Here is a 44,716-nt window from a genome sequence, read left to right on the forward strand (position 1 = left end):
GCGGCACAGACACCAACACTGAAAACTGAACCACCGCGATCGCGAGCAGGCTCGCTCCCACAGGGTCTGCGCAAGGCCTGGAAGATCGCAATCAGGGGATCAACATCTGCATCTGCCCCGGCACCACGATCTTAATCACCCCGGCCCAGGTGCACATCAGGGTGCTGTTGGCGTCGATGGCCGGCATGTTGCCCAACAGCAGCGTCGGCGGGCCGCCCGGGATCCACGGGGTGGCGGTGGCGGGAATGCAGGGCATGGGGGTGAGCACGCCCAGGGCGGCGGCCGTGGCAGCGGCGACGGTGGGGTTGGCCAGGCTCGTGCACATGCCGAACGGGGTGACGTTCACCAGCGGAATGTGATCCATGATGTTCGCCGCCGGCATCCCGCCGGTCAGCATCCGGTTGACCGGCAAAACGTTGAGCACCGCCGGCGCGGCGCCGAAGCTGCATTGCAAGGTGGCGGTGCTGCAGACCTGCGGGCATCCCATCGCGGCTCCTCCCTGACGATCCCGAAACCTTAGCCGGTGCGCGGCGAACCTGCTCGCCCGCGTGCATCAGGCCGGCTGATTATCCTGCAACACGCTAACCTATAAGACCCTGGCGTGCTTGTGACGCCTCCCACGCGCCATTAGATTAGCCAATGATCGATGGCCTACAAAATAAGCAGAAGGGATAAGCATGGCGTTTACTGATCAGTCCACCCGCGTGCGCGACGGTGAAGAACTCGATGCCAACCTGATCGACCCGTACCTCAAGGCTCATATTCCAGGCCTCACCGGCCTGCCACGGATCAGCCAGTTTCCCGGTGGCGCGTCGAACCTGACCTACCTGCTGGAATACCCCGAGCAGGAGTTCGTCCTGCGGCGTCCGCCGTTCGGCCACAAGGCCAAGTCCGCCCACGACATGGGCCGCGAGTTCCGCATCCTCAACCAGCTGCGCGACGGTTTCCCCTACTGCCCCAAGGCCTACGTGCATTGCACCGACGAATCCGTCATGGGCGCCGAGTTCTACGTGATGGAACGGGTCAAGGGCATCATCCTGCGCTCCGACCTGCCGCCGGAACTGGGGTTCGACGCCGCCCGCACCGAAACGCTGTGCAAGAGCTTCATCGACAGGCTGGTGGAACTGCACCGGGTCGACTACACCGCCTGCGGCCTGGCGGACCTGGGCAAGCCCGAAGGCTACGTGGCCCGGCAGATCCGTGGCTGGAGCGAGCGCTACGAGAAAGCCCTGACGCCCGACGCGCCGAAGTGGGAAGCGGTCAAGGCCTGGCTCAACGACAAGATGCCCGCCGACCACCCGACATCGAGCATCGTCCACAACGACTACCGCTTCGACAACGTGATCCTCGACCCCGAGAACCCGATGCAGATCATCGGCGTGCTCGACTGGGAACTGACCACCCTCGGCGACCCATTGATGGACCTGGGCAACAGCCTGGCCTACTGGATCGAGGCCGGCGACCCGGCGCCCGTGCAACTGATGCGGCGCCAGCCCAGCCATGCGCCGGGCATGCTGACCCGCCGCGAGTTCGTCGACTACTACGCCGAGCGCGCCGGTATCCGCATCGACAACTTCGACTTCTACTACACCTACGGACTGTTCCGCCTGGCCGGCATCGTCCAGCAGATCTACTACCGCTTCTTCCATGGCCAGACCCAGGACAAACGCTTCGCGCAGTTCGTTCAGATGAACAAGCTGCTGGAGCAGATGAGCCTGCAGGTCATCGGCAAATCCACGCTCTGAGCGCACCCCTCACAAGGAAACAGCATGTCCAAGACCCAGTTGTTCGACCTCGACGGTAAAATCGCTTTCGTTTCCGGTGCCAGCCGCGGCATCGGCGAGGCCATCGCCAAGTTGCTGGCCCAGCAAGGTGCCCATGTGATCGTTTCCAGCCGCAAGCTAGACGGCTGCCAGCAAGTGGCCGACGCCATCATCGCGGCCGGCGGCAAGGCCACCGCCATCGCTTGCCACATCGGTGAAATGGAACAGATCAGCCAGGTCTTCGCCGGCATCCGCGAGCAGTTCGGGCGCCTGGACATCCTGGTCAACAACGCCGCCACCAACCCGCAGTTTTGCAATGTCCTGGACACCGACCTGGGCGCTTTCCAGAAAACCGTGGACGTGAACATCCGCGGCTACTTCTTCATGTCGGTGGAAGCCGGCAAGCTGATGCGCGAGAACGGCGGCGGCAGCATCATCAACGTGGCGTCGATCAACGGCATTTCCCCGGGGATCTTCCAGGGCATCTATTCGGTGACCAAGGCGGCGGTGATCAACATGACCAAGGTCTTCGCCAAGGAGTGTGCGCAGTTCGGCATCCGCTGCAACGCCCTGTTGCCGGGCCTGACCGACACCAAGTTCGCCTCGGCGCTGGTCAAGAACGACACGATCCTGCAGACCGCCCTGGCGCAGATCCCGCTCAAGCGCGTGGCCGATCCGAGCGAAATGGCCGGCACCGTGCTGTACCTGGCCAGTGATGCGTCGAGCTACACCACTGGCGTGGCGCTGAATGTGGATGGTGGGTTCCTGTCCTGATACGACATTTGTCCTGTGGGAGCGGGCTTGCTCGCGAATGCAGTGAATCAGTCGCAGTTGTATGAACTGATCCGGCGCATTCGCGAGCAAGCCCGCTCCCACAGGGGATTTCCAGCGACTTCATCAATGAATTTTTATTCCAATATTTGCAATTTGAGAATTTATATTCCATAAATAGCCCTCCTGAAAATAACAATTCAAAGGGCTCTTCTCATGCGCGAACTCGGCATCGGCCTGATCGGCACCGGCTTCATGGGCCGTGCCCATGCCTTGGCGTTCCACCAGGCCAAGGCGGTATTCGAGCTTCCCCAACACCTGATAATGGCGGCCCTGGCCGACGCCGACCCGCAGCGCGCCCGGCAATGCGCCCACAGCTGGGGGTTCGAGACAGCCCACGATGACTGGCAACGCCTGGTCGATGACCCGAAGGTCCACCTCGTCGCCATCACCACCCCCAACCACCTGCATTTCCCGATGGCCATGGCCGCGCTGGCGGCGGGCAAGCCGGTGTACTGCGAAAAGCCCCTGGCAGTGTCCCTCGAACAGGCCGACCAGATGCGCCAGGCGGCCAGGGCGGCGGGTGTGGTCACCCGGGTCGGCTACAACTACCAGCACAATCCGATCATCCAGTTGGCACGGGACCTCATCCAGCGCGGGGACCTGGGCTCGATCATCAGTTTCCAGGGGGAGTTCAGCGAAGACTTCATGGCCGACCCTGCCTCGCCATGGTCATGGCGCTGCGAAGCGGCCCACGCCGGCGGTGCATTGGCGGACCTGGGCAGTCACCTGCTGGCAATGGCCCGGCATCTGCTGGGCGAGGTCGAGGCGGTGTGCGCCGACAGCCAGACCGTGCACAGCCAACGCCCCGCCAGCCTCGGCAATCCCGAACAACGCGCCATCGCGGTGGACGACCAGGTCCACGCCCTGCTGCGCTTCGCCAATGGCGCCCGTGGCACGGTGAGCAGCAGTTGGCTCAAGCAGGGCTACAAGAACCACCTGGCCTTCGAGATCAGCGGCACCCTCGGCACGCTGGCGTTCGATCAGGAACGGCTCAATGAACTGCGCCTGTGCCGCGTCGGCGAAACCGGCTTCCAGCGCCTGCTGGCCGGCCCGGACCTGCCCGGCTACGCCGCCTTCAGCCCGGCCGCCGGGCACCAGCTGGGCTACAACGAACTGAAAACGCTGGAGGTGCAGGAACTGTTCCTGGCCCTGGCCGGCAAAGGCGGCAGCGGGACGGACTTCGAAGAGGCCTGGGAAGTGGAGCGGCTGGCGGCGGCAATTCGCCTGGCGGCGCGGGAGCAGCGCTGGGTGAGCCTCCGCGAGCTGTAGCCTGGTGGCGAGGGAGCGGGAGCACGCTACCTCGCCACACACAGGCATGTTCACCCAGGTAGGAATAGGCCTTGTGGAGAGAAATGCCCGCGCCAGCGTTTTCTTATTTCATTAACAGCTAGAAAACTGTCAGCTCTGACAGTAGATGCCCCTTCGGATCCACGCCAAATTGACTCCCTGCACACCCGCGCGGAGCCTGGCGATGGAGCAACCGGAACGCTTGAGCATCACCCCTCCTTCATTGCCCAAGGGCGGCGGCGCCATCCAGAGCATCGGCAAAGGCTGGGGCGAAGTGGGCTCCAGCGGCAAGGCAGCCTTCGACTTACCGCTGCCGATCTCGCCCGGACGCGGTTTCGCCCCTGCCCTGACGCTCGGTTACGGCAGCAGCGTGGGCAACAGCCTGTTCGGGATCGGCTGGGTGCTGTCGCTGGGCTGCGTGGCACGGCGGACCAGCAAAGGGGTACCGGCCTATACCGATGACGATGTCATGCTCGGCCCCGACGGTACGGTCTGGATGCCCGAACGCGAAGCCGACGGTAATATCGTTCGCCGTCCCGTCGAAACCTACCAAGGTCTGGACCTGGGCACGGTCTATCAGGTTGCACGTTATTTTCCGCGGATCGAAGGCGCTTTCGAACGTATCGAACATTGGCGTTCGACGGATGACTTCCCGGGATTCTGGCTGGTCCATGGGGCCGACGGCAGCCTGCACCTGTACGGCTTCAACGCTTCGTCACGCAGCACCGACCTCGAAGACGCCCTGCGTGTCGGTGAGTGGCTGCTGGAAGAAAGCCTGAACGCCCATGGCGAACATATCCTCTATGAGTACGCGGGCGAAGATCATGCCGGCATGCCCGCCGATACGCCGCGCGACTTCCGCGCCCAGTGTTACCTGAGCCGCGTGCGCTATGGCAATACCGAGGCGAACGCACACCTTTATCACTGGGCACCGGCAGAACGCCAACGAGCCCAATGGCACTTCGACCTGATCTTCGACTACGGCGAACGCGACACCGGGCTGCAGGACATTCCCGCCTACGCGCCCACGGGTGAGTGGCCGGTACGCAGCGATCCTTTCGCCACCTACGGCTATGGTTTCCTGCTGGGCAACCTGCGCCTGTGCCGGCAAGTGCTGATGTTCCACCAGTTCCCCGAACTGGGCAGCGAACCGCAGCTGGTGCAACGGCTTTTGTTCGAGTACCACACCACCGAACTGGGCTACAACCTGCTGTGTGCTGCACACCAGCAAGGCTACGATGAGCAGGGGCAAATCCAGTCGCGCCCACCGGTGGTGTTCACCTGCTCGACGTTTGAAATCGACGACAGTGGGTATCAGCCATTCGATGCCATGCCCGGCCTCAACGACGGCCAGCAATACCAGTTGGTCGACCTCTATGGCGAGGGCATTCCGGGCGTGCTCTATCGCAGTGACAAGGCCTGGTACTACCGCGAGCCGCTTCGAGCACAGCCGGCGCCAGCGCCTGATGAAGTGGCCTACGGTGAGTGGCGGCGACTGGAGGCCATCCCCGTGATGGACAGCCGCAAACCGGTGCGCCAGTCACTGATGGACCTCACCGGCGACGGTCGGTTGGACTGGGTGGTGGCGCAACCCGGCGTGAGTGGTTTCTTTACCCTCAACCCGGATCGCAGCTGGTCGAAATTCGTCACCTTTGGCGCCTTTCCCAACGAGTTCTTCCACCCACAAAGCCAACTGGCCGACCTGATGGGCAGCGGCTTGTCCGACCTGGCCTTGATCGGCCCACGCAGTGTGCGTTTGTATGCCAACCGCCGGCGAGAGGGTTTTGCTTCGGGCAAGGAGGTGGCGCACATCGTCGAAACCGCTCCCGACGATCGCCTCCCTCTGCTGAGCCAGGCGCAGACCGAGCTGGTAGCGTTCAGCGATGTATTGGGCACGGGCCAGCAACATCTGGTGCGCATTCGCCACAACGAAATTGTCTGTTGGCCCAACCGGGGCCATGGCTGTTTCGATCCGGGCTTTCACCTTGGCGCTCTGCCCTATGCCTACAAGTCGTTCGACGCCTCGCGGATCTTGCTCGCCGATCTGGACGGTTCCGGCGCCGCTGACCTGATCTACCTCACCAGCGAACATGCCGAAATCTTCATGAATCGCACCGGCATGGGCTTTGAGAGCACCCCGCGCATCCTGCCCTGGCCGCCAGGCGTGCGTTATGACCGGCTGTGCCAGGTCAGCGCCGCCGACTTGCAGGGCCTCGGCTGTTCCAGCCTGGTGCTGACCGTACCGCACATGAAGCCGCGGCACTGGCGCTGCGACTTTGTCCAGGCCAAGCCGTACCTGCTGCACCGTACGAACAACAATATGGGCGCTGCGGGCGAAGTCATCTATCGCAGCTCGGCCCAGGAATGGCTCGATGAAAAACAGGCGTTGCGGGCCGCGAACCTGGAGGTTGCCAGCTACGTGCCGTTCCCGATGCCCGTGGCTGTCCGACAGATCCAGTTGGATGAAATCACCGGCAACCGACTGACCCAGCGCTTCGAATATCGCCAGGGGTTTTACGATGGGCAGGAACGCGAGTTCCGCGGCTTCGGCCTGGTACTCCAAACCGATAGCGAAACCACCGACGACGAACAGGGCCAGGCCGGCTTTACCGCGCCGGTGCTGCGAAAGCGCTGGTTCCACACCGGCCGTACCCCCGATCTGCCAGGCCTGGACTATGACCGTTCGGACAGCGCGGCCCACCCCCTGGGCACGGCCTTGCTGCTGGCACCGCAAGGTGACGCACCCGACGAGATCATCGGCAACGCCAATGACGAGACCCGCCACGACATGGCCTACGCCCTGGCCGGCGTGCCGCTGCGGGTCGAGGTGTTCGGCCTTGACAGCGACAGTCCGTTGCAGGCGTTGCCCTACTCGGTGCAGCAGTCGCGTTATGCCGTGCGCCTGTGGCAGGGGCGCGACGACTACCAGCCCTACTGCCGGATGCAGCCGCTGGAACTGGAGTCGATCACCTACACCTACGAGCGCCAGCCTGACGACCCGCTGTGCCGGCATCGCATCAGCCTGGCCTGGGATCGTTTTGGCGGACTGACCCATGAGGTGACGATCGACTATGCCCGGCGCAAAAGCATCAACGACGCGCCACCGTTCGACGACGCCCATGAACAAACCTGGTGGCGTGCCGCCCACGACGACGCGCAACGTTTCCACTACCTGACCGAACACCGCGCCCAGTTCATTCACCTGGATGACCCGCAAGCCTGCCGCCTGGGCCTGCCCTACCTGACCCGCAGCAACGCGCTGGTGCTGCCGAAGGCGTCACTGAGGCCGGAAGATATGTCCTATGAGTCGATGTTCGACCGCCTCAATGCCCCACCCAGCGATGACGTTCCACGCGTGCTGGCCCACTTGTCCGAGCAGCGCTATCAACAGGCCGGCCAGACGTTACCAGCGGGACAGGCCAGCTTCGAGGCCTTGGCCGACTACCTCGAATCCGCCGAGCTGGATGAAGCGGCGTTGCAGGCGTATGCCTCGGTGCTCAGCCCTGAAGAACTGACGGAAAAACTGGCCGGGCTCGGCTATCGGCCCATGGCTGCCGTGTTGCCGACGGAGCCGGACAAGGTGCTGTGGTCGACCCGCAAAGGCTTCATGACCTACGCTGGGCTGGACGGCTTCTATCGGCTGATCAGCACCCAGCCCACCGAAAGCCAGGGGCCGACGGCCATGGGTTTCGATGCCTACTATTGCGTGCCGCTCAGCGTCACCACCGCCGATGGTTGCAATACCCGTGTCGCCGAGACGGACTATCGGTTCCTGTTGCCAAGGCGCATCGTCGATCCGAACCAAAACATCCACGAGGCTCGCTATGACGGTTTTGGCGAGCTGTCGGCCAGCAGCTTCCATGGCACCGAGCGCGGCGAGGGCGTCGGTTTCGATCCGCTGGAAAACCACCAGCCGTTGACCGACTCCCCCGTCGCAGCCATCGCCACCCCCGAGGCCGCCCTGCAAAGCGCCGCCAGCGCCTGCTTTCGCGATGCCTTCAGTTGGATGCGGAGTCGTGAACCCGTTCACGCGGCAGTTCTCCAAGCCGACCACTACCCCAGCCCGCCCGACAACGCCGGACGAAAAATCCGCATCGCCGTGCAGTGCTGGGACGGCTTCGGCCGGGCCTTGCAGAGCAAGCAGAAAGTCGAACCCGGAACCGCCTACCAGATCGCCCCCGACGGCACGTTGGAGCTGGACGGCGACCAGCCCGTCAGCGCCCCCGCCGCTGAGCGCTGGCGGGTCAGCGAACGGGTCGAATACAACAACAAGGGCCTGGCGGTGCGGGTCTACCGTCCCTACTTCGCCGACGGCCATCGCTACATCAAGGACGAGTCCTTTCGCCGCTTCGGGCATTGCGACCAGCAATTCTATGACCCATTGGGTAGACCGACCTTGACGGTCACGGCCATGGGGTATTGGCGGCGGCAGCGGTATCTGGGGTGGTATGGGATCGAGGAGGATGAGAACGATACGTTGGAAGAGTCTCTGGCGGTTGAAAACGCCTCTATCGGAGATGGGCAATGAACGAAAAAGCCAGTTCACTGTTGCAGCTGTTGAATCAGACCGATCGCGCTCGCAGCCTGTTGCAGGAGCATTATGGCTCGGTACTGGAGATCGCCAGTGGTTCGCTCCAGCAATTGATGGACACTGACCGGCGCCTGCACATCAGCGAAGCCCGGGCCATACATGAACAGGCCAGAGCCATTAGCGCCGTCACCGTTCGACAGTTTCGCGAGCAGCGCCTGACCACGTCGATCCGCCGCGCCTTCGAGCCGGGCTCCGGCATCCGGGGACTGGTGGATGCCCCAACCTACAACGATCTGTTCCGGCCGGACTGGGCCAACCATTGCCCGACCGATGCCATCGAAGCCACGACCTCCCCCGTCGCCTACCTGGCCGATCTTTACCGCGAAGTACAGAAGATCGAGCAGAGCGGCGGCCCCGGGGGCGGACAGGAGAACCGCATCTTGCTGGCCGATCGGCGTCCGGATCTGGCAGACCTGTGGCTGGATCACAGTGCCCTCGACCGGGTCGAACCGACGCTGGTGCTGGTCAACGAAATACTGGAAACCTCGGCACGCCGCTATCTGGACAGTTTCAGCGACGAGCGCCCGCTCGATGACGTGCTGCTGGAGGTACGTTACCCCGCGACCTTGCCCTACGAGCGCTATCAGCAACAGATCAATTACACCCTGCGGCGCAAGGACCGCCTGCCCGGAGACGCTATCCGTTGCACCGACCCGGCCTATCCCTACTTCAAGGAACCCGGTGTGCATTCATTGCTATCGGACGTGGCCCTGGTGCAAGACACCGGCTTCGGCCCGATCCAACAGGGCATCTTGCTGGAGGCACCGTATTTCCCGGAGTTCGATCCCGAGCAGGACCCCGAACAAACATCAGCCCTGCCCCGTATCAACCCGAGAACCCACCGGCTCGAACCCTCCAACACGGATCCCACGGAGTTCTTCAAGACCCACTTTGGCGAAAGCGACGTTTTCAAGCTACTCGATACCCAGACGTTCTGCCTGCGCACGGGACTGAAGACCGAAGAGCTTGAATCGCTGCTGTCCGTGGGGGCTTACGCATCCTATCGGTCGGCCAATTTCATCTCGTCGGATACGGCACCGATGGATGGTGCGGCGTTCGGCTCGGTGTACGTCAACGCCGGCGTCAGTCCGGCCATGGCAATTGAAACCACCCGGGTTGCCGACAGTGGGCCCAGTCACCAAATTGTCAACTGGTCCCCTGATCGCTTCGATCGTCTCAACCGTATGGTCCGCCTGGCGCGTTGGCTAGAGCTGCCGTTCGACCAGGTTGATCGTCTGCTGATGGCGTCGATTGGCACCGAAGGAAAATCTTCGGACCACCGAATCACCACCGACACCCTTCGCGCCCTTGGCCTGTTCCAGGGCCTGCGCATGCGCTACAAGGTCAGCGCCGACGACTTCGCCGCGTTGCTCCAGGGGCTGGCCGTCCACGGTCGAGGCAAGCAACCGACGCAGTTCGACCAAATATTCAACAGCCAGGCGCTGTTTCCCGGGCCGCTGGTCCTGGATGGGGAAGTGTTCAATATCACTCCCGGCAATGAAGCCGAGCGCCAGAAAATCGATCACTTATGCGCCGCCTTGGGCATGACCTTCGAAATGTACCGTTTTACCGCCAAGGTCATCGAACAGTCCTACGCCGGTGAGCCCTTGCACTGGGACACGGCAGTGGTGTCGGCGTTCTACCGGCTGGTCCGGCTGCCGCATTATTTGGGGTTAACCACCATCGAGGCCCTGGCGCTGCTCGAACTGCTGGATAACGGTGGCAGCCACCTGGTCTCGAAACTGGCTGGACCGCCCCACATCGCCACCTACCAGACGTCCGACAACACCGACACCTTGAGTGCGATCCACGCCTTGGTTGAAGCCAGTGCCTGGCTGGCCGAGCATAAATGGACGGTCGGCCAAGCCTGTCGGATCGTGCTACCAGCCTTGACCAAGCCGGTGGCCAGCGAGGCCGAGCTCAACTTGCTTAAACAGATGCACTCGCGCTTGGCGGCGGCGCTGATCAGTGACAGCAGTTTTGCCGAAATTGGCGCAGCGCAAACCCGCACGGTCGTGAATATCGACGACCACGGGGTAGAAGTACTTACCTCGGTGGACATCGATTGGTTCCACGAACTCAAGGAGTTCATCGAGACAGGAGAAACCCTCCCGGCGGCCAAGGGCCTGGTCAAGTACCTGAGAGGCGAAACCGAAGAGCGCTTTGAAGCCGCCTTGAGTGGCATCGTCGAGGAAGTCCTGGGACGATTGGATTTACCCGTCGAAGGCCAGCATGCGCAGATCTGCAATATGATCATGCGTGCTCGCGGCGCGCAGGAAGCTTTGCTGATGGAAGGACTGGCCGGCTACTTGGACAGCTCCGTCGACCTGGTCAAGGTGCTGCTGTTCTGGGCCGAGGGCAACCGCTACCAAGTGCTGATGGAAGTGCTTCGGGTCTTTGGCAACGCCAGCGGCCTGTTGCAAGTCCCGGTCGGTGATGATGTGCTCCTGGTGCTCGACAACCTGGTCAAGCGAGCGACCATCACCCAACACCTGGACCTGAGTCCGGCATTCGTCGATCAGTGTGTGCAACATCCGCAGTGGTTCGGCCTCGACCATACCGGGCTGTCGCTACAGACCTTGTACTTTTTCTCCCAGTACGCCTCGATGGTCCGCCTGAGTGCACAACCGGAAGAGCGGTTGCTGGATTACATGCGGCTGATCAACAGCCTATGGGATACGGCCCTGGAAGGCGACAAGCGCCTGATCCGCGACAGCGCCGCGAACAAACTGGCCGGTTTCCTCGACTGGGGGGTGCGCCAGGTATTGGCGTTGGCCTCGCACCTGAACCCGGAGGATGGGGTGATCTTTACCCTCGCCGAACTGGATCTGCTGGTGCGTACCTGCCTCTTGGCGCGGCATACGGGGCTGGATGCCGACGCACTGTTGGCGCTGGGCAGCCTGACGCCGACCAGTGACACAAGCGACTTTCGTCATGCCGCGGAGTTGGCATTAGCCAGCCTCACCGAAGCCGTGCCGGGAACCCCCGTGGGTGAAGTCGGACAGAGCCACAGCAGTGTGATTACGGTGACACCGGACTATCTGGTAGCCAACAAACCTGGTGAAAGCGCGACTTACAGCATCACCCTTCGCGACTTCATGGATGAGCCGTTCGAGGGTGTCACGATTAGCTGGAGTAGCAACCTGGGGGAACTGGAGGGTGGATGGGATCCGACTGATGACAAAGGGCAAGCCACGGTCACGCTGAATAGCGGTGACACCATGGGCATCGCTCATGTGGTGGCGGAGTATGGGTTAGGGGACAAAGTGCTGGCACCCGTCATCACCATTGGTCATGACGACGCTTCGCTGCACTTTTCAGAGCCGTTCCACGATCGCACGCAAGCCTTGTCCAACAAACTTGAAGCGATCAATTTCAGCGTCACGCTGGTGGATGACTTTACCAATCTGGGGATAGATCGCCTGGTGGATTGGGGGACGACATTGGGCGAGTTCCAGCGCTACCAGACGATGACCAACCATGAGGGTATCAGCCAATCGATCCTGCGTAGCGGACCTCTTGGCATGGCCAAGGTGGTCGCACACTATGAAAATGGCAGCCGGTGGACGTTTCCAGAGGTGGAATTTACCAGCACGCCCTATTTCCAATATGTTCGTTTTATCAACACGGTCGTCGAAGGGATCGAGGGCCGGCTCGTTTGCCGGTTGACCGAGCTTAATGGCGATCCGGTTCCCGTCGGCACGGTAGTCCATTGGTCCGCCGATATTGAAGGTTTATTGGACGTTCAGAGTCTCACGGAAAGTGATGGGCTGGCCTATGCGCGATATGAATTCGCTTCACCGGGCGAAGTTGTTGTAACGGTCAGTGCCGATGACAACGTTCGAGATAAAGCAAGCGCCGTCACAACGATACACGCCAGGGCGGTGATTGCGCGTCATGAGGCCAGCGATACTCACTATATGTTGGGTAGCCCGGATGCCGTAGTGTTTGCGGTGTGGCTCACGGCCGGTGGGAGTGCCTTTGCAAAGGGCGAGATCGACTGGGCGGTCAATGACGTGTTCAAGGCCAAGACCCTCTCGGATAACGAGGGCATGGCAACGTTCAGTTCGAAATTTATCGCCGCAGATGATGTGTCTTCCGGGTGCAAGGTTTCAGCGACCGTGGCCGGGACGGATATGAAGGTTGAATTCGCGGTGTCGATCGTCCCCTATTTTGTCGTCGAAGTCAGTTTGCGGGGGGATGATATCTATGACCGGGCGCCCGACTTCTTGAGCCGGTTTTCAAACTACATAATCCATGTCGATGTGACGGACGGAGCCGGTGTCCCGATAGTGGGTGTGCCACTCAAATTGAAAAACCTGGGCGTGGGCCTGGATATTCTCAGGGTCTCTATCGAAAACCTGGACAAAGTTGTCTATTCGACATCCGAGGGCATAGATTTTCCAGTTTCCCTGCCCGGATCGAGCTCTCACTATATTTACCTGGGCGAACTGTCTCTTTCCCTCGATATTGGCCGGCGGTCGACCTGGAAGGGGAAATACAGAGTTGGCCTGATTTATTGGGTGGGTACTTTTCTTGTGCGAAACAATAAATTGCAGGCTAGCTACCAAGTCAGATCGGACGGCCTTCTTCTGTTTAATGATAATTTCCTGGGACTTGCCGACGTTGACATTGTGGGCGCCATTGCCGAGACGGGTTGGCAGGCGTCTGGCAAGCTCAATAATGAAAACCACAGCTGGGATCTTGAATTTCTACTGGACGAAGCCAGTCCGACCCCACTGCCAGGTCAGGAGATAAAAGTAAGCCAGTTCGCTGTCGCCGGTGAGAACGTAATATTTGCGGAGTCAACTGCGCAGATACGGCATTGAGTCAGCTATTTGTTCCGCGTGGAGCGTCAACTATGAAAGCCGGAATAGTAAACGAACTTGAAGAACAACGCCGTGATGCCCTGGTCGCCTATTACCTGGGTCAGATCGTGCCGTCATCGCACACCGCGGCCCCCTTGCGCCTGACCACTCCCGAAGACCTCTACGAATACCTGCTGATCGACAATCAAGTCAGCGCCCAGGTGCAAACCAGCCGTGTCGCCCAGGGCATCGCCAGCCTCCAGCAATATATCCATGCCATCTACAATGGCATGGAGCCCGGCTACCCCTATGGGTTCAGCGCCGAAGAACTGCGCTTGTGGCGCGAGAGCATGAGCCAGTACAGCATCTGGGCCGGTTACCAGATGATCGAAGACTATCCGGAAAACTACATCGACCCCACCCTGCGCCTGGGCAAGACCAGCCCGTTCAAGACCCTGGAGAACGACCTAGGACAAAGCCGCCTGACCGAGGACAGCGTACAGACCGCGCTGAGAAACTACCTCAGCCAGTTTGAATTGGTGAGCAACCTGAAGATCGTCTCGGGCTATATAGACGGCACGGACTTCCGGCGCGCTGATTATTATTTTGTCGGTCGACAGAACGTCGAGCCCTTTGCGGCCTATTGGCGCAAGGCGGCGATTGACCTGAACGATTCGAGCACCCACGTTTCACCGGCGGCCTGGAGTGAATGGAAAACCATTGATGTCGTTTTTGAGGCTGGCGTTACCCAGGCTCGCCTCGTGGTGATTCGCGGCCGGTTACACCTGGTCTGGGTCGAAGTCGGCCAGCCAGAGGCCAACGATGATGGCGGTAAAACCGGAAAGTACTTTTATTCAGCCAAGATGACCTATAAACAAGTCAACGACCAATGGTCTCCGGCCACGGTACTTTATACAGGACTGACCCAAGCGACCAATTTAACCGACAGACTCTCGGCAGAAAGACACATCGACAGTGGCGCCTTTTCAGTGGCCATGGACCTTCGTGATGCGTCGGCACCTCGACTGGTGGTGGCTTTTTATCTCAGCAATCATATGGATCTTCACGTCTATGATGAGCTGTTCAGTAAGGTTAATTTGAATTCCACTGAAAGCGCTGAGTTGGCTCGCGTCGCGGGAACCATGTTTGGAGATGACTCGACACGCCTGCAGTTTCCCTATGTAGGCATTGATACCGGTGCGCCGGAGGTTGACTGGATTATCGGCTCAATTGTTTGGGATCGCGATAGCCCGCACAACTATTACCCGCCTTCGAACACTTACCCGGATGCCTTGAACCCCTATCTGGAATTCAAGGCGACTTTGCATATGCAAAGAACCGGCGAAGGGGAACCGAGCGGCGGGAAAATTGAGGTGCAGGGCAGCTGCCAGGCTGTGCGTATGGAACGCCAGGCGATTCAATTGCTCCTTGAGGATGGCTATGTCGAGGAGTGGTATGGCCAAGGGCTTGCCAAGTACCAGGTTGAAGTTTATTTCAGTATCTTTTACGAGAGTGGGCAGTTTTTCGCGGTCTGCGAAATCACCAACATCGTGCCGTTTTTTCAGGAGAAAAAGAAACACAGCCATACTTTCAGTTTTTTCAATGACCGGATTGGCTCAATAGATCAAGACACCCCGGGTACGCAGATAGGCGTGGATTGGAACAGTCCTTCCTGCCCCTGGCCTTTCAGAAAAATGCGCTACAAAATTTCTCTTCCAACGATGGAGCTTAAATCGTTTCCGTCTTTTTCACCTGAAGCGGTCTGGTCGGGGGCTTCTTTCGAGGTTGAATCGACGGTTGAGCGTGTGTGGTGGGCGGACCCAGAAGAAAGCCATACGTTGAAATTCATTAATAAATCAAATGTGTTCGTCGATGTGTTGGGCCCGATCTCGAGAAATTTCGGCGTCTGGTACGCTTATGAGAATGGAGGTCAATATAAGGAGGATAGACTAGGCCATGTTGCACTCACGTTGAACGGTGCTGCTAAAACCCCCTTGTTCACGAAGAATTGGACCGGCACAACCGATACCACCTATGCATTTCCTTTTGGCGTAGCGAGAGGTGCGGACCCTGGACTAGGTTGGAATAGATTCCTGGTGTCACTCAGTCCGATGCTGCGCGACGTCCCCAGAGTGACGACCACCGCGGCGGGCGCGCAATTTCTTGATCTGCAGGCACTGAAGCTGCCCAGCCTGCGTTACGTTCGGCTAAACAGTTTGTTCGCCGCGCAATTGGTCGCCAAGAGTGCCTTCTCCGTGGAGGCGGTCCTGAGCTGGGAGAGCCAGCACACGGAGGAGCCTCCCCTCCCCGGTTCTTCGCAACCGGTTCCTCTGGACTTCGACGGCGCCAACGGGCGTTATTTCTGGGAAATATTCTTCCACGCCCCACATCTGGTCGCACGGCGCTTGCACAGCGAATTCGACTACCTGGGCGCGGAAACCTGGTACCACGCCGTTTTCAATCCACTGGCACGTATTCAACCGCTCTACCCGGCCCCCTCCGTGGAGTACCCGTATTGGTGCGTCAGACCCTTGGCGCAACCGGATCGTCCCGCCGAACAATTTTTCGGCTTGGGCGGCTTGCGTGATCCGGACGCGATTGCCTACGGCGCGCCGTCGCACTACCGCAAGGCGATTTTCACCGACTACGTGAAAAACCTGATCGCCCGCGGCGACATGCTCTACCGGCAACTGACCCGTGATGCCCTCAACGAAGCCAAGCTTCTGTACGTTCGAGCCCTGTCCTTGCTGGGCCCCTTATCCAAGGGCCGTAGTATCAGCCGTTGGGAGCCCATGCCACTGGTGGATGCGGCAGCCTATGACAGTGAGCTGTTCAGTGCCTTCGAATCGTCCATCCAGACACTTTTCGCCGAGGATATTCCCCGGCATATCCAGGGCGAACCCTGGTGGCGCTTGATCGACGCGCCCTGGTTCCGCCTGCCGGTGAACACACAACTGCTCGAACTGTGGAGCGACCTGGATCTGCGCCTGGGCAACCTGCGCAACAACCTTACCCTGGACGGCAAACCCCTACTGCTGGCGCTTTACGAAACACCGGCCCGCCCATTCGACCTGTTGCGCGCGCAGTTGGCCGGAGAGAACGGCGGCGCCCGGCGGTTAGGGTCCCTGGCAATCATCCCGCCCTACCGTTTCCGCGCCATGCTACCCCGCGTGCAGAACGCCGTTGACACCCTGATCCGCTTTGGCGAACAGGTACGCGCCTATATGGAACTGCGTGACCGCAGCCAGCAGGAAGAACTGCTGCAGGCCCATGTGCAGGAACTCTCCGAATTTGCCGTGACCTTGCAGGAGCAGGCCATTGAACAGGCGCGCAGCGGCAAAAGTGCCTTGACCGCCAGCAAAGCGATGGTGGCCGCCCGCCAAGGCTATTACGAGCGATTGCGCCAAGAGGATGTCTCCGCCAACGAGAAAAAAATCATCAATGAGCGCTTGGCCGCGGGGATAATCAATACCGTCACGTCTGCCGCGATGATGGCCGCGCATGGGATTGATGCCACCGCCCCCAATATGTCGGGAGCGTCCTGGGGGGTAAACAAACCAGCCGGATTTGCCTTTGCGGTCTCTTCAGCACTCGAAATAGCGTCTAAAGGGCTTATGGCCGATGCAGAGCGTCGAACCCAGGACGAACAATATCGTCGTCGCCGCGAAGAGTGGGATTTCCAGATCGAGCAAGCCAAGGCCGAAATCGAGGCACTCGGTAAGCAGATAGACACTCAACGAATCGTCATCGCCTCGGCCAGCACCGGTTTGCAGCAAGCTGGAAAAGCTCGCGAACAGGCCGAAATTTATTATGACTTCCTCAAGCACCGTGCCGCAGGCCCAGGACTGTATCAATGGTTGCTCAGCCAGATGGCGACCCTGTATTTCCAAGCCTATGACGCGGTGCTGTCGATGTGCCTGGCCACCGAAGCCGGCTGGCAATATGAAATAGGTGACCGTGACACGCGCTTCATTCCTCATGATGCCTGGGCTGATAACCGTCACGGCCTGAGCGCCGGTGAAGCCTTGAAACTGGGTTTACTGCGCATGGAGTCGGCTTTCCTCAATCGCCATGAGCGCCGTCTGGAGCTGACCAAGACGATCTCCTTGAAAGACCTGCTCAAGGATTACGACCCCAATGCCGCGCACGATGGCGCTGTGCCCAAGGCCACCGGCTGGGAGGCGGTGCGCGATCAGCTAAGGAGCGAGGGCGAGATTACGTTCCACCTGAACAGTTCGCTGTTCGACAAGGATTATCCCGGCCATTACCTGCGCCAATTGGTGGGGGTGAGCCTGTCGTTCCCAGTGGTGCTGGGGCCTTACCAGGATATCCATGCCACCCTCGTGCAAACACGTAGCAGCACCTTGTTGAAACCCTCGCTGGGTGGCGTAGCGAGCCTCTATAGCCAGGCCGGTGAGTTGGCGCCGGACAACGATATCGAACTCGACCCACGGCATATCGTGTTCAACCCCAGGCTCAGCCAGCAAGTCGGCTTGTCCAGCGGGCTGGATGATTACGGCCTGTTCACCCTGAACTTCGACGATGAGCGCTACTTGCCTTTCGAGGGCACGGGCGCCGTGTCGAGCTGGATGCTGAGCTTCCCTCGACACCCGTCGGCTCATCAAGAAGCGATCTTCGATTCCTTGACCGACATTATTTTGCAAGTGCGTTACTTGGCGGTGGACGGTGGCAAGGCGTTTGCCGCCCAGGTCGAGCCGTTGGTGGCGTACGTGGAACATCAAGAGTCCGTGCGCACATCGCTTCTCGCCTCCCCTGTCACTGCCGCAAGATGAGCCATGAACAGAGCAGGCAACGAGCACATTCACACCCACACACCCACCCTGACGGTGGTGGACCCACGTGGGCTCGATGTTCGTTCAGTCGCTTACTGGCGCTCGGTCGAAACGACAGCCCCCGAAGAGCGGGTCAATCGCAGTGCGTATGACGCCATGGGGCGTCTGGTTGAACAGTGGGACCCCAGGCTATGGGCGCTCAAGGCAGAAGAGGCGGCAACACCGGCGAACCTGAGCAACCGTTACTCCCTGTCAGGCAAGGTACTGGACTCGATCAGCGTCGATGCCGGTGAGCGGATCAGCCTGTTCGGTGATGGCGATCAATTGATCCAGACCTGGGACAGCCGGGACACTGAGCGACGAGTCGAATACGATGATCTACTTCGCCCGCTGGCCATATTCGAACAGGGTGAAGGCCAACCCGCTCGCTGCACCGAACGTTATGAATACGCCAATGGCGACACCGCCTTTGCCGCCCACAACCAATGCGGACAATTGATCCGACACGACGATCCGGCAGGCACCCAGACGCTGGACGAGTACGCCCTGACGGGCGGGGTACTTGAGCAGGCCCAACGCTTTTTGCATGCGCTGCAATCACCGGATTGGCCGCCAGGCCTGGAAGAGCGCGATGCGCTGCTGGAACCCGTGGCGCAGGCGGCCACCCGTGCAACGCGCTTCAACCCGCTGGGCGAGGTGCTGGAGCAGATCGATGCCAAGGGCAATCGCCAGCTATTGGACTACACCGTCGATGGTCAGTTGTTTGCGAGCCATCTGCAACTGAGCGGTCAGGCCACTCCCCAGACGCTGGTCAGTGACATTGCCTACAACGCTTACCGCCAGGTCGAACAGGAAACCGCCGGTAACGGCGTCATCAGCACGCTGCGCTATCGCCCGGAAGATGGCCGCCTGCTGCATCTTCAAGCCCGGCAAGGACAAGTGGCACCGCTGCAGGATCTTCGTTACGAGTACGACCCGGTGGGCAATGTTCTGAGTATTGAAGACGGCGCCCTGCCAACTCGTTATTTCGCCAATCAGCGGGTGGAACCGGTCAATCGTTATCGCTACGACAGCCTTTACCAGTTGACCGAGGCATTCGGTTGGGAAGCCGGCCGCGCCAGTCGAGGACCGGGATTCAACCGCTTCGACGATCCGGGCGCAGTCGCCAACTATCAGCAAACCTACCACTACGACGCCGGTGGCAACTTGCTGGAACTGATCCATGTCGGCCCGCAAAACCACAGCCGCAAACTGGTGGCGGCGCGTCACAGCAACCGTTGCCTGGCGGAACACAATGACCGGCCACCGACTGAAGAGGACATCGCCACTGCGTTTGATGGCAATGGCAATTTGCTGGAGTTGCAACCGGGACGAACGATGACCTGGGATTTGCGCAATCAGTTGCGCGAGGTGCGCCCGGTTGAGCGCGAAGGTGACGAAGACGATCGGGAACTGTATTTGTACGGAGGCGATGGCATGCGGCGGCGCAAGGTCCGCTCGACCCAGACCAATGCCCGCTCGCTGATCTCGGAAGTGCGTTATCTGCCGGGCCTGGAAATCCGTACCCGCGATGGCACTGGCGAGATATTGCAGGTGATCTGCGTACAGGCCGGACGTAGTGCCATGCAGGTGCTGCACTGGGAAACGGCACCGCCCGCCGGCATTTACAACGATCAGTATCGTTACAACCTGACCGACCATTTAGGCTCCAGCAGCCTGGAATTGGATAGCGAGGCCGAGGTCATCAGCCAGGAAACCTATCATCCCTATGGCAGCACGGCCTGGTTCGCCGGACGCAGTGAGGTGGAGGCTACTTACAAAACGGTACGTTATTCGGGAAAAGAGCGGGATGCGACGGGGCTTTATTATTATGGATTCAGGTACTACGCGAGTTGGTTGCAGCGGTGGATCAATCCGGATCCGGCTGGAAGTAGGGCTGGGTTGAATACCTATCGAATGGTGTCTAACAACCCACTCTCACGGGTTGATATCGAGGGTTTGATGGACCGACCACCTCCCGTCCCGAACGCTCGCCCCCCTTCCTCTGGGGCTCGGGCATCTGCTGCTTTCCGCCCCCCCCCGCTTTCACTGGCGGAGATGATTGCTTTTACAAAAAAACCGCCGCCGGCACCAAGCCAGACAAATAAGTCGGGCGGAGGTGCTCCGCCAGGATTGCAAGAGCCCCACGTAGAATTGATATTGGGCGCCAACTTTGTTCCGGGCAAGAAAATAAAAGATGTTTCATCCAGCTATGAAACCACTGTTCATGAGTTTTCTGACGACTGGATCGTTATCAAGGATTATTCAAGTATGATCGCCCTGGACGCCTCGGAAGTGACCAGACAGAGAATTGGGGCGGCCAACGAGGTGTTTGCCTACAAGGTGAGTCAGCACCTGGGATTGAATATTGTTCCTGCAACAGTGCTAAGACCGAACTCCGATCGAGAGGTGGTCTCCCGCTATGTCAACGTTGGAGAGACCCTCTCGTTCGATCGTCGACAGTCCAGCATGTATGTATTTGATTTTCTACTAAACACGCGAGATCGAACGAATGACGGAGGTAACGTTATATTTGATCAGGCAGGCAAAGCTTTCGCGATTGATCACCAGTCCATATTGGAACTTGGATATGTCGATATTCGGCCTGAAGATATCGCGCAGAATAGTTTGGATGCATTTTCCAGTAACCCAACGGCCACGGAGCGTTTGAACAGCACCGACTGGGGCAGTTTTTTCGAAGACAACATATCGCCCCTTTTGATTGAAAACCGAGTGCAGATAAAAGCCGCCTTTTTGGGGCGAATTGATTTCATTCGCAATCGTCTTGGTAACCGTTGAGTGTGCCATGCTCTCGGCGTAGTGCTCACTTCTGACCCTTGATTTGCAATTCAACCAACCGCCCCGCCAACGCCTTGGCCTGGCTCGCCACATCAGTCACGGCAGTGCTCTCCCACCACATCCCCCGCAGTGGCGGGCCCATGGCGAACAGGCGGCTGGCCGGTTCGCCGTGGGCATCCAGCACCGCACCATCGGCACGTGCGGCGATGCCCAAGGCCAATGGCCCCGGCTGGATCAGCCCCCGGGCCAGCAACTGCTGCGGCAATGGCCGCGCCACACGACGCCAGTCATATTCAATGCCGCTGGAGTTGATCAGCGCGGCGCCCTGCACCACCGTCAGTCCAGCCTCGCCCCGTCGGCGGAGGCGAATCCCCACTGATCCTTCGGCGGACGGCACCAGCCCCTTGAACGACGCCGCGTGAATCCGTAGCCGCCCCTCTTCATGCAGACGCGCCACCAGCTCGGCGCTCAACGGTGGCGAGCGATGGTGATGGCTCTCCCACCAGGGTCGCGCATGCCGCACGAATTGCCGGCGCTGCGCGTCGCTGGCCTGGTTCCACAGGCGCCCGATGTGGGCACGCACGGTGTCCAGCGGCGCCTGCCAGTCGATCCCCTGGGCCTGGGCCTGGCGGCACTGCTCGCGCAAGGCGCGCATCAGTTGGCGTGGCGAACGCAGGCTGTGATCCTCGGCGAGGAAATCCACCCAGGCCGGCGGTTGGCGGCGTACATGAGGCAGCAGGCCATGGCGGGAAAACACATCGATTGGCCCGCGATGCCCGGCCTGTTCCAGGGACACGACGGCATCGACCATGGTCAGTCCCGATCCAATGATCAGCACCCTGGATTGCGGATCGAGCCGGCGCATCGCGGCCACATCCCAAGGGTCGAGGGCCGCGGCATTCAAGCCGCTGGATTCGGTTTGCGGGGTACGCGCCGCCGGGAACATGCCGGTGGCCAGCACCGTGAAACCGCCACGCAGGATTTGGCCGTCGTCCAGCGTAACCATCACGGCACCGTCGACAAGTCGCAGGTCCACGGCTTCGCCCCGCACGTGCTCGGCGGTCGAGCCGTTTCGTGCGCCCAACTCGCGAGCTTCGGCCAGGCGCTGTTGCACATACAGGCCAAATATTCCCCGAGGCGGGAACAGCTCGCTGATCGGCACGTGCTGCTGGTCCGATTCGGGCCAGCCTCCGGCCTCGATGAACGCGGTGAGCCATTGGGTCAGGTCATCGGGGTTGTCCGGGTCGACGCTCATCCGCGCCGCGTTGCCGTTCAAGGTGTGCCCCAGTTCCACGGCGCTGTAGGCCTCGCCCCGGCCCAGTTCGCTGCGCGGTTCGACAACCAGCACCTCGCGCCGGCCCGGCAGGCGCAGCAGCTGCGCCGCCAGCATGGTCCCGCTCAAGCCACCACCGATCACCAGGATGTCGGCTTCGCGGACGGGGCCGCTCCCCTGTCGCTCCAGCGCTGTGTCCATACCGCTCTCCAGAAATCAAATCACCACGTTGCGTACGAATCTCGCCGCCACAGCGCCATCGTTGCGATAGGCATGGGGCTGGTTGCTGGCGAACATGAAGAACTCACCGGCGCCTATCTGGCGCTCGTCGCTGCCCAACAGCAGCGTCAGGCAGCCCTCGAAGACGTAAATCTGCTCGCTCCAGCCGTCGGCGTCCGGTTCCGAAGGATAATGCTCCCCGGGCTCCAGGCGCCATTCCCAGAGTTCGACTTCGCGGCTGGCGGTGGCCTTGGCCAGCAGCACGGCCTTGCTGCCGGGAAAGGTCCCGGCCCAGGCCAGTTCGTTGATACGGCTGGGATCACGGGCATCGGGGGCCTGGATCAAGTCGCTGAAGGCCACGTCGAGGGCTTCGGCGACACGGTCCAGGGTGGTCAGGCTGACATTCTTTTCGCCGGCCTCGATCGCCACCAGCATTCGCCGGCTGACCCCCGAGCGCTCCGCCAGCGCAGTCTGGCTGAGCTGCGCGGCCTGCCGCAGGCGGCGGACATTCTGGCTGACGTGTTGCAGGACGGACGCCCGCTGACCGGATGCTTTGTGCACTATATTGCTCACATGCTGGGGCTGCGCATTATACTGCCCAACTTCGGACGCATTGTGCGTCTGCCTCAGGTGGCGCGCAAGGTCATGGCATCGGTGAATTCCCCTCAAGCTTCCTCCCGTTTCTCGCGATTCAGCAAGGCCGAATGCGTGCTGGTGCTGATCACCATGATCTGGGGCGGGACGTTCCTGCTGGTGCAGCACGCCATGACGGTGAGCGGACCGATGTTCTTCGTCGGCCTGCGCTTCGCCGCAGCGGCGGCGTTCGTGGCGTTGTTCTCCTGGCGGCACCTGCGCGACCTGACCCTATTCGAACTCAAGGCCGGGGGCTTCATCGGCGTGGCGATCATGCTCGGCTATGGCCTGCAAACCGTTGGCCTGCAGACGATCCCCAGCAGCCAGTCGGCGTTCATCACCGCGCTTTATGTGCCCTTCGTGCCATTGTTGCAGTGGCTGGTGCTGGGTCGCCGGCCAGGCTTGATGCCCAGCCTCGGCATCATGCTCGCCTTCACCGGGCTGATGCTGGTGTCGGGGCCGACCGGAGCGTCGCTGAATTTCAGCGCCGGTGAGATCGCCACGCTCATCAGCGCCATCGCGATTGCCGCCGAGATCATCCTGATCAGCGCCTTTGCCGGCCAGGTCGATGTGCGCCGGGTGACCGTGGTGCAACTGGCGAGCACAGCGGTGCTGGCGTTCCTGATGGTGGTGCCGACCCAGGAAGCGATCCCGGATTTCTCCCTGTTGCTGCTGGTCAGCGCCGTGGGCCTGGGCGCCGCCAGCGCCGCGATCCAGGTGGCGATGAACTGGGCGCAGAAAAGCGTCTCGCCCACCCGCGCCACGCTGATCTACGCGGGTGAACCGGTGTGGGCCGGCATCGCCGGGCGCCTGGCGGGGGAGCGGCTGCCGGCGGTTGCCTTGTTCGGTGCGGCGCTGATCGTGGCGGCGGTGATTGTCAGTGAGTTGAAGACCCGGGGCAAAGGTGCTGTCGGGGTGGATGAGGCGCTTGAGCGCGAGCGGTGAGGCCGGTCGATCAACGAAATAGCGGCAGGCGAAACTGTGGCGAGGGGATTTAGCGAAACGTCGCACCGCCCCGCTGGGTCGCGTAGCGGCCCCGAAACCTGCCGGTGCGGTGTGTCAGCGCTATGGAATTGCCTGCTTTGGGTCTGCTGCGCAGACCAGCGGGGATAAATCCCCTCGCCACAGGAGGTGTGTATCACGCGGTATCTTGGCCAGCTCTGACGCTGCGTCCCTTCGCCAAAACAACGCAAAGTCGGAAAACTACACCTATCTTGTAGGATTCTGCGACAGCCTCGCGGTTGGTGATCCGGGTCAGGGCACGTATGATCCTTGAGAACCTACCGCCGAATAGAAGCCTATGTCACTGATAGTTCTATTGCTTTTGCCCTTCATCGGCAGCTGTGTCGCGGCGCTGCTGCCGCATAACGCCCGTAACGCCGAATCGCTGCTGGCAGGCCTCGTGGCCCTGGTTGGCACCGTACAGGTGGCCTTGCTGTACCCACAGATCGCCGACGGCGGCGTGATCCGTGAAACCTATTCCTGGCTGCCCAGCCTGGGCCTGGACTTCGTCCTGCGGCTGGACGGCTTCGCCTGGCTGTTTTCGCTGTTGGTGCTGGGCATCGGCACGCTGGTGTCGTTGTACGCCCGCTACTACATGTCGCCGGACGATCCGGTGCCGCGTTTCTTCGCGTTTTTCCTGGCGTTCATGGGCGCCATGCTCGGCTTGGTGATCTCGGGCAACCTGGTCCAGATGGTGTTCTTCTGGGAACTGACCAGCCTGTTCTCGTTCCTGCTCATCGGCTACTGGCACCATCGCGCCGATGCCCGGCGCGGCGCCTACATGGCGCTGATGGTGACCGGGGCCGGCGGCCTGTGCCTGTTGGCGGGGATCATGCTGCTCGGCCATGTGGTCGGCAGCTATGACCTGGACAAGGTCCTGGCCGCCGGCGAGCTGATTCGGGCCCATGCCCTCTACCCCCTCCTGCTGGCGCTGATCCTGATCGGCGCCTTGAGCAAAAGCGCACAATTCCCCTTCCACTTCTGGCTTCCCCACGCCATGGCCGCACCCACGCCGGTGTCGGCGTACCTGCACTCGGCGACCATGGTCAAGGCCGGGGTGTTCCTGCTGGCGCGACTGTGGCCGTCGCTGTCGGGCAGCGAGGAATGGTTCTACATCGTCGGCGGCGCGGGCGCCTGTACGCTGCTGCTGGGCGCCTATTGCGCAATGTTCCAGAACGACCTCAAGGGCCTGCTGGCCTACTCCACCATCAGCCACCTCGGGCTGATCACCCTGCTGCTGGGCCTCAACAGCCCGCTGGCCGCCGTGGCCGCGGTGTTCCATATCCTCAACCACGCCACCTTCAAGGCTTCGCTGTTCATGGCCGCCGGCATCATCGACCATGAAAGCGGCACCCGCGACATCCGCAAGCTCAGCGGCCTGGTGCGGTTGATACCGTTCACCGCGACGCTGGCCATGGTTGCCAGCGCGGCCATGGCCGGGGTGCCGCTGCTCAACGGTTTCCTGTCCAAGGAGATGTTCTTCGCCGAGACGGTGTTCATTTCCGCCACGGCCTGGGTCGAACTGGCGCTGCCGATCATCGCCACCATCGCCGGCACCTTCAGCGTCGCCTACTCCCTGCGCTTCACCGTCGACGTGTTCTTCGGCCCCGCCGCCACCGACCTCCCCCACACGCCCCACGAGCCGCCGCGCTGGATGCGTGCGCCGGTGGAGCTGCTGGTGTTCACCTGCCTGCTGGTGGGGATTTTCCCGGCCCAGGTGGTGGGTTCGCTGCTGGCGGCGGCCGCGTTGCCGGTGGTGGGCGGGACGCTGCCCCCGTACAGCCTGGCGATCTGGCATGGCCTCAATGCACCGATGATCATGAGCCTGGTGGCGATGTCCGGCGGCATCGTGCTGTACCTGCTGTTGCGCAACCAGTTCAGACAGGGCCACATCAAGCATCCGCCGTTCATTGGCCGGCTCAGCGGCAAGCGCCTGTTCGAGCGCTGCCTGGTGCTGATGATGCGCCAGGGCCGACGGCTCGAACGACGGATCAGCACCCGCCGCCTGCAAGCCCAATTGTTCTGGCTGGTACTGGCGGCCGTCCTCGCCGGGCTGATCCCGATGCTGCACAGCACGCTGGTGTGGGGCGATCGACCGAAGATCCCCGGCTCCATCGTCTTCGTCACCCTGTGGGTGCTGGCGATCGCCTGTGCCCTGGGCGCGGCCTGGCAGGCCAAGTATCACCGGCTGGCGGCCTTGACCATGGTCAGCGTCTGCGGGCTGATGACCTGCGTGACCTTCGTCTGGTTCTCCGCCCCGGACCTGGCCCTGACCCAACTGGTGGTGGAAGTGGTGACCACGGTGTTGATCCTTTTGGGGTTGCGCTGGCTGCCACGGCGGATCGAGGACGCCTCGCCGCTGCCCAACAGCGAGCGGCGCGCACGCGTGCGCCGCCTACGCGACCTGCTACTGTCCATCGCGGTCGGCGGCGGCATGGCGCTGCTGTCCTACGCGATGCTCACGCGCCAGACGCCCAACGACATTTCTTCGTTCTACCTGAGCCGCGCCCTGCCCGAGGGCGGCGGCAGCAATGTGGTGAACGTGATGCTGGTGGATTTCCGCGGTTTCGACACCCTGGGGGAAATCACCGTGCTGGTGGCGGTGGCCCTGGCGGTGTTCGCCCTGCTGCGACGGTTCCGGCCCCCCAAGGAAAGCATGCAGCTGCCAGCGCAACAGCGCCTGCTGGCGCCGGACGTGGTCACCGACCTGGTCAACCCGCGCCAGGCCAGCGACACCGCGTTGGGCTTCATGATGGTGCCGTCGGTGCTGGTGCGCCTGTTGCTGCCGATTGCCCTGGTGGTCTCCTTCTACCTGTTCATGCGTGGCCACAATCAACCGGGCGGCGGCTTCGTCGCCGGGTTGGTGATGTCGGTGGCGTTCATTCTCCAATACATGGTCGCCGGCACCCAGTGGGTCGAGGCCCAGATGAGCCTGCGGCCGTTGCGCTGGATGGGCACTGGCCTGCTGTTCGCCACCGTCACGGGCCTGGGGGCGATGGCCGTCGGCTATCCGTTCCTGACCACCCACACCTGGCACTTCAGGCTGCCGTTGCTGGGGGACATTCACCTGGCCAGCGCCCTGTTCTTCGACATTGGCGTATACGCCGTGGTGGTCGGCTCGACCCTGTTGATCCTCACCGCCCTGGCCCACCAATCGGTGCGCGCACACAAACCGGGCCTGCAGGCCAAGGCCGCCCCCCTCAAAGGAGCCACTGCCTGATGGAAGAAGTCATCGCAATCGCTATCGGCGTACTCGCCGCCTCCGGTGTCTGGCTGGTGCTGCGGCCCCGGACCTTCCAGGTGGTCATGGGCCTGTGCCTGCTGTCCTACGGCGTCAACCTGTTCATCTTCAGCATGGGCAGCCTGTTCATCGGCAAGGAGCCGATCATCAAGGACGGCGTGCCCCAGGATCTCTTGCACTACACCGACCCGCTGCCCCAGGCCCTGGTGCTGACCGCCATCGTGATCAGCTTCGCCATGACCGCGTTGTTCCTGGTGGTGTTGCTGGCATCCCGGGGCCTGACCGGCACCGACCACGTGGACGGCCGGGAGCCCCGGGAATGACGCTGACGCCCCACTTGATCGCCGCCCCCATCCTGCTGCCGCTGCTGACGGCAGCGTTGATGCTGATGCTCGGCGAGAAACACCGCCCGCTGAAGGCGAGGATCAACCTGTTCTCCAGCCTGCTCGGCCTGGGTATCGCGGTGTGGTTGCTGTGCTGGACCCAGGGCCAGGCCCTGCCCGCCTCCATCGGCGTGTACCTGCCCGGCAACTGGCAGGCGCCGTTCGGCATCGTCCTGGTGGTCGATCGCCTGTCGGCGCTGATGCTGGTGCTGACCGGGATCGTCGGGGTCAGCGCCCTGCTGTTCGCCACCGCGCGCTGGGACCGTGCCGGCGCCAGTTTCCATGCGCTGTTCCAGATCCAGCTGATGGGTCTCTACGGGGCTTTCCTGACGGCGGACCTGTTCAACCTGTTCGTGTTCTTCGAAGTGCTGCTGGCGGCGTCCTATGGCTTGATGCTGCACGGCTCGGGACGGGCGCGGGTGTCGTCGGGGCTGCATTACATTTCCATCAACCTGCTGGCCTCCTCGCTGTTCCTGATCGGCGCGGCGCTGATCTACGGCGTCACCGGCACCCTGAACATGGCGGACCTGGCCCTGAAGGTGCCGCTGGTGCCGGAGGCCGACCGGGGCCTGCTGCACGCCGGCGCCGGCATCCTCGCGGTGGCGTTCCTGGCCAAGGCCGGCATGTGGCCGCTGAACTTCTGGCTGGTGCCGGCGTACAGCGCCGCCAGCGCACCGGTGGCCGCGTTGTTCGCGATCATGACCAAGGTCGGCGTCTACACGATCCTGCGCCTGTGGACCTTGCTGTTCTCCGGCCAGGCCGGCGCCTCGGCGTATTTCGGCGCCGACTGGCTGATCTACGGCGGCATGGCGACCATCGTCTGCGCGGCCATCGCCATCCTCGCGGCCCAGCGCCTGGAGCGCATGGCCAGCCTGAGCATCCTGGTCTCGGCCGGGATCCTGCTGTCGGCCATCGGCTTCGCCCAACCCAACCTGGTGGCGGCGGCGCTGTTCTACCTGGTGAGCTCGACCCTGGCGCTCTGCGCGCTGTTCTTGCTGGCCGAACTGATCGAACGCTCGCGCTCGGCCAACGACCTGGCGCTGGACGACGACTACGACACCCTGCCGCGGCCCCTGGAATCCTTGCAGCCACCCAAGGGCATCAACCTCGACGACGAGCAGAAGGCCGTGGTCGGGCAAGTGATCCCCTGGACCATGGCGTTCCTCGGCCTGAGTTTCATTTTCTGTGCGCTGTTGATCATCGGCATGCCGCCGCTGTCCGGGTTCATCGGCAAGTTGGGCCTGTTGAGCGCCCTGCTCAATCCCCAAGGACTCGGGGCCAGTGCCGAGGCACCGGTGTCGAACCAGGCCTGGGGCTTGCTGGCGCTGCTGATCCTGTCCGGGCTGGCCTCGCTGATCGCGTTCTCGCGCCTGGGCGTGCAACGCTTCTGGACGCCCCAGGAACGGCCGTCGCCGTTGCTGCGGCCCTTCGAGTGCCTGCCGATCATCCTGCTGCTGGGCCTGGGCATCGCGCTGACCTTCAAGGCCGAACCGCTGCTGCGCTATACCCAGTCCGCCGCCGAAGCGCTGAACACCCCGGAACACTACGTGATGTCGGTGCTGGCCACCCGCGCCGTGCCCAACCCCGAGGCCCGCGCCGCCATGCTGGAGGCACAGCCATGAAACGCCTGTTCCCCGCACCGTGGCTGTCCCTGGCGCTCTGGTTGTTGTGGTTGGTGATGAACCTGTCCTTGAGCCTCGGCCACCTGTTGCTGGGGGCCGTGCTGGGCTTCCTGGCACCGTTGATGATGCGACCGCTGCGACCGCGGCCGATCCGCATCCGCCGACCCTGGGTGATACTGCGGCTGTTCCTGCTGGTGGGCCGCGACGTGCTGGTCTCCAACCTCGCGGTGGCCTGGGGCGTGCTGAACGCCGGCCGCCGCCCGCCGCGCTCGCGGTTCGTCAAGGTACCGCTGGACCTGCACGACGCCAACGGCCTGGCCGCGCTGTCGATGATCACCACGGTGGTGCCGGGCACGGTCTGGTCGGAACTGGCCCTGGACCGCAGCATCCTGCTGCTGCATGTGTTCGACCTGGACGACGAAGCGGCCTTCATCGCGCACTTCAAGGCCACCTACGAGCGCCCCTTGATGGAGATTTTCGAATGAGCCCGTTGCTGGCCAATGCAATCCTGTTGAGCCTATTCCTGTTCTCCCTGGCGATGGTGCTGACCCTGCTGCGGCTGTTCAAGGGGCCGTCGGCCCAGGACCGGGTCCTGGCCCTGGACTACCTCTACATCATCGCGATGCTGATGATGCTGGTGCTGGGCGTCCGCTACGCCAGCGACACCTATTTCGAGGCGGCGCTGCTGATCGCCCTGTTCGGCTTTGTCGGCTCGTTCGCCCTGGCCAAGTTCCTGCTACGTGGCGAGGTGATCGAATGAGTGGCGAATGGTCGATGTGGGTTGAAATCCCGGTGGCGATCCTGCTGGTGCTCGGCAGCCTGTTCGCCCTGGCCGGCGCCATTGGCCTGGTACGGCTGAAGGATTACTTCCAGCGCATGCACCCACCGGCCCTGGCGTCCACCCTGGGCGCCTGGTGCGTGGCGTTGGCCTCGATCATCTACTTTTCCGCCCTCAAGTCCGGGCCGGTGCTGCACGCCTGGCTGATCCCGATCCTGCTGTCCATCACCGTCCCGGTGACCACCCTGCTGCTGGCCCGGGCCGCGTTGTTCCGCAAGCGCATGGCGGGGGATGATGTGCCGGCGGAGGTGAGCAGTCGCAGGACCGACTGACCGATGCCCCAAACCGAACACAGTTGTGGCGAGGGGATTTATCCCCGCTGGGGTGCGAAGCAGCCCTAAGTGCAATCAGCTCGGTACGCCTGGCTAGCTGTACTCTGCCTTTTTGGGGCTGCTACGCAGCCCAGCGGGGATAAATCCCCTCGCCACAATAATGTGTTCGGCTTCGGCCGGCTCAAGCCCACGCCACCGCCAACAACCCCGCCCCCAGCATCACGCACAACGGCGAGTAGACCCAGGTATCGAGCCGGGCGAACGTCGAGTCCTTGAACTCCTTGAAGAAGCCCACCAGGTTCGACTCGCCAATGGCCCGGGCGAACATCAGCAGGGCGATCGCGCTGATCAGCCATTGCAGCGCCCGGTGCGTGACCGGCGGGGCGAGCAAGCCGCCCCGCAGGCTCACCAGCACGGCGATCAGCAACAGCGCCAGGGCCACCAGTAACGTCAGCCAGCCCGATGGATCGAATGCCGGTCGCAGCGCCTCGCCGTGCTTCGCCGGCACCTGGGGCACCACCGCCAGGACCGCCCAGCGCCCGCCCAGGGCCCAATACAAGTGAATCAAGCTGATGGTCGCAAACATCGCGACCAGCGATCGAGCCAATAAAAGCGTCATTCGCCAGCCTCCTGAAAAAGGTTGAACAATCATCCTAGCTGGAATTTGGCATTTCGCCGCACGGGCGCAGATTGCCGCTTTCCAGGCCAGGACGCATTGCCCAGGATCAAGAGTTGGCGACGAGCACTACAGGCTGGCGGCCACTTTGTCCGCCACGTCCTTGGGTAGCCACGCCTGCCAGACCTGCGGATGGGCCTTGAGGAACGCCTCGGCGGCTTCGCGCGGTGGCGTGCGTTTCTCGCTCATGTCGGCCAGGGCTTTGTTCAATGGATCGATGGGCAGGTCGACCTTGCTGAAGAACTCGGCGATGTCCGGGTGTTGCTGCTGAAACGGCGTGGAGACGCCAATCGACAGTTTCGAAGCCAGAGAGCGGGTCGGCTTCGGGTTGGGGTTGTCGGCATCGGTGAGGGTTTTCCAGGCCTCGGCATCGAACGCCGGTTCCTGCAGTTGCACCAGCTTGAAACGCCCGAGCAAGGGCGTGGGCGACCAGTAATAGAACAGGATCGGCTTGCCGCGGCGGATCGAAGAGGTGATCTCCGCGTCCAGCGCGGCCCCGGAACCGCTGCGGAAATTCACGTAGCTGTCGGTCAAGCCATAGGCCTTGAGCTTCTGCTTGTTGACCACCTCGGACGTCCAGCCGATCGGGCTGTTGAGGAAGCGTCCCTTGTCCGGGCTTTCCGGGTCCTTGAACACATGCTTGTAGCGCGCCAGGTCTTCGACGCTGCGCAGGTCCGGCGCAACCGGCTTGATGCCCTTGGCCGGGTCACCCTTGATGACGTACTCGGGCACCCACCAACCTTCGGTCGCGCCCTTGACCGTATCGCCCAGGGCGACCACCTTGCCTTCGGTCTCGGCCTTGACCCACACCGGGCTGCGGCCGGCCCATTCTTCGCCGATGACCTGGATGTCGTTGTTGGCCAGGGCGGTTTCCAGGGTGATGGTGGTACCCGGCAATGTGTCGGTCGGCAGGCCGTAGCCTTTCTCGACGATGATCCGCAGGATATCGGTGATCAGGCTGCCGCTTTCCCAGTTCAGGTCGGCGAAGTGGATCGGCGCCGAAGCCGCCAAGGCCGGAACCGGCGCACCCAACACCGCCAAGGTGGCCCAGGCAGCCAACCACTGTCGAACTCGTTTCATGCTTTGCACCTCGTGCCAGATACGGACATAACTGAACGGTCCTGCGTCAGCGAACGCAAGCCTCTGAATAGTTCAGTCAATTGACTGTAGCCGAGGTTCCAGCGAGCCCCCGAGAAACTGCAAGCGGCCCGGGCACAATGGCCGCCGCCCACCCGGTTTTCGAGGTGTTTCACCGGCGTTGGCGTATCACTCGCTGGCCTTGAAGCTCACCAGCTCGCCCTTGCGCCACTTGGCGGCCTTGGCGGTGACCGCCTTCAGGGTCTTGGTCAGGCCTTCCTGCAACTGTTCATTGGCGGCGAAGACTGTCACCACGCTGTGGCCTTCCTTGAACAGGATGGCCTCACCGGTGGACGTCGTGACGAACGCGTAGTCACCCAGGCCATAGACGGTCAGCTTGATCTCGCGAAAGCGGATTTCGAACTTGCCGCCCTCGCGGCTGGGCAGCACCGCCGCGCGAAAATGATCCCCGACCTTGAGTTCGAGCCTGGGCTTGTCATCGACCACCAGGGCCGACTCGGTGTCGATTTCGGCGACATAAATGCCTTCGGCGGTCTGTTCGGTGATGTAGACGAAACGTGACTGGAACAGCTTGACCAGTTTTGCCCGCAGGTCACCGAGTACAAATAACGCGTGCATGTCGAGATTACTTACTGCCAAGGAAACATCCCCATCTTTGAAAACGGCCCGCCCGCGAAAGGACGGGCCACGAGAACCCGTGCCGACTGTGTGTCGCAATGGACCTGTCATTGAAATTCGAAATGAACGGCGCACCCCGTCCCGGTCGAGAGCAGACTAAAGGTTGCCACGCTCGCCGTCTTTCCCGAGGGGGCGTCAGTGGCTGAAGGAAAACGCCACGCTGAGCATCGGAAAAGTGGGACTACTAACTTTAGGGAAATTTCTCACTTAAAAAAGCATTTTTCTGACATCGAGTCGAAAAAAATTTGCTTTAGATAGGCGCAGCCGTCTACACGACACTGCCGATTCTAGAGCAGCCGAAGGCGTGGAGACTACTCGCAGCACCTGACAATTCGTCGGTAAACCATAGAAAAGGAATTCGCATGGCTACTTTCACTCCCCTCCTGCCCGCTATCGGCCCCTGCATCGTCGATGCCGCCGCTGCCCTCGACCGCGCCGATTGCCTGCCCATCTCGCTGGTTCAACCGCGCTACCGGGTTGTCCTGGCCGGAAAGTGCTTTTTTCACATCGAAGAAACGTCGACGGGACGTGTAAGAGGATTCCGCACCGATCACAACGAGGCCTGCTACCTGGCCAGGCGTCTCGAACAGAGCGCTTGAGCGGCTGATGCCGATCGAACTCCTGGCGGTCGCCTGCCTCTGATAAGGAGAAGCCACCCAGGCGTCATGACGGCGCCCGCCAAAGGAGAACCCCATGGAACAGCCTTCCCACGAGCTCAGTACCCTGTTCGACCAACTTGGCCTGCCCTCGGACGGCAAAGCCATCGACGACTTCATCGTGGCCCACCCGCTGGCCCCGGAGATCAAGCTGGTGGAGGCCGATTTCTGGTCGGATCAACAGAAAGCCCTGCTTCGTGAATGGCTGCTGGCCGACGGCGAAGAAGCGGTACTGGTGGACCAGCTGAACGTGCGCCTGCACGACGGCAAGTAGTCCCGATACAGTCCAACTGTAGGAGCGAGCCAGCTCGCGAGGGCGGTGGATCAACAAGATTGAGGTTGACTGCGCCACCGCATTCGCGAGCAGGCTCGCTCCCACAGGGCACTCGGAGAAATCCCGAAGCCCTCGGGAAGCGACCGCTCCTACCGCGCTTTCTCGGGTTTATAGCCCAACCGCAAACCACCCCAATGACGGCCCTTGACCATGATCGGTACGGAGAGGTCGTGCATCAGTTCGCCTGTGTCGCGGGTGTAGGTTTGCAACAGCACCGGTTGTTGATGGCTGCCGCAACGAATGCCGGTGCGGTCGGAGAACTTGCGCTTGGTGCGGTTGTTCAGCGTGTCCACCTGGGGATCACCGGTCAGGGGCTGGCTGAACACCTTGTTGTGGGTCGGCACGTAGCCTTGCTGCGTGCAGGCGATCGCGAACACCAGGCCTTCGTGCCGGGCGAGCAACGGTTCCTGGATCGGCGGCAGCACCTGGTCGGTGTAGCGGTCGAAGCGGGTCTGGAACTTGGCAGGCTGGGTATTGGGGATGGCCTGGTAGTTGCGGTCGAACAGGTCATCCAGGCTGACACGGCCCTGGTCGATATCGGCCTCGAACTGCGCGGCGATCTGGCTCGCCCCTTCCCGCGCCAGGTCATAGACCCGCTGGTGATAATCATCGAGGCCGACCTCGGCCAGGCGCTCGCTGATGGATTCGGCCTGGCCTTCCATCTGCACCGCCGCCTCGGCCAGGCGCTGGGTTTGCTGGTCGCTGATGGACAGGTCGCCGCGCATTTGCTCGATGGCATGGAACAGGCTGTCGAGCTGCTCGCGGTTGGTGTCGGTGCCCTGGGCGATGGCGCCGACCTGGGTCTCGACCCCCTCCGCAAGCCGGGCGATGTTCTCCAGGTGCTGGCCGGTGTGCTCGACCTGCTGCACACCGCTGTCCAGGTCAGCGGCCAGTTGGCGGATCTGCTCCACCACCTGGGCGGTGCGCTGTTGGATGTCCGCGACCATCACGCCGACTTCGCCGGTCGCCGCCGCAGTCCGCCCGGCCAGGCCGCGGACCTCGTCGGCCACCACCGCAAAGCCACGGCCATGCTCGCCGGCCCGCGCCGCTTCGATGGCCGCGTTCAGCGCCAGCAGGTTGGTCTGGCTGGCGATCGACTGGATCACCAGGCTCACCCGCTGGATTTCATCGCTGCGCACGCTCAAGGCTTCGATCAATTCACGGCTGTCGTTGGCCCGCTGGCTGAGCTGGTGCATGCGGCTGATCGACTCCACCAGTTCGCTGCGCCCCGCCACGCTGCTGCGGTGGGCCTCGCTGGCGGCGCCCAGGGCCTGCTGGCTGAGCTGCGAAGTCGCCTGTTCGGTGGCGATCATCGATTCGGCGTTGCTGACGATCCGCGCCGCCGCATCGAGTTGCGACTGGACCTTGCCAGCCAGTTGCTTGACCGAATAGGCGACACCGGCGGCCGACAGCGCGTTATGGCTGGTGGTGTAGGACAAGTCGCGGGTCAGTTCGGAGAGTCGATCGGTCGCCGGCGCCTGTGCCGTGACGACCCGTGAGCGCAGGCGCGGCAACCAGACGATCAGCATCACCAGCGGCAGGCCCAGGTACAGCGACCAGCCGCCCAGGGTCATGCCACACAATAGCAAGGCCAGGGCGAGGCTTTGCAAGGTCGGCGTCAGCCAGCGCGCCCTGCCCTTTGCCCCAGATGCCGAGGCCGGCACCGCCAGAGATCCGTCTGTCGCCATGTTCGTCACCCACGCTTCTCGTTGTTATGAGCGCATTAAACGCCACTACCAGGCCATTATCCATGGTCCATTAGTCGCGGTACTTGCATCAGGTCAACGGCAGGGAGGGCGATATATTGAGCGAAGACCGCAACCGGCAGCGCGCGGTTGCGATCCTTCGAGGGGCGGGATCAAGCCTGGCGCTGGTGCTTGTCGATCTGCTCGTGGCGTTCCTGGGCTTCGATGCAGTACTTGGTGGTCGGGCTGATCAGCAGGCGCTTGAGGCCGATCGGCTCGCCGCTGTCGTCACACCAGCCAAAGCTTTCATCGTTGATACGGTCCAGGGCCTGCTCCAGCTGGGGCAGCATGCGCTGGTCACGGTCGATGGCGTTGACCAGCCAGGTCCGCTCTTCTTCTACGGAAGCAGCGTCGGCAGGGTCGGCCGGGGAGTCCAGGCTCTCAATGGCGATTCGGTTCTGTTCGATGCGCTCATGGGTTTCGACTTTCATGTTTTGCAACAGCTTGGTGAAGAAAGCCAGCTGCTCGGCGTTCATGTAGTCATCCGCCGGCATGGCCAGCAACTTTTCCTTTGTCATTGATATCTCTATAAAAAAACGTGCATTAAGGCGAATTATGGAGCGTCCCGCAGCGCAGCTGCCACGCTCGTCAGGAAGGCGCCGTCTATTCCAAGCGCCACCCGGCACTCAATTTACGAGGGGCGGCAGTCTAAGGCCGAGTCGAGGCCTCAGCAACCGAAAACATAGGGAAAATGTCCGACAACCCCTGGAAATGTTCTCTGACACGCTTTCGGCGGTCATCGGAGTGCGTTTATAACAAGAAATTCGCTTCGGTGGCTGTATTAAGAAGACAAATGGCAACGCCACGCGGATAGGCGTGGCGCTTTGTCACATGAACAAGCCTGCATGAAAAGTCGCCGAGCGGCGCGCAGGCACTTTTTCAACGTTTGAGTTTGCGTTTGTTGCGGTACTGGTCGATGACCACCGCCACCACGATGATCAGCCCCTTGATGATGTCCTGGATGTAGGCATCGACACCGACAAAGGTGAACCCACTGGCCATCACCCCGAGAATCAATGCCCCGATCACCGTGCCGGTGATGCGCCCCACCCCGCCCGCCAGGCTGGTGCCGCCGATCACGGCAGCGGCGATCGCGTCCAGTTCATAGGACATGCCCATGCCCGCCTGCCCGGTCGCCGCCCGTGCCGAGGCCACCACCCCGGCCAACCCCGCCAGCAGGCCGGCGATGCTGTAGACGATCACCAAGTGGCGCTTGACGTTGATGCCCGAGGTGCGGGCCGCCTGCATGTTGCCGCCAATGGCGTAGGTGTACTTGCCATACTTGGTGTAGCGCAGGGCGATGTGGAAAATCACCGCCACCACCAGGAAGATGATCACCGGCATCGCGCCATGCCCAATGGCGGTATAGGAATCGGACAACATGCTCACCGGCTGGCCTTCGGTGTAGTAGCGCGCCAGGCCACGGGCCGAGACCATCATGCCGAGAGTGGCAATGAACGGCGGGATGCCGGTGATGGCGATGATGCTGCCGTTGATCGCCCCGGCCAGCAGCCCGACGCCGAGCCCGGCCAACACCGGGATCCATGCCGGCAGGTCGGTCAGCGAAGGAAATACCGCACGGGCGAAGTCCGACGTCTGGGCCAGGCTGGCGGCGATCATCGCCGACAGCGCCAGCACCGAGCCGGACGACAGGTCGATGCCGGTGGTGATGATCACCTGGGTCACGCCGATGGCCAGCAAGCCGATGATCGACACCTGCAGGATCATCAGCACCAGGCGCTGGGAGTTCATCAGGAAGCTCTGGTCACGCATGATCCAGCCGAACAATTCGAATACCAGGCCGATGCCGATCAGCACCAGGAAGATACTCAGTTCCGTCGGCAGGCGTCGGCGCGACCTGGTGGGTGCGGCGGCGGGTTTGTTTTCCAATATCGCGTTCATAGCCACTTACCTTTTTTATCTGGACTGACGAGCATCAGGACAAGCCCGAGGCCAGTTGCATCACTCGTTCCTGGGTCGCTTCGCTGCGGTCGAGGATGCCCATCAGCTCGCCCTCATGCATCACCATGACCCGGTCGCTCATGCCCAGTACTTCCGGCAGCTCCGAGGAAATCATGATCACCGCCATGCCTTCGCCAGCGAGGTAGGCGATGAGCCGGTAGATCTCCGCCTTGGCGCCGACGTCGATGCCGCGGGTCGGCTCGTCGAGGATGAGGATGCGCGGGTTGGTCATCAGCCAGCGGGCCAGCAGCGCCTTTTGCTGGTTGCCACCGGACAAGGTGTCGATGCACTGCTCCAACGACGGTGTCTTGACCCGCAACTTCTTGCACATGTCTTCGCACAGTGCACGCAGGGCCTTCTGCTGGATGAAACCGTTGCCGACATAATGGGGCAGCACCGCCATCTCCATGTTTTCCAGCACCGACAGGCAGGGGAACAGGCCACTGAGCTTGCGATCCTCGGTCAACAGGGCGAAGCCCTTTTCGATGGCCATGTGCGGATCGCTGATGCGCACCGGCTGGCCGTCCAGCAGGATTTCACCACCGGTGGCCGGGGTGACGCCGAAAATCGCCTCGGCTACGTTGGTCCTGCCCGAGCCCATCAGCCCGGCGATGCCGAGGATCTCCCCGGCATGCAGGTCGAAGGACACGCCCTTGAAAATGCCGTCCAGGCTCAGGTCGCGCACCGCCAGCAAGCGCTCGCCGATGGGCTTTTCCCGCACCGGGAACAACTGGCTCAATTCACGCCCGACCATCATCGAGATCAGGCTGTCGCCGTCCATGCTGTCGGCCCGTTGCAGGCCGATGTAGGCGCCGTCGCGAAACACCGCGACTTCGTCGGCAATGGCGAACACTTCGTTCATTTTGTGGGTGATGTAGATGATGCCCTTACCCTGGGCCTTGAGGTCGGCGATGATCGAAAACAGATGGGCCACTTCCGTCTCGGTGATGGCCGACGTCGGTTCATCCATGATCAGGATGTCCGAGTCGTAGGACACCGCCTTGGCGATTTCCACCATCTGCCGTTCGGCGATGCTCAGGTTGCCCACGTGCTCCTCGGGGTCGAGGTGGATGCGCAGGCGCTCCAGCAACCGGGCGGTGCAGCGATGCATCTCGCGATGGTCGATCATGTGCAGGCCGTTGAGCTGCTCGCGACCGATCCAGATGTTCTCGGCGATGCTCATGTGCGGCATCAGGTTGAGCTCCTGGTGGATCATTGCGATCCCGGCCTGCAAGGCCGCCAGGGGCGTGTCGAAGGTCACCGGCTGGCCCCGCAGGCGCAGTTCGCCGGCGTCGGGCTGGTAGATGCCGGCGATGATTTTCATCAGGGTGGATTTGCCCGCGCCGTTTTCACCCATCAGGGCCAGCACGGAGCCGGGGCGTACCCGCAGTTGTACATCGGACAGGGCCACCACGCCGGGAAAGCCCTTGCTGACATTGACGACTTCCAGCAGGTACGGCTCATCACGTAATACGTCCGGCTGGTAAGTCATCGCCGGGGCGCTCGAAGCAGTCGCTGAAGCGAACATGATCAGGTACTCCCTCGGCAAGGTCGCTGTGGCGACCTCGCCTGCTTATTATTGTGGTGGAACCGCAGGGACCGTGACCCTCACTTGAACTGATCGACGTTTTCCGGGGTGATCAGCCGATACGGTACCCAGACCGCCTGTTCCACCGGCTGCTTCTTGATCATCTTCACGGCGGTGTCGATCGAGCCATCGGCCTGGCCCTTGGCATCCTGGAACACCGAGACGGTCATCTCGCCTTTCTTGATGGCGTTCAAGCCGTCCGGCGTGCCATCGACCCCGGCAATCAATACGCTGCCCTTCTCCTTGCCCGCCTGCTTGAGGGCCATGGCGGCGCCAATGGCCATTTCGTCATTGTTGGCGACCACGGCCTGGAATTCGCGGCCCTGGGTCAGCCAATCGTTGACCAGGTCCATACCCTTGTTGCGCAGCCAGGTACCGGTCTGTCGTTCCTTGATCTCGATGCCGGGGTACTTGGCCAAGACGTCCTCGACCCCTTTGGTGCGGTTGGCGGTGGAGTTGTTGGCCAGGTCACCGAGCAGGATCACGATGTCGCCCTTGCCGCCCATTTTTTCCGCCAGGTACTGCATCTGCATCCGCCCCGCTTCCAGGTCATCGGAGGCGACGGTGACCACGCCGGCCGGCAGCTTCGGCTCGTCGGGACGCCGATTGACGTAGACCAGCGGGATACCGGCAGCCACGGCGGCCTTGGTGATGCGCTGGGTCGCGGCGGTGTCCACCGGGTTGACGATGATGGCGTCGACCTTCTGGCTGATGAAGCTTTCCACCTGGCTCAGTTGCTTGACCACGTCGCTGCGGGCGTCTTCGAATTGCAGGCTGACGCCGTCCGGCAGGGACTTGGCCTTCTTGTCCATGGATTCGCGCAGGTAGGTCAGCCAAGTGTCGTCGAACTGGGACATGCTGACGCCGATCTTCAGGTCAGCCAGGGCCGCGCCGCTGGTGAGCATCAATGACAGGGCCAGCGAGGCGATACGGGTCTTGGTCTTCATGAACGGTCTTTCTCCACTTTTTTGTTGGTTTTATGGATAAGGCGTAGCGGATCAGGAACGCGGCAAGCGCACGATGGGCGCGCCGGGGATGCAACAGACCACGGTGCCCTTGCGCTGGATGCACAGGGACCCGAAGAGGGACAGGACAGCGGACAGGCTTGGCAAGTGAAACGCAGAGCGGCTGAAGGTTTTCATCGACGGTACCTGGCTGTGTTTCTTGTTTTTGTGAAGTCCGCCACCCATTCAAGACGCGTTTGCCGGAATGGGAACCGGATGTCGGTAACCTGGAAATGACTTTATTGGAAAATATTTTCCACATCAACAAATTTTAGAATTTTATTCGTTTTTTATTCCATGGCCCACGGGCGGGGCCATGACCACCACCTCAGCCTGTTCGGCGCTCTGCCGGGCAGCGTCCAGGATGCGCGTGGTCGCCAGGGCATCGCGGGCCTCCACGGGCAACGGGCCCTGCCCTTGCAATGCGCTTTGCAGGCGCTGGTAGTACGCCATCCAGCAGCCGCGTTCCGAGGTCACCCGCTCGCGCTCGGTGCCGTGTTCGAACCAGCCCCAGCGCCGATGTTCCTCGGTCCCCCAGCGCTCGCCCGCGCTGGCCGGGCTCAACCCGGCGAGCGCCTGGGCTTCCTGGCCGTCCAGCCCCTCGACGGTGTAGCAACCCTGGGTGCCGCTGACTCGCAAGCGCGGGCGCGGTGCGTTTTGCACACAATTGCCGCTTAGGTGCGAGACCACCCCGTCGACGTGGGTCAGGGACATGAAGAAACCATTGTCGAAAACCTGCCCGGGCGTCCGGTAATCCAGCTCGGCGTAGACCCGCGCCACCGGTCCGAACAATTGCAGCGCCTGGTCCACCAGGTGGCTGCCGAGGTCACGCAGGAACCCGCCACCGCTGCCCTTGCCCACCGACGTCGGCGAATAGCGCTCGACACTGGACTCGAAGCGCACGACCTGGCCCAAGGCACCGGAAGCCAGCAGCTTGCGCAAGGTCAGGAAGTCCGAATCCCAGCGCCGGTTCTGGTACACGCTCAACGGCACGTTGCCCCGCTCGGCCGCCAGCACCAGTGTTTCGGCCTCGGCCGCGTCGCGGGCGAATGGCTTGTCGCTGACCACCGCCACACCACGCTCGATGGCTTCCAGCACCACCGCCGGGCGAGCATCCAGCGGCGTGGACACCACCACCGCGTCGACGCCGGCGGCCACCAATTGCTCAAGCGTGTCGAACGCCTGGACATGCGGGTGATCGGCCGCCAGTTGCGCACGCCGCTCGGCCGACCGCGTGACCACGCCGACGAACGTCGCCCCCGGCAAACTGCTGATCAACGGCCCATGAAAAAACCGTCCGCCCTTGCCGTAGCCCACCAGTCCGATTCGCATGCAAGCTCCTTGTTTGGATAAAACGCTGCCCCCTGTGGGAGCGGGCTTGCCCGCGAAGACGGCGGCACATTCAACATTGATGTCGACGGACACGACGCCTTCGCGAGCAAGCCCGCTCCCACAGGGCGATTGTGGTCAACCATAGAAACGCGGGCGCTCGGGCAATTCGATCCTGACGATCTGCCCGCTCTGCTGCGCGTCGAGACAGGCATCCGCCGCCACCGCCGCCGCGAAGCCATCCCAGGCCGAGGGCCCGCCCACTTGCCCGGCGCGCACGCCGTCGATGAAGGCTTGCAGTTCGACGTCGTAGGCGGCGATGAAACGGTCCTTCCAATCCATCAGGATCGCATTGGACAACTTGGCCTCGCTGCGCAGTTGCACCTGGGACGGTTCCGGCAGCCTGGCAATGCCGGTCTCCCCCACCACTTCGCACTGGATGTCATAGCCGTACTGGCAGTTGACGAACACTTCGACGTCGATGCGGGTGCCCTTGGCGGTTTCCAGCAGCACGATCTGCGGATCGCGCAGGTGAGCCAGGGCCTTGCTGGTCTTGCGCGGAAACACCACCTGCACCGAGACGTAGTCATCGGCCAACAACCAGCGCAGCACATCCAGCTCGTGGATGAGCGTGTCGGTGATGGCCATGTCGGTCTTGTAGTGCTCGCCCACCCTGGGGTTGCGGTGGGCGCAGTGCAGCATCAGTGGTTCGCCGATCTGGCCGTTGTCGATCACGGCCTTGAGGGCCCGATACCCTTCGTCGTAGGGCCGCATGAAACCGACCTGCACCAGCCGCGTGCCATGGGCCACTTCGGCATCGACGATCCGCCGGCAGCCTTGGGCGGTGACCGCCAGGGGCTTTTCGCAGAACACCGGCTTGCCGGCGGCAATCGCCGCCAGCACGTACTCTTCATGGCTCGGGCCCCAGGAGGTGACCAGGATCGCCTCGACATCCGGCGCATTGATCACGGCATGCCCGTCCGGGTAGACCTCGGCGGCAAGATTCAGGTCCGCGACCACCTTCGCCGCCTGGGCCAGGTTGATGTCGGTCACCGCCACCACCTGGCTGTTGAGCAAGGTCTGGCTGCAACGACGGATATGGTCCTGGCCGATGGCCCCGGTGCCGATGACGCCCAGCTTCAAAGACATGTGCAACTCCTTATTCGGGTTGAGGCAATGGATACGGTGGGGTTAATACTGACGGGCCTTGGCCAGTCGCTCATTGAGGGCCCTGGCGGCCGCTTCGGTCCGGGCACTGGTGGAGACCTGCGCCACGCCGACCCGCCACCAGGACAGGTAGCTGTGGATCATGGTCTTGGGCAGGACCTTGATGTCGATCAGCGTGGAAACGGTCTGCAACCGCGCATCCGCCAGGGCCGCGTGCAATTGGTCGAGGGTGGTCACCTTGTAGGTCTTGCAACCATAGGCCGCCGCGCTCATGGCGAAGTCCACCGGCACGAAGCCGCCGTCGAGCTTGCCGGTGTCCGGGTTGCGGAAGCGGAACTCGGTGCCGAAGCTGTCCATGCCGTTGCCCATCTGCAAGTTGTTGATGCAGCCGAAGGTCATGTTGTCCAGCAGCACCACGTTGATCTTGCGCCGCTCCTGGATCGACGTGGCCAGTTCCGAATGCAGCATCATGTAGGAGCCGTCCCCCACCAACGCGTAGACCTCTTTGTCCGGCTCGGCGAGCTTCACCCCCAGCGCCGCGTTCACTTCATACCCCATGCACGAATACCCGTATTCGAGGTGATAGGTGTTCACGCCCTTGCTGCGCCAGCTGCGCTGCAAGTCACCGGGCAAGCTGCCGGCGGCGGCGACGATGATGGCGTCATCGGCCAGGGTGGCGTTGAGGGTGCCCAGCACGCGACTCTGGGTCAGGCAGGAGCCGGTGAGTTCGATGAACTCGCGAAACACCGCCGGGTCCAGGTGATCGTTGATGTGCGGGACGAAATCCTCGGCCTGGTAATCGGCCTGGAAGACCCGGTCCACCTCGGCGTCCAATCGGGCCTTGGCATCGGCGACTTGTCCGCCCCAGTCGGCGCGGTAATCGCCCAACGCACCGGTCAGTGCCTCCAGGCCCGAGCGGGCGTCGGCCAGCAGTTGCACGCCGTCGAGTTTCACCGCATCGCACGGGCTGACATTGAGGTTGAGGAACTGCACGCCGGGCTGGCGGAACAGCCACTTGGAGCCCGTGGTGAAATCGCTGTAGCGCGTGCCGATACCGATGATCAGGTCCGCCTCGGCGGCCAGCAGGTTCGCCGCCAGGCAACCGGTTTCGCCGACGCCGCCGACGTTCAGCGGATGGCTGGACACCACCGCGCTCTTGCCGGCCTGGGTCTCGGCGAACGGGATCTGGAAGCGTTCGGCAAACGCCTGCAAGGCCGCATTGGCCCCGGAATACCGGACGCCACCGCCGCAAATGATCAGTGGCCGACGCTTGCCCTCGAACAGCGCCAGGGCGTCATCGAGCATCGCCTGGGTGGCCGGGCGACGGTCGATCCGATGCACGCGTTTTTGCAGGAAGTAATCCGGGTAATCGTAGGCCTCGGCCTGCACGTCCTGGGGCAGCGCCAGGGTCACCGCGCCGGTCTCGGCCGGGTCGGTGAGCACGCGCATGGCCTGGATCGCGGCACTCATCAATTGCTCGGGGCGGTTGATGCGGTCCCAGTATTTGCTCACGGCCTTGAATGCATCGTTGGTGCTGATGCTCAGGTCGTGGAACTGCTCGATCTGTTGCAGCACCGGGTCCGGCTGGCGACTGGCATAGACGTCGCCGGGCAACAGCAACAACGGGATGCGATTGGCCGTCGCCGTGGCGGCCGCGGTCAGCATGTTCGCCGCGCCGGGGCCGACCGACGAGGTGCAGGCGTAGATCTTGCGCCGCAGGTGCTGCTTGGCGAACCCGATGGCGGCGTGGGCCATGCCCTGTTCATTGCGCCCCTGGTGCACCACCAGGTCGCCGGCTTCCTGCTCCAGCGCCTGGCCCAGGCCCAGCACGTTGCCATGGCCGAAAATGGTGAAAACCCCGGCGACGAACTTGCTCTGGACACCATCGACCTCGACGTACTGGTTATCGAGGAATTTCACCAGGGCCTGGGCCATGGTCAGTCGTGTTGTGGTCATGCTTGCACCTTTTCAAACGCAACTCGGTCAAGGGTGGGAGCGGGGGGGGGGGGGGGGGGGGGGGGGGGGGGGGGGCGGGGTGGGGGGGGGGGGGGGCGGGGTGGGGGCCCTGCCCCGCCGCCCCCG

Annotated in this window: 31 protein-coding genes; 16 read left to right on the top strand and 15 right to left on the bottom strand. The window is 62.3% G+C overall.

The window, feature by feature from the left end; genetic code table 11:
* Positions 1-91: 91 nt before the first annotated feature.
* The gene (locus Q6A48_RS21265) at positions 92-487 is read right to left on the bottom strand and encodes a DUF4280 domain-containing protein (protein ID WP_304556199.1); all 396 of its coding nucleotides are present in this window, start codon (positions 485-487) and stop codon (positions 92-94) included.
* Between the two features lie 190 nt (positions 488-677).
* Here Q6A48_RS21265 and Q6A48_RS21270 point away from each other — a divergent pair, with 190 nt between their 5' ends.
* The 7 genes from Q6A48_RS21270 (at position 678) to Q6A48_RS21300 (ending at position 20,914) form a co-directional block, all read left to right on the top strand.
* Entirely contained in the window at positions 678-1,745 is a 1,068-nt protein-coding gene (locus Q6A48_RS21270; RefSeq protein WP_304556200.1) for a phosphotransferase family protein, read from the top strand.
* 24 nt (positions 1,746-1,769) lie between these two features.
* Complete coding sequence (locus tag Q6A48_RS21275) at positions 1,770-2,537, top strand: SDR family oxidoreductase (protein ID WP_304556201.1); 768 nt, start codon at positions 1,770-1,772, stop codon at positions 2,535-2,537.
* 213 nt (positions 2,538-2,750) lie between these two features.
* Positions 2,751-3,866, top strand: a complete 1,116-nt coding sequence (locus Q6A48_RS21280) for a Gfo/Idh/MocA family protein (protein WP_304556202.1) — start codon at positions 2,751-2,753, stop codon at positions 3,864-3,866.
* Between the two features lie 202 nt (positions 3,867-4,068).
* On the top strand, positions 4,069-8,412 hold the full coding sequence (locus tag Q6A48_RS21285; protein ID WP_304556203.1) for a SpvB/TcaC N-terminal domain-containing protein: 4,344 nt from the start codon (positions 4,069-4,071) through the stop codon (positions 8,410-8,412).
* Complete coding sequence (locus Q6A48_RS21290; RefSeq protein ID WP_304556204.1) at positions 8,409-13,304, top strand: Tc toxin subunit A; 4,896 nt, start codon at positions 8,409-8,411, stop codon at positions 13,302-13,304. Before Q6A48_RS21285 ends, Q6A48_RS21290 begins: the two co-directional genes overlap by 4 nt.
* A 32-nt stretch (positions 13,305-13,336) precedes the next feature.
* The gene (locus Q6A48_RS21295; RefSeq protein ID WP_304556205.1) at positions 13,337-18,076 is read left to right on the top strand and encodes a Tc toxin subunit A-related protein; all 4,740 of its coding nucleotides are present in this window, start codon (positions 13,337-13,339) and stop codon (positions 18,074-18,076) included.
* A 3-nt stretch (positions 18,077-18,079) separates the two neighbouring features.
* The gene (locus Q6A48_RS21300; protein ID WP_304556206.1) at positions 18,080-20,914 is read left to right on the top strand and encodes an RHS repeat domain-containing protein; all 2,835 of its coding nucleotides are present in this window, start codon (positions 18,080-18,082) and stop codon (positions 20,912-20,914) included.
* A 25-nt stretch (positions 20,915-20,939) separates the two neighbouring features.
* Here the strand turns inward: Q6A48_RS21300 and Q6A48_RS21305 are convergent, their stop codons facing one another.
* Together Q6A48_RS21305 and Q6A48_RS21310 are read right to left on the bottom strand one after the other, a co-directional pair.
* Positions 20,940-22,388 (bottom strand): FAD/NAD(P)-binding protein, encoded by a 1,449-nt coding sequence (locus Q6A48_RS21305; RefSeq protein WP_304556207.1) that lies wholly within the window; start codon positions 22,386-22,388, stop codon positions 20,940-20,942.
* A 15-nt stretch (positions 22,389-22,403) separates the two neighbouring features.
* A complete protein-coding gene (locus Q6A48_RS21310; protein WP_304556208.1) occupies positions 22,404-22,967 on the bottom strand; it encodes a helix-turn-helix domain-containing protein in 564 nt (187 codons plus the stop codon).
* Positions 22,968-22,979: 12 nt separating this feature from the next.
* Between Q6A48_RS21310 and Q6A48_RS21315 the strand changes: the two genes are divergently transcribed.
* The 7 genes from Q6A48_RS21315 to Q6A48_RS21345 all read left to right on the top strand — a co-directional run bounded on the left by Q6A48_RS21315 (position 22,980) and on the right by Q6A48_RS21345 (position 30,397).
* The gene (locus tag Q6A48_RS21315) at positions 22,980-23,984 is read left to right on the top strand and encodes a DMT family transporter (protein WP_304556226.1); all 1,005 of its coding nucleotides are present in this window, start codon (positions 22,980-22,982) and stop codon (positions 23,982-23,984) included.
* Between the two features lie 355 nt (positions 23,985-24,339).
* Complete coding sequence (locus Q6A48_RS21320; RefSeq protein WP_304556209.1) at positions 24,340-27,261, top strand: monovalent cation/H+ antiporter subunit A; 2,922 nt, start codon at positions 24,340-24,342, stop codon at positions 27,259-27,261.
* A complete protein-coding gene (locus Q6A48_RS21325; RefSeq protein WP_003180540.1) occupies positions 27,261-27,605 on the top strand; it encodes a Na+/H+ antiporter subunit C in 345 nt (114 codons plus the stop codon). The genes Q6A48_RS21320 and Q6A48_RS21325 overlap by 1 nt, the downstream gene beginning before the upstream one ends.
* Positions 27,602-29,287 carry a monovalent cation/H+ antiporter subunit D gene (locus Q6A48_RS21330; RefSeq protein WP_304556210.1) on the top strand — a complete coding sequence of 562 codons (1,686 nt, stop codon included), beginning with the start codon at positions 27,602-27,604 and terminating at the stop codon, positions 29,285-29,287. Before Q6A48_RS21325 ends, Q6A48_RS21330 begins: the two co-directional genes overlap by 4 nt.
* The gene (locus Q6A48_RS21335; RefSeq protein ID WP_304556211.1) at positions 29,284-29,772 is read left to right on the top strand and encodes a Na+/H+ antiporter subunit E; all 489 of its coding nucleotides are present in this window, start codon (positions 29,284-29,286) and stop codon (positions 29,770-29,772) included. The genes Q6A48_RS21330 and Q6A48_RS21335 overlap by 4 nt, the downstream gene beginning before the upstream one ends.
* On the top strand, positions 29,769-30,047 hold the full coding sequence (locus Q6A48_RS21340; protein WP_304556212.1) for a K+/H+ antiporter subunit F: 279 nt from the start codon (positions 29,769-29,771) through the stop codon (positions 30,045-30,047). The genes Q6A48_RS21335 and Q6A48_RS21340 overlap by 4 nt, the downstream gene beginning before the upstream one ends.
* The gene (locus tag Q6A48_RS21345; RefSeq protein ID WP_304556213.1) at positions 30,044-30,397 is read left to right on the top strand and encodes a Na+/H+ antiporter subunit G; all 354 of its coding nucleotides are present in this window, start codon (positions 30,044-30,046) and stop codon (positions 30,395-30,397) included. Before Q6A48_RS21340 ends, Q6A48_RS21345 begins: the two co-directional genes overlap by 4 nt.
* Positions 30,398-30,578: 181 nt before the next feature.
* Here the strand turns inward: Q6A48_RS21345 and Q6A48_RS21350 are convergent, their stop codons facing one another.
* The 3 genes from Q6A48_RS21350 to Q6A48_RS21360 all read right to left on the bottom strand — a co-directional run bounded on the left by Q6A48_RS21350 (position 30,579) and on the right by Q6A48_RS21360 (position 32,789).
* A complete protein-coding gene (locus Q6A48_RS21350) occupies positions 30,579-31,016 on the bottom strand; it encodes a DUF3995 domain-containing protein (RefSeq protein WP_304556214.1) in 438 nt (145 codons plus the stop codon).
* 126 nt (positions 31,017-31,142) lie between these two features.
* On the bottom strand, positions 31,143-32,153 hold the full coding sequence (locus Q6A48_RS21355) for an ABC transporter substrate-binding protein (RefSeq protein ID WP_304556215.1): 1,011 nt from the start codon (positions 32,151-32,153) through the stop codon (positions 31,143-31,145).
* A 186-nt stretch (positions 32,154-32,339) separates the two neighbouring features.
* Entirely contained in the window at positions 32,340-32,789 is a 450-nt protein-coding gene (locus Q6A48_RS21360) for a hypothetical protein (RefSeq protein ID WP_304556216.1), read from the bottom strand.
* 422 nt (positions 32,790-33,211) lie between these two features.
* Between Q6A48_RS21360 and Q6A48_RS21365 the strand changes: the two genes are divergently transcribed.
* Together Q6A48_RS21365 and Q6A48_RS21370 are read left to right on the top strand one after the other, a co-directional pair.
* Positions 33,212-33,448 (top strand): hypothetical protein, encoded by a 237-nt coding sequence (locus Q6A48_RS21365; protein WP_304556217.1) that lies wholly within the window; start codon positions 33,212-33,214, stop codon positions 33,446-33,448.
* A gap of 94 nt (positions 33,449-33,542) precedes the next feature.
* Positions 33,543-33,779, top strand: coding sequence for a DUF2789 family protein (locus tag Q6A48_RS21370; protein ID WP_042730576.1), 237 nt, complete (start codon positions 33,543-33,545; stop codon positions 33,777-33,779).
* 149 nt (positions 33,780-33,928) lie between these two features.
* Here Q6A48_RS21370 and Q6A48_RS21375 read toward each other — a convergent pair whose 3' ends face one another.
* The 9 genes from Q6A48_RS21375 to iolD form a co-directional block, all read right to left on the bottom strand.
* Positions 33,929-35,527, bottom strand: a complete 1,599-nt coding sequence (locus Q6A48_RS21375) for a methyl-accepting chemotaxis protein (RefSeq protein ID WP_304556218.1) — start codon at positions 35,525-35,527, stop codon at positions 33,929-33,931.
* Between the two features lie 170 nt (positions 35,528-35,697).
* Positions 35,698-36,102: a TraR/DksA family transcriptional regulator gene (locus Q6A48_RS21380; RefSeq protein ID WP_024780047.1), complete on the bottom strand. Its 405-nt coding sequence runs from the start codon at positions 36,100-36,102 to the stop codon at positions 35,698-35,700.
* A 361-nt stretch (positions 36,103-36,463) separates the two neighbouring features.
* Complete coding sequence (locus tag Q6A48_RS21385) at positions 36,464-37,486, bottom strand: ABC transporter permease (RefSeq protein WP_304556219.1); 1,023 nt, start codon at positions 37,484-37,486, stop codon at positions 36,464-36,466.
* Between the two features lie 34 nt (positions 37,487-37,520).
* Positions 37,521-39,074, bottom strand: a complete 1,554-nt coding sequence (locus Q6A48_RS21390; RefSeq protein ID WP_304556220.1) for a sugar ABC transporter ATP-binding protein — start codon at positions 39,072-39,074, stop codon at positions 37,521-37,523.
* Between the two features lie 80 nt (positions 39,075-39,154).
* The gene (locus Q6A48_RS21395) at positions 39,155-40,081 is read right to left on the bottom strand and encodes a sugar ABC transporter substrate-binding protein (RefSeq protein WP_304556221.1); all 927 of its coding nucleotides are present in this window, start codon (positions 40,079-40,081) and stop codon (positions 39,155-39,157) included.
* A gap of 51 nt (positions 40,082-40,132) precedes the next feature.
* On the bottom strand, positions 40,133-40,276 hold the full coding sequence (locus Q6A48_RS21400) for a hypothetical protein (RefSeq protein ID WP_304556222.1): 144 nt from the start codon (positions 40,274-40,276) through the stop codon (positions 40,133-40,135).
* Between the two features lie 141 nt (positions 40,277-40,417).
* A complete protein-coding gene (locus tag Q6A48_RS21405; protein ID WP_304556223.1) occupies positions 40,418-41,470 on the bottom strand; it encodes a Gfo/Idh/MocA family protein in 1,053 nt (350 codons plus the stop codon).
* A gap of 135 nt (positions 41,471-41,605) precedes the next feature.
* The gene (gene iolG / locus Q6A48_RS21410) at positions 41,606-42,616 is read right to left on the bottom strand and encodes a bifunctional inositol 2-dehydrogenase/D-chiro-inositol 1-dehydrogenase (RefSeq protein WP_304556224.1); all 1,011 of its coding nucleotides are present in this window, start codon (positions 42,614-42,616) and stop codon (positions 41,606-41,608) included.
* A gap of 42 nt (positions 42,617-42,658) precedes the next feature.
* Positions 42,659-44,590 (bottom strand): 3D-(3,5/4)-trihydroxycyclohexane-1,2-dione acylhydrolase (decyclizing), encoded by a 1,932-nt coding sequence (gene iolD, locus Q6A48_RS21415; protein ID WP_304556225.1) that lies wholly within the window; start codon positions 44,588-44,590, stop codon positions 42,659-42,661.
* Positions 44,591-44,716 lie beyond the last annotated feature (126 nt).

The sequence above is a fragment of the Pseudomonas citrullilanati genome, from assembly GCF_030580855.1.
GTDB classification, from domain to species: domain Bacteria; phylum Pseudomonadota; class Gammaproteobacteria; order Pseudomonadales; family Pseudomonadaceae; genus Aquipseudomonas; species Aquipseudomonas citrulli.

Bases quoted from the DNA above. Each gene is read 5' to 3' on its own strand.
- Q6A48_RS21265 (WP_304556199.1), bottom strand. From the start codon at position 487: ATGGGATGCCCGCAGGTCTGCAGCACCGCCACCTTGCAATGCAGCTTC.
- Q6A48_RS21270 (WP_304556200.1), top strand. From the start codon at position 678: ATGGCGTTTACTGATCAGTCCACCCGCGTGCGCGACGGTGAAGAACTC.
- Q6A48_RS21275 (WP_304556201.1), top strand. From the start codon at position 1,770: ATGTCCAAGACCCAGTTGTTCGACCTCGACGGTAAAATCGCTTTCGTT.
- Q6A48_RS21280 (WP_304556202.1), top strand. From the start codon at position 2,751: ATGCGCGAACTCGGCATCGGCCTGATCGGCACCGGCTTCATGGGCCGT.
- Q6A48_RS21285 (WP_304556203.1), top strand. From the start codon at position 4,069: ATGGAGCAACCGGAACGCTTGAGCATCACCCCTCCTTCATTGCCCAAG.
- Q6A48_RS21290 (WP_304556204.1), top strand. From the start codon at position 8,409: ATGAACGAAAAAGCCAGTTCACTGTTGCAGCTGTTGAATCAGACCGAT.
- Q6A48_RS21295 (WP_304556205.1), top strand. From the start codon at position 13,337: ATGAAAGCCGGAATAGTAAACGAACTTGAAGAACAACGCCGTGATGCC.
- Q6A48_RS21300 (WP_304556206.1), top strand. From the start codon at position 18,080: ATGAACAGAGCAGGCAACGAGCACATTCACACCCACACACCCACCCTG.
- Q6A48_RS21305 (WP_304556207.1), bottom strand. From the start codon at position 22,388: ATGGACACAGCGCTGGAGCGACAGGGGAGCGGCCCCGTCCGCGAAGCC.
- Q6A48_RS21315 (WP_304556226.1), top strand. From the start codon at position 22,980: ATGCTGGGGCTGCGCATTATACTGCCCAACTTCGGACGCATTGTGCGT.
- Q6A48_RS21320 (WP_304556209.1), top strand. From the start codon at position 24,340: ATGTCACTGATAGTTCTATTGCTTTTGCCCTTCATCGGCAGCTGTGTC.
- Q6A48_RS21325 (WP_003180540.1), top strand. From the start codon at position 27,261: ATGGAAGAAGTCATCGCAATCGCTATCGGCGTACTCGCCGCCTCCGGT.
- Q6A48_RS21330 (WP_304556210.1), top strand. From the start codon at position 27,602: ATGACGCTGACGCCCCACTTGATCGCCGCCCCCATCCTGCTGCCGCTG.
- Q6A48_RS21335 (WP_304556211.1), top strand. From the start codon at position 29,284: ATGAAACGCCTGTTCCCCGCACCGTGGCTGTCCCTGGCGCTCTGGTTG.
- Q6A48_RS21340 (WP_304556212.1), top strand. From the start codon at position 29,769: ATGAGCCCGTTGCTGGCCAATGCAATCCTGTTGAGCCTATTCCTGTTC.
- Q6A48_RS21345 (WP_304556213.1), top strand. From the start codon at position 30,044: ATGAGTGGCGAATGGTCGATGTGGGTTGAAATCCCGGTGGCGATCCTG.
- Q6A48_RS21350 (WP_304556214.1), bottom strand. From the start codon at position 31,016: ATGACGCTTTTATTGGCTCGATCGCTGGTCGCGATGTTTGCGACCATC.
- Q6A48_RS21355 (WP_304556215.1), bottom strand. From the start codon at position 32,153: ATGAAACGAGTTCGACAGTGGTTGGCTGCCTGGGCCACCTTGGCGGTG.
- Q6A48_RS21360 (WP_304556216.1), bottom strand. From the start codon at position 32,789: ATGCACGCGTTATTTGTACTCGGTGACCTGCGGGCAAAACTGGTCAAG.
- Q6A48_RS21365 (WP_304556217.1), top strand. From the start codon at position 33,212: ATGGCTACTTTCACTCCCCTCCTGCCCGCTATCGGCCCCTGCATCGTC.
- Q6A48_RS21370 (WP_042730576.1), top strand. From the start codon at position 33,543: ATGGAACAGCCTTCCCACGAGCTCAGTACCCTGTTCGACCAACTTGGC.
- Q6A48_RS21375 (WP_304556218.1), bottom strand. From the start codon at position 35,527: ATGGCGACAGACGGATCTCTGGCGGTGCCGGCCTCGGCATCTGGGGCA.
- Q6A48_RS21380 (WP_024780047.1), bottom strand. From the start codon at position 36,102: ATGACAAAGGAAAAGTTGCTGGCCATGCCGGCGGATGACTACATGAAC.
- Q6A48_RS21385 (WP_304556219.1), bottom strand. From the start codon at position 37,486: ATGAACGCGATATTGGAAAACAAACCCGCCGCCGCACCCACCAGGTCG.
- Q6A48_RS21390 (WP_304556220.1), bottom strand. From the start codon at position 39,074: ATGTTCGCTTCAGCGACTGCTTCGAGCGCCCCGGCGATGACTTACCAG.
- Q6A48_RS21395 (WP_304556221.1), bottom strand. From the start codon at position 40,081: ATGAAGACCAAGACCCGTATCGCCTCGCTGGCCCTGTCATTGATGCTC.
- Q6A48_RS21400 (WP_304556222.1), bottom strand. From the start codon at position 40,276: ATGAAAACCTTCAGCCGCTCTGCGTTTCACTTGCCAAGCCTGTCCGCT.
- Q6A48_RS21405 (WP_304556223.1), bottom strand. From the start codon at position 41,470: ATGCGAATCGGACTGGTGGGCTACGGCAAGGGCGGACGGTTTTTTCAT.
- iolG (WP_304556224.1), bottom strand. From the start codon at position 42,616: ATGTCTTTGAAGCTGGGCGTCATCGGCACCGGGGCCATCGGCCAGGAC.
- iolD (WP_304556225.1), bottom strand. From the start codon at position 44,590: ATGACCACAACACGACTGACCATGGCCCAGGCCCTGGTGAAATTCCTC.